General features: G+C 65.0%; 54 protein-coding genes and 2 tRNA genes (1 of these 56 running past the window's edge). 13 read left to right on the top strand and 43 right to left on the bottom strand.

All coding sequences use genetic code 11. The features are described from left to right. Nucleotides 1–212, top strand: partial view of a phosphotransferase gene (locus AX767_RS18965; protein WP_068632734.1) — the 3' end only. 901 nt of this gene lie to the left of the window's left edge; the window shows 212 of its 1,113 coding nt (coding positions 902–1,113); its start codon lies off the left edge, out of view; it ends in the stop codon at nt 210–212. A 32-nt stretch (nt 213–244) separates the two neighbouring features. After that, nucleotides 245–1,516, top strand: a complete 1,272-nt coding sequence (locus AX767_RS18960) for an acyl-CoA dehydrogenase family protein (protein ID WP_068632733.1) — start codon at nt 245–247, stop codon at nt 1,514–1,516. Between the two features lie 72 nt (nt 1,517–1,588). Here the strand turns inward: AX767_RS18960 and AX767_RS18955 are convergent, their stop codons facing one another. From AX767_RS18955 to AX767_RS18930, 6 genes are all read right to left on the bottom strand, one after another. Next, nucleotides 1,589–2,068, bottom strand: a complete 480-nt coding sequence (locus AX767_RS18955; RefSeq protein WP_068632732.1) for a GNAT family N-acetyltransferase — start codon at nt 2,066–2,068, stop codon at nt 1,589–1,591. Further along, on the bottom strand, nt 2,065–2,571 hold the full coding sequence (locus AX767_RS18950; RefSeq protein WP_068633906.1) for an MOSC domain-containing protein: 507 nt from the start codon (nt 2,569–2,571) through the stop codon (nt 2,065–2,067). The genes AX767_RS18955 and AX767_RS18950 overlap by 4 nt, the downstream gene beginning before the upstream one ends. 44 nt (nt 2,572–2,615) lie before the next feature. Continuing rightward, entirely contained in the window at nt 2,616–3,953 is a 1,338-nt protein-coding gene (glmM, locus tag AX767_RS18945) for a phosphoglucosamine mutase (protein ID WP_068632731.1), read from the bottom strand. After that, entirely contained in the window at nt 3,950–4,753 is an 804-nt protein-coding gene (gene folP, locus AX767_RS18940; protein WP_068633904.1) for a dihydropteroate synthase, read from the bottom strand. The genes glmM and folP overlap by 4 nt, the downstream gene beginning before the upstream one ends. A 113-nt stretch (nt 4,754–4,866) precedes the next feature. Then, the gene (gene ftsH, locus AX767_RS18935; protein WP_068632730.1) at nt 4,867–6,792 is read right to left on the bottom strand and encodes an ATP-dependent zinc metalloprotease FtsH; all 1,926 of its coding nucleotides are present in this window, start codon (nt 6,790–6,792) and stop codon (nt 4,867–4,869) included. A 167-nt stretch (nt 6,793–6,959) separates the two neighbouring features. Next, nucleotides 6,960–7,640, bottom strand: coding sequence for an RlmE family RNA methyltransferase (locus tag AX767_RS18930; protein ID WP_068632729.1), 681 nt, complete (start codon nt 7,638–7,640; stop codon nt 6,960–6,962). Between the two features lie 20 nt (nt 7,641–7,660). On the opposite strand from AX767_RS18930, the gene AX767_RS18925 reads away from it, so the two are divergent. Together AX767_RS18925 and AX767_RS18920 are read left to right on the top strand one after the other, a co-directional pair. Then, nucleotides 7,661–8,140: a YhbY family RNA-binding protein gene (locus AX767_RS18925; RefSeq protein WP_068632728.1), complete on the top strand. Its 480-nt coding sequence runs from the start codon at nt 7,661–7,663 to the stop codon at nt 8,138–8,140. A gap of 2 nt (nt 8,141–8,142) precedes the next feature. Next, the gene (locus AX767_RS18920) at nt 8,143–8,904 is read left to right on the top strand and encodes a glycosyltransferase (protein ID WP_068632727.1); all 762 of its coding nucleotides are present in this window, start codon (nt 8,143–8,145) and stop codon (nt 8,902–8,904) included. On the opposite strand, the gene AX767_RS18915 is transcribed toward AX767_RS18920, so the two are convergent. The 21 genes from AX767_RS18915 to rpsB all read right to left on the bottom strand — a co-directional run bounded on the left by AX767_RS18915 (nt 8,905) and on the right by rpsB (nt 30,449). Next, nucleotides 8,905–9,321 (bottom strand): DUF4149 domain-containing protein, encoded by a 417-nt coding sequence (locus tag AX767_RS18915; protein ID WP_068632726.1) that lies wholly within the window; start codon nt 9,319–9,321, stop codon nt 8,905–8,907. Between the two features lie 10 nt (nt 9,322–9,331). Continuing rightward, nucleotides 9,332–9,808, bottom strand: a complete 477-nt coding sequence (gene greA / locus AX767_RS18910; RefSeq protein ID WP_068632725.1) for a transcription elongation factor GreA — start codon at nt 9,806–9,808, stop codon at nt 9,332–9,334. Nucleotides 9,809–9,872: 64 nt separating this feature from the next. Further along, a complete protein-coding gene (locus tag AX767_RS18905; protein ID WP_068633902.1) occupies nt 9,873–10,742 on the bottom strand; it encodes a Kdo hydroxylase family protein in 870 nt (289 codons plus the stop codon). Nucleotides 10,743–10,755: 13 nt separating this feature from the next. Next, nucleotides 10,756–13,986, bottom strand: a complete 3,231-nt coding sequence (gene carB / locus AX767_RS18900; RefSeq protein ID WP_068632724.1) for a carbamoyl-phosphate synthase large subunit — start codon at nt 13,984–13,986, stop codon at nt 10,756–10,758. Beyond that, nucleotides 13,979–15,151 (bottom strand): glutamine-hydrolyzing carbamoyl-phosphate synthase small subunit, encoded by a 1,173-nt coding sequence (gene carA, locus AX767_RS18895; protein ID WP_068632723.1) that lies wholly within the window; start codon nt 15,149–15,151, stop codon nt 13,979–13,981. Before carA ends, carB begins: the two co-directional genes overlap by 8 nt. A gap of 140 nt (nt 15,152–15,291) precedes the next feature. Next, a complete protein-coding gene (locus AX767_RS18890) occupies nt 15,292–16,071 on the bottom strand; it encodes a TrmH family RNA methyltransferase (RefSeq protein ID WP_068632722.1) in 780 nt (259 codons plus the stop codon). Continuing rightward, nucleotides 16,068–16,718: a ribonuclease HII gene (gene rnhB, locus AX767_RS18885; protein WP_068633900.1), complete on the bottom strand. Its 651-nt coding sequence runs from the start codon at nt 16,716–16,718 to the stop codon at nt 16,068–16,070. The genes AX767_RS18890 and rnhB overlap by 4 nt, the downstream gene beginning before the upstream one ends. Further along, nucleotides 16,690–17,823, bottom strand: a complete 1,134-nt coding sequence (lpxB, locus tag AX767_RS18880) for a lipid-A-disaccharide synthase (protein WP_237288495.1) — start codon at nt 17,821–17,823, stop codon at nt 16,690–16,692. The genes rnhB and lpxB overlap by 29 nt, the downstream gene beginning before the upstream one ends. 41 nt (nt 17,824–17,864) lie before the next feature. Then, nucleotides 17,865–18,653 (bottom strand): acyl-ACP--UDP-N-acetylglucosamine O-acyltransferase, encoded by a 789-nt coding sequence (lpxA, locus tag AX767_RS18875; RefSeq protein WP_068632721.1) that lies wholly within the window; start codon nt 18,651–18,653, stop codon nt 17,865–17,867. Between the two features lie 10 nt (nt 18,654–18,663). Beyond that, nucleotides 18,664–19,113, bottom strand: coding sequence for a 3-hydroxyacyl-ACP dehydratase FabZ (fabZ, locus tag AX767_RS18870; RefSeq protein WP_068632720.1), 450 nt, complete (start codon nt 19,111–19,113; stop codon nt 18,664–18,666). Then, a complete protein-coding gene (gene lpxD / locus AX767_RS18865; RefSeq protein ID WP_068632719.1) occupies nt 19,110–20,096 on the bottom strand; it encodes a UDP-3-O-(3-hydroxymyristoyl)glucosamine N-acyltransferase in 987 nt (328 codons plus the stop codon). The genes fabZ and lpxD overlap by 4 nt, the downstream gene beginning before the upstream one ends. 13 nt (nt 20,097–20,109) lie before the next feature. Continuing rightward, nucleotides 20,110–20,640, bottom strand: a complete 531-nt coding sequence (locus AX767_RS18860; protein WP_068632718.1) for an OmpH family outer membrane protein — start codon at nt 20,638–20,640, stop codon at nt 20,110–20,112. Further along, nucleotides 20,640–23,102: an outer membrane protein assembly factor BamA gene (bamA, locus tag AX767_RS18855; protein WP_068632717.1), complete on the bottom strand. Its 2,463-nt coding sequence runs from the start codon at nt 23,100–23,102 to the stop codon at nt 20,640–20,642. The genes AX767_RS18860 and bamA overlap by 1 nt, the downstream gene beginning before the upstream one ends. A 37-nt stretch (nt 23,103–23,139) precedes the next feature. Beyond that, nucleotides 23,140–24,513, bottom strand: a complete 1,374-nt coding sequence (rseP, locus tag AX767_RS18850) for an RIP metalloprotease RseP (RefSeq protein WP_068632716.1) — start codon at nt 24,511–24,513, stop codon at nt 23,140–23,142. A 24-nt stretch (nt 24,514–24,537) separates the two neighbouring features. Beyond that, on the bottom strand, nt 24,538–25,725 hold the full coding sequence (gene ispC, locus AX767_RS18845) for a 1-deoxy-D-xylulose-5-phosphate reductoisomerase (protein WP_068632715.1): 1,188 nt from the start codon (nt 25,723–25,725) through the stop codon (nt 24,538–24,540). Continuing rightward, nucleotides 25,722–26,582 carry a phosphatidate cytidylyltransferase gene (locus tag AX767_RS18840; RefSeq protein ID WP_068632714.1) on the bottom strand — a complete coding sequence of 287 codons (861 nt, stop codon included), beginning with the start codon at nt 26,580–26,582 and terminating at the stop codon, nt 25,722–25,724. The genes ispC and AX767_RS18840 overlap by 4 nt, the downstream gene beginning before the upstream one ends. A 29-nt stretch (nt 26,583–26,611) precedes the next feature. Then, nucleotides 26,612–27,346, bottom strand: coding sequence for a polyprenyl diphosphate synthase (gene uppS, locus AX767_RS18835; protein WP_068632713.1), 735 nt, complete (start codon nt 27,344–27,346; stop codon nt 26,612–26,614). Nucleotide 27,347: 1 nt separating this feature from the next. Further along, nucleotides 27,348–27,908 carry a ribosome recycling factor gene (frr, locus tag AX767_RS18830; protein WP_068632712.1) on the bottom strand — a complete coding sequence of 187 codons (561 nt, stop codon included), beginning with the start codon at nt 27,906–27,908 and terminating at the stop codon, nt 27,348–27,350. A gap of 13 nt (nt 27,909–27,921) precedes the next feature. Continuing rightward, nucleotides 27,922–28,644: a UMP kinase gene (gene pyrH / locus AX767_RS18825; RefSeq protein ID WP_068632711.1), complete on the bottom strand. Its 723-nt coding sequence runs from the start codon at nt 28,642–28,644 to the stop codon at nt 27,922–27,924. Between the two features lie 44 nt (nt 28,645–28,688). After that, nucleotides 28,689–29,612 carry a translation elongation factor Ts gene (gene tsf, locus AX767_RS18820; protein ID WP_068632710.1) on the bottom strand — a complete coding sequence of 308 codons (924 nt, stop codon included), beginning with the start codon at nt 29,610–29,612 and terminating at the stop codon, nt 28,689–28,691. 81 nt (nt 29,613–29,693) lie between these two features. Next, nucleotides 29,694–30,449 (bottom strand): 30S ribosomal protein S2, encoded by a 756-nt coding sequence (gene rpsB, locus AX767_RS18815; RefSeq protein ID WP_068632709.1) that lies wholly within the window; start codon nt 30,447–30,449, stop codon nt 29,694–29,696. Between the two features lie 218 nt (nt 30,450–30,667). Here rpsB and AX767_RS18810 point away from each other — a divergent pair, with 218 nt between their 5' ends. The 3 genes from AX767_RS18810 (at nt 30,668) to AX767_RS18800 (ending at nt 34,894) form a co-directional block, all read left to right on the top strand. Beyond that, nucleotides 30,668–31,993: an amidase gene (locus AX767_RS18810; protein ID WP_068633896.1), complete on the top strand. Its 1,326-nt coding sequence runs from the start codon at nt 30,668–30,670 to the stop codon at nt 31,991–31,993. A gap of 137 nt (nt 31,994–32,130) precedes the next feature. Next, nucleotides 32,131–33,390: a D-amino acid dehydrogenase gene (locus AX767_RS18805; RefSeq protein ID WP_068632708.1), complete on the top strand. Its 1,260-nt coding sequence runs from the start codon at nt 32,131–32,133 to the stop codon at nt 33,388–33,390. Nucleotides 33,391–33,424: 34 nt separating this feature from the next. Next, entirely contained in the window at nt 33,425–34,894 is a 1,470-nt protein-coding gene (locus AX767_RS18800; RefSeq protein ID WP_068632707.1) for a bifunctional ADP-dependent NAD(P)H-hydrate dehydratase/NAD(P)H-hydrate epimerase, read from the top strand. A gap of 13 nt (nt 34,895–34,907) precedes the next feature. On the opposite strand, the gene AX767_RS18795 is transcribed toward AX767_RS18800, so the two are convergent. After that, complete coding sequence (locus AX767_RS18795) at nt 34,908–35,672, bottom strand: SDR family oxidoreductase (protein ID WP_068632706.1); 765 nt, start codon at nt 35,670–35,672, stop codon at nt 34,908–34,910. A gap of 32 nt (nt 35,673–35,704) precedes the next feature. Continuing rightward, nucleotides 35,705–37,999, bottom strand: a complete 2,295-nt coding sequence (rnr, locus tag AX767_RS18790) for a ribonuclease R (protein WP_068632705.1) — start codon at nt 37,997–37,999, stop codon at nt 35,705–35,707. A gap of 84 nt (nt 38,000–38,083) precedes the next feature. Here rnr and AX767_RS18785 point away from each other — a divergent pair. Next, nucleotides 38,084–38,168: transfer RNA gene (locus AX767_RS18785), tRNA-Leu, on the top strand. A gap of 93 nt (nt 38,169–38,261) precedes the next feature. Here the strand turns inward: AX767_RS18785 and rimO are convergent. The 8 genes from rimO to AX767_RS18750 all read right to left on the bottom strand — a co-directional run bounded on the left by rimO (nt 38,262) and on the right by AX767_RS18750 (nt 45,392). After that, on the bottom strand, nt 38,262–39,668 hold the full coding sequence (gene rimO / locus AX767_RS18780) for a 30S ribosomal protein S12 methylthiotransferase RimO (RefSeq protein WP_068632704.1): 1,407 nt from the start codon (nt 39,666–39,668) through the stop codon (nt 38,262–38,264). 39 nt (nt 39,669–39,707) lie between these two features. Next, on the bottom strand, nt 39,708–40,241 hold the full coding sequence (gene phaR, locus AX767_RS18775; protein ID WP_068632703.1) for a polyhydroxyalkanoate synthesis repressor PhaR: 534 nt from the start codon (nt 40,239–40,241) through the stop codon (nt 39,708–39,710). A gap of 106 nt (nt 40,242–40,347) precedes the next feature. Further along, the gene (locus AX767_RS21105) at nt 40,348–40,713 is read right to left on the bottom strand and encodes a hypothetical protein (RefSeq protein ID WP_237288494.1); all 366 of its coding nucleotides are present in this window, start codon (nt 40,711–40,713) and stop codon (nt 40,348–40,350) included. Between the two features lie 182 nt (nt 40,714–40,895). Beyond that, nucleotides 40,896–40,972, bottom strand: a tRNA-Val gene (locus tag AX767_RS18770). A 48-nt stretch (nt 40,973–41,020) separates the two neighbouring features. After that, nucleotides 41,021–43,225 carry a RelA/SpoT family protein gene (locus AX767_RS18765; protein WP_210392515.1) on the bottom strand — a complete coding sequence of 735 codons (2,205 nt, stop codon included), beginning with the start codon at nt 43,223–43,225 and terminating at the stop codon, nt 41,021–41,023. 32 nt (nt 43,226–43,257) lie between these two features. After that, entirely contained in the window at nt 43,258–44,208 is a 951-nt protein-coding gene (locus AX767_RS18760) for an alpha/beta fold hydrolase (protein ID WP_068632701.1), read from the bottom strand. A gap of 77 nt (nt 44,209–44,285) precedes the next feature. Further along, nucleotides 44,286–44,975, bottom strand: coding sequence for an SIMPL domain-containing protein (locus AX767_RS18755; RefSeq protein WP_068632700.1), 690 nt, complete (start codon nt 44,973–44,975; stop codon nt 44,286–44,288). A gap of 72 nt (nt 44,976–45,047) precedes the next feature. Next, on the bottom strand, nt 45,048–45,392 hold the full coding sequence (locus AX767_RS18750) for a hypothetical protein (protein WP_156481087.1): 345 nt from the start codon (nt 45,390–45,392) through the stop codon (nt 45,048–45,050). Between the two features lie 171 nt (nt 45,393–45,563). Between AX767_RS18750 and ompR the strand changes: the two genes are divergently transcribed. Both ompR and AX767_RS18740 read left to right on the top strand, forming a co-directional pair. Beyond that, nucleotides 45,564–46,295: an osmolarity response regulator transcription factor OmpR gene (gene ompR, locus AX767_RS18745; protein ID WP_068632698.1), complete on the top strand. Its 732-nt coding sequence runs from the start codon at nt 45,564–45,566 to the stop codon at nt 46,293–46,295. 70 nt (nt 46,296–46,365) lie between these two features. Further along, on the top strand, nt 46,366–47,766 hold the full coding sequence (locus tag AX767_RS18740) for a sensor histidine kinase (RefSeq protein ID WP_068633894.1): 1,401 nt from the start codon (nt 46,366–46,368) through the stop codon (nt 47,764–47,766). A 3-nt stretch (nt 47,767–47,769) separates the two neighbouring features. Here the strand turns inward: AX767_RS18740 and ispF are convergent, their stop codons facing one another. Both ispF and ispD read right to left on the bottom strand, forming a co-directional pair. Further along, nucleotides 47,770–48,255 carry a 2-C-methyl-D-erythritol 2,4-cyclodiphosphate synthase gene (gene ispF, locus AX767_RS18735; protein ID WP_068632697.1) on the bottom strand — a complete coding sequence of 162 codons (486 nt, stop codon included), beginning with the start codon at nt 48,253–48,255 and terminating at the stop codon, nt 47,770–47,772. Then, nucleotides 48,252–48,965, bottom strand: coding sequence for a 2-C-methyl-D-erythritol 4-phosphate cytidylyltransferase (gene ispD / locus AX767_RS18730; protein ID WP_068632696.1), 714 nt, complete (start codon nt 48,963–48,965; stop codon nt 48,252–48,254). Before ispD ends, ispF begins: the two co-directional genes overlap by 4 nt. A gap of 115 nt (nt 48,966–49,080) precedes the next feature. On the opposite strand from ispD, the gene mfd reads away from it, so the two are divergent. Next, entirely contained in the window at nt 49,081–52,563 is a 3,483-nt protein-coding gene (gene mfd / locus AX767_RS18725; protein WP_068632695.1) for a transcription-repair coupling factor, read from the top strand. Continuing rightward, on the top strand, nt 52,560–53,273 hold the full coding sequence (gene serB, locus AX767_RS18720; RefSeq protein WP_068632694.1) for a phosphoserine phosphatase SerB: 714 nt from the start codon (nt 52,560–52,562) through the stop codon (nt 53,271–53,273). The genes mfd and serB overlap by 4 nt, the downstream gene beginning before the upstream one ends. A gap of 7 nt (nt 53,274–53,280) precedes the next feature. Here the strand turns inward: serB and AX767_RS18715 are convergent, their stop codons facing one another. From AX767_RS18715 to AX767_RS18705, 3 genes are all read right to left on the bottom strand, one after another. After that, nucleotides 53,281–53,973: a YoaK family protein gene (locus tag AX767_RS18715; RefSeq protein WP_168164840.1), complete on the bottom strand. Its 693-nt coding sequence runs from the start codon at nt 53,971–53,973 to the stop codon at nt 53,281–53,283. A gap of 11 nt (nt 53,974–53,984) precedes the next feature. Next, entirely contained in the window at nt 53,985–54,476 is a 492-nt protein-coding gene (locus AX767_RS18710; protein ID WP_068633889.1) for a Dps family protein, read from the bottom strand. A gap of 110 nt (nt 54,477–54,586) precedes the next feature. Next, nucleotides 54,587–54,904 carry a DUF6172 family protein gene (locus AX767_RS18705; RefSeq protein ID WP_068632692.1) on the bottom strand — a complete coding sequence of 106 codons (318 nt, stop codon included), beginning with the start codon at nt 54,902–54,904 and terminating at the stop codon, nt 54,587–54,589. 57 nt (nt 54,905–54,961) lie between these two features. On the opposite strand from AX767_RS18705, the gene AX767_RS18700 reads away from it, so the two are divergent. Further along, nucleotides 54,962–55,189 (top strand): hypothetical protein, encoded by a 228-nt coding sequence (locus tag AX767_RS18700; RefSeq protein ID WP_068632691.1) that lies wholly within the window; start codon nt 54,962–54,964, stop codon nt 55,187–55,189. Nucleotides 55,190–55,299: 110 nt separating this feature from the next. Here AX767_RS18700 and AX767_RS18695 read toward each other — a convergent pair whose 3' ends face one another. Continuing rightward, nucleotides 55,300–56,487, bottom strand: a complete 1,188-nt coding sequence (locus tag AX767_RS18695; RefSeq protein ID WP_068632690.1) for an aminotransferase-like domain-containing protein — start codon at nt 56,485–56,487, stop codon at nt 55,300–55,302. Nucleotides 56,488–56,580: the final 93 nt, after the last annotated feature.

The following is a 56,580-nucleotide window of genomic DNA, read 5'->3' as shown; positions in this document are numbered from 1 at the left end:
ACTGCGAACGCACGCACATCAGCACGCCGGAGGCACTGGCCCCCGACTGGAATTTCTACCAGGCCTATAACCTGTTTCGGATGGCTGCGATCCTGCAAGGCATTGCCAAGCGAGTCGAAGCCGGTACCGCATCGAGCGAACAAGCCGTGGCCTCCGCCCGCGGTGCGCGACCGATGGCCGAAATGGCCTGGCAATTCGCCCAAAAGGCGTAAGCCTCATCTTTTCCCCGACCCCAGGAGACACCATGGATTTCGAATACTCGGCCAAAACAAAAGACCTCCAGAAACGCGTCAAAGCGTTCATGGATGAGTACATCTACCCAGCCGAGGCGGACTACGCTGCCGAGCTGGCAGCGAACACTGCCGCCGGCAAGCGCTGGACCGCGCTCAAGACCGTCGACAAGGTCAAGGAAAAAGCCAAGGCCCAAGGTCTCTGGAACCTGTTCCTGCCGGTCGACAGCGCGTCGGCATCGGGCTACGAAGGGGCTGGACTGACCAACCAGGAATACGCACCCCTGGCCGAAATCATGGGCGCGGTGCCATGGGCGAGCGAAGCATTCAACTGCTCGGCGCCTGACACCGGCAACATGGAAACCATCGCGCGCTACGGCTCCGAAGCCATCAAGGCGCGCTGGCTCAAGCCGCTGCTGGACGGCGAGATCCGCTCGGCCTTCGCGATGACCGAACCCGACGTGGCCTCGAGCGACGCGACCAACATCTCGACCCGCATCGAACGTCAGGGCGACGAGTACGTGATCAACGGCCGCAAGTGGTGGATCTCCGGCGCTGCGGACCCGCGCTGCGCGGTGTTCATCACCATGGGCAAGACCGATCCTGAAGCCGCCAAGCATTCGCAGCAGAGCATGATCATCGTGCCGGCAGACGCCAAGGGCATCAAGATCATTCGCCCGCTCACCGTGATGGGCTTCGACGACGCGCCGCATGGCCACGTCGAAATGACGTTCGACAACGTGCGCGTGCCCGCGGACAACATGCTGCTCGGCGAAGGCCGCGGCTTCGAAATCGCCCAGGGTCGCCTTGGCCCCGGACGCATTCACCATTGCATGCGCCTGATCGGCCTGGCCGAGCGTGCGCTCGAACTGATGTGCAAGCGCGCCTCGTCGCGCGTCGCCTTCGGCAAGAGCGTGGCGTCGCAAACCGTCACGCAGGAACGCATCGCCGAAGCCCGCTGCAAGATCGACATGGCCCGCCTGCTGACGCTCAAGGCCGCCTGGCTCATGGACGTGGCCGGCAACAAGGTCGCCCGCAACGAGATCGCGATGATCAAGGTGGTCGCACCGTCGATGGCCTGCCAGGTCATCGACTGGGCGATGCAAGTGCACGGTGGCGGCGGCATGTCCGACGACTTCCCGTTGGCCTATGCGTACACCAACGCCCGCACGCTGCGCTTCGCGGACGGCCCGGACGAAGTGCACCGCAATGCGATCGCGAAGTGGGAGCTGGGCAAGTACGCCACCGAAAAGCGCGAGCTCGAAGCACCTGTGACCCGCTTCTGATTCCGCCCGATGTTTTGCCATCGCAAGATGGCATCAGCCGCCCGCGCCGCAAGCGCCGGCGGCTTTTTTGATCTACAGCGTCTTCTGCAGGAAGACGGCGGCGCCGAACGCCGGGTCGAGCTGGTAGGCAGCGAACCCTTCACGTTCATAGGCACGCAGCGCGGACTGATTGCCCGACAGCACCTCCATCGTGAGCTTGCAGGCGCCGCGTGCGCTGGCCTCCTGCGCCACTCGTCCCAGCATGCGCTGCGTGATGCGCTGGCCCCGATGGCTCGCCACCACCACGACATCGTGCACATTGACCAGCGGACGGCAGACGAACGTCGAGAAGCCTTCGATGCAGTTGACGAGCCCGACCGGCATGTCACCGTCGAACGCCAGCACGCTGAACGCCTGCGGCCGTGCAGCGAGCGCAGCGGGCAGGCCCTGCTTCACTTCGGGTGCGAGCGCGGTGCCACCACCGGCCGGGTCGCGTGCGTAGGCGTCGAGCAGTTCGACGAGCACGATCGCGTGCGCAGGGTTCCGGTAGTCCGCCAACAGAATGTTGATCACACAGGCTCCAGTCGCCGCGATGTGCCCGCGGGCAATTCAATGCCGATCGGATCGCCGGCCATCACGTCACCGCCGACGAGGACGACCGACATGACGCCGGCCTTGCGCACGAGCTTGCCGTCGGCGTCCTGCGCCAGGGTGGCCGCCATGAGACCGCGTTGAAAGCGATCGATCTGGCTGCACGGGTTGCGCAAGCCGGTCAGTTCGACGACCGCCGTGGCGCCGAATGTCAGCCGGGTGCCGGTCGGCAGGCCGAGCAGATCGATGCCGCGCGTCGTGATGTTCTCGCCCAAGTCACCGGGGAACACCGCGAAGCCGGCCTCGACGAGTTCATCGAAAAGCTCGGCGTGCAGCAGATGCACTTGACGCAGATTCGGCGCTGCCGGATTTCGCGCCACGCGCGAGCGGTGCTGCACCGTCTGCCCCGCGTGCGCGTCACCCTCCACGCCCAGACCTTCGATCAAACGGATCGAGGGTTCGGCATATTTCGAGAAGCTGTGCATCCCGCTCGCGTGCACGGCGGCGACTTGGGGCACGACGGGTTCGGTCAAGTCGCAGGCTCCAATGTGGCGGCGATGCGGCGCGCGCACGCGTCGGCCTGGGCGGCATCGCGCGCCTCCACCATCACGCGCACCAGCGGCTCGGTGCCGCTGGCACGAATCAAAACGCGACCACTGTCGCCGAGCTCGGCTTCGGCGCGTTCGGTCTCCGCTGCGAGCGCCTGATTGGCCTTCCAGTCCTGCCCCGGCGCAAGGCGCACGTTGATCAGCGTCTGCGGGAACAGCGTGACGGCCGCGAGCAATTGCGCCACCGTCTTGCCGCTGCGCACGCAGGCTTGCAACACCTGCAGCGCGCTCACGATGCCGTCGCCGGTGGTATGGCGGTCGAGCGCCAGCAGATGGCCGGACCCCTCGCCCCCCAGCAGCCAGCCGCGCTTTTCCAGTTCTTCGAGCACGTAGCGGTCGCCCACCTTGGCGCGGACCAGCTCGATGCCCTGCGCGCGCAGCGCCATTTCGACGGCCTTGTTCGTCATCAGCGTGCCGACGACGCCGATTGGCTTGTCGCCCCGCGCGATGCGCTCGGCCACCATCAGATAAAGCAATTCGTCGCCGTTGAACAACCGGCCCGTGGCGTCGATCAGTTGCAGCCGGTCGGCATCGCCGTCCAGGGCGATGCCGTAATCGGCACCTTGTGCTTTCACCGCTGCAATGAGGGCCTCGGGATGCGTCGCGCCGACGTCCTTGTTGATGTTGAGGCCATCGGGCGCGCAACCGATGCTGGTCACATCGGCGCCCAGTTCATGGAACACCTGGGGCGCGACCTGGTAAGCCGCGCCGTGTGCACCGTCGACCACGAGCTTCATGCCGCGCAGCGTCAGGTCGTTGGCGAAGGTGCTTTTGCAGAACTCGGTGTAGCGACCGGCGGCATCGTCGAGCCGGCGTGCCTTGCCGAGCTGTGCCGATTCGGCCCACGCAGGCGGCTCTTCGAGCGCCGCCTCGACGGCCAGTTCCCACTCGTCGCTGAGCTTGGTGCCTTGCGCGCTGAAGAACTTGATGCCGTTGTCGGGAAAAGCGTTATGGCTCGCGCTGATCACGACGCCAAGACTGGCTCTCTGAGCGCGCGTGAGGTACGCGACGCCGGGTGTCGGCAACGGGCCCAGCAGCACCACGTCGACGCCGGCCGAATTGAAGCCCGATTCGAGCGCGGATTCGAGCATGTAGCCCGAAATGCGCGTGTCCTTGCCGATCAGCACCTGCGGTCGCGCCTCGGTCAGCTTGAGCACGCGGCCCACGGCGTGCGCCAGTCGCAATACGAAATCAGGCGTGATCGGGGGCTGCCCGACCGTGCCGCGAATGCCATCGGTGCCGAAATATTTTCTGGTCATGGGTGTTGCTCCTGATCTTGTTGTTCTGCCTTCATGGCGCGCCAGACCGCCAGCGCGGCCACGGTGTCGCGCACATCATGCACGCGCACGATCGCGGCGCCACGGTCCACCGCCAGCACCGCGGCAGCGACGCTGGGCGCCATCCTCTTGCCGGCATCGGCAATGCCCGCGACCGCGCCCAGCGACGATTTGCGCGACCAGCCGGCCAGCAACGGCCGGCCCGCCACGGCGAGTTCGCGCTGCCGTGCGAGCAATGAAAAATTCTGCGCCACCGTCTTGCCGAACCCGATGCCGGGATCCAGCACGATGCGCGATGGGTCGATCGCGCGTGCGCGCGACGACGCAACGCGATCCGACCAGAAGGACAACACGTCGACCACCACGTCCCCGTGCATCGGCTCGGCCTGCATCGTCTGCGGATCGCGGTGCATGTGCATGACACAGATGCCACAGGACGCGTGGCTCGCCACCACCTCGAGCGCGCCCGGCTGCCTGAGCGCCCAGACGTCGTTGACGATGTCTGCCCCCAGGTCGAGCACCGCACGGATTACCTCGGGCTTGTAGGTATCGATGGAGATCGGCAGGCCGAGCTTCACGGCTTCGCGCACGACGGGCAGCACGCGCGACAGTTCCTCGCCCAACGGAACGGCCGGACTGCCGGGACGGGTGGACTCGCCGCCGATGTCGAGAATGTGGGCGCCCTCGGCGACGAGCTGTTCGCAGTGCCTTATCGCGCTGGAGGTCGAACCGTGCGCGCCGCCATCCGAGAACGAGTCCGGCGTCACGTTGACGATGCCCATCACCTTCGGCTCGGCCAGATCGATGACGAAGCGTGCCGTCGTCCAGTACTGCGACGCGCCATGAAAAACGGGGCCAGAGGCCCCGTCGGTCGTTGGTGTGGTCACCGTGTTGCTCAGGCCGCCGTCGATGCCGGATCCGGCTTGACGGCCGGCGTGCCGCCCGTGCCGCCACTGCTGTTGCTGCCTGCAGGTGGAATGCGCGGTGTCCAGTCCTTTTGCGGCCGCGGCTCCTTGCCGGCCATGATGTCGTCGATCTGCTCCATGTCGATGGTTTCCCATTCGAGCAGCGCCTTGGCCATCGCATGCATCTTGTCGCTGTTCTCTTCGATCAGGCGGCGTGCCAGCGCGTATTGCTCGTCAATGATGCGGCGCACTTCGGCGTCGACCTTCTGCATGGTCGACTCGCTCATGTTGGTCGTCTTGGTGACCGAGCGCCCGAGGAACACTTCGCCTTCGTTGTCGGCATAGACCATCGGTCCGAGCGACTCGGTCATGCCGTACTTCATGACCATGTCGCGCGCCAGGCCGGTCGCACGCTCGAAGTCATTGCTGGCGCCGGTGGTCATCTGATTCATGAACACCTCTTCGGCAATACGGCCACCGAACAGCATGCTGATCTGATTGAGCATGTATTCGCGGTCGTAGCTGTAACGGTCCTGGGCCGGAAGGCTCATCGTCACGCCCAGCGCACGACCACGCGGAATGATCGTGACCTTGTGCACAGGGTCGCACTTGGGCAGCAGCTTGCCCAGCAGCGCGTGTCCCGACTCGTGATAGGCCGTGTTGCGGCGCTCTTCCTCCGGCATCACCATGCTCTTGCGTTCGGGGCCCATGAAAATCTTGTCCTTGGCCTTCTCGAAGTCCTGCATCTCCACAACGCGCGCATTGCGGCGGGCCGCCATGAGCGCCGCTTCGTTGCAAAGATTGGCAAGATCGGCCCCAGACATACCCGGCGTACCGCGCGCGATCACGTTCGCATTGACGTCCTGACCCGACGGAATCTTGCGCATGTGCACCGCGAGAATCTGTTCGCGACCGCGGATGTCAGGCAGCGTCACGTACACCTGGCGGTCGAAACGGCCGGGGCGCAGCAAGGCGGCATCGAGGATGTCCGGACGGTTTGTCGCGGCCACGACGATCACGCCGAGGTTGGTTTCGAAACCGTCCATCTCGACCAGCATCTGGTTCAGGGTTTGCTCGCGCTCGTCGTTGCCACCGCCCATCCCCGCGCCGCGCTGGCGACCGACCGCATCGATTTCGTCGATAAAGATGATGCAGGGTGCGTTCTTCTTGGCGTTCTCGAACATGTCTCGCACACGGGCCGCGCCCACACCGACGAACATTTCGACGAAATCGGAGCCCGAGATCGAAAAGAAAGGCACCTTGGCCTCGCCCGCGATCGACTTGGCCAGCAAGGTCTTGCCAGTCCCAGGAGGGCCAACCAGCAGCAAGCCGCGCGGGATGCGGCCGCCGAGCTTCTGAAAGCGGGCCGGGTCTTTCAGGAAGTCGACCACTTCCTTCACTTCTTCCTTGGCCTCGTCGCAACCGGCGACATCGGCGAACGTGACGGTGTTGGTGTTCTCGTCGAGCATGCGGGCCTTGCTCTTGCCGAAGCTGAACGCACCGCCCTTGCCGCCGCCCTGCATCTGTCGCATGAAGTAAACCCACACGCCGATGAGCAGAAGCATCGGGCCCCAGCTGACCAGCAAGGTCATGAGCAACGAGCCCTCTTCACGCGGCTTGACGTCGAACTTGACATTGTTGGCGATCAGGTCGCCCACCAGCCCGCGGTCGAGGTAAGTCGCGGTCGTGCGGATCTTGCGGTCGTCATTGGTGACCGCCACGATTTCGCTGCCGCCCTGGCCTTCTTGGATGGTCGCGCTCTTGATGCGGTTGCCACGAACTTCTTCGAGGAAGTCCGAGTAGCCGACGTTGTTCGCACCGGCCGCGCCGCGGGTGTCGAACTGTTTGAATACAGTGAACAACACCATCGCGATGACGAGCCAGACGGCAACTTTGGAAAACCACTGATTGTTCAAACAAAACTCCAGTCGAAAAGCGCGTGACAGAAAGATGAAAACGCGCAGAGGACACGCAATTGCTGCCTATTTTAGGCTTTTCAAGCTGCGAAACGTGGGGGTTTCCCGCTAGCAGCCACAGGCGCGGCGCGGGTTTGCCAGAAATACGGCCCCCATGCCGCTTCGTATCAATTCGTAGCGGGTTCGATCAGACCCACGCCCACCAGAAATGTCTCGGACGATTTGTCGCGGGACGCCTTCGGCTTGATGCGCTTGACGGTGCGGAACGTCGCCTTGAAAAGCCTGACGATGTCTTCGTAGCCGCTGCCATGAAACACCTTGGCAACCAGTGCGCCTTGTGGCTTCATGTGGTGACGCGAAAAATCGATCGCCAATTCGATCAGATAGGCGATGCGTGCGCCGTCGGCCGAGGCGATGCCCGACAGATTCGGCGCCATGTCCGACACGACAACATCGGCCTGCCGGCCGCCCATCGCGATCTTCAGCTGGTCGAGCACCACGTCTTCCCGGAAATCGCCCTGAAAAAATGTGACGCCTTCAATCGGTTCCATCGGCAACAGATCGAGCGCGATGATGGTGCCGTCGAGCGCACCGGCCGCCGCGCCGCCGGGCGACAGGCGACGGCGAACGTACTGGCTCCAGGCACCGGGCGTCGAGCCGAGGTCCACGACCAGCTGCCCGGGCTTGATGAGCCCGAGCGTCTCGTCGATTTCCTTGAGCTTGTAGGCGGCTCGTGCGCGGTATCCCTCCTTGGTGGCGAGCTTGACGTAGGGATCGTTGATATGGTCATGCAGCCAGGCCTTGTTGACCTTCTTGCCGGGCTTGTCGCTTTTTGGAGGGGTGCTCATCTACGCCGGATAATACGGGGATGCCCGCTATTCAACTGACCCCCGCCCAACGCAAGGTGCACCGCGCCGAAGCGCATCACCTCGATCCGATCGTCATGGTCGGTGGCGACGGGCTCACCCCTGCCGTCAAGAACGAAGTCGATGCCGCCCTCAAGGCCCATGGCCTGATCAAGGTCCGCGTGTTTTCCGACGACCGCCTCGCTCGCGAGAACATGATGGTCACGTTGACCGACGAACTCGGCGCAGCGCCAATCCAGCACATCGGAAAATTGCTGGTGCTCTGGCGTCCGAAAGTCGAGAAGGAGCGTGCGGTCGACGAAGACCGAATGCCCGGACCGCGCGACGTCAAGGTCGTGAAATACAGCAAGCGCTTCGGGCAGCGGCCGGAAATCAAGACGCTGCGCGTGCTTGGCAACCAGCGCCTGACGCCCGGTGGCACCATCAAGCGCGCCCGCGCCAAGCCCCCGTTGTCGGACAAGAAGAAGCGCCAGGCGGACTGAGCATGGCGCCATCGGGCGCCGCACAGCGCCACATTCTTTGCATGAAGTGGGGCACCAAGTACGGCCCCGAGTACGTTAACCGGCTCTATGCCATGGTGCGCCGTCACCTCACCGGAAACTTCAATTTCGTCTGCCTGACGGACGACAGTCAGGGCATTCGTCCGGAGGTTCAGTGTCTGCCGATTCCGTCGCTCGACCTGAACCTGGCACCCGGCCAGCGCGATGGCGCCTGGAAAAAGCTGACCACCTTCACCGGGGACCTGCACGGCTTGCGCGGCACCGCGCTGTTTCTTGATGTCGATGTCGTGATCGTGGGCAGCCTCGACAATTTCTTTACGCAGCCGGGCGAGTTCCTGATCATTCGCGACTACCCGCGTTTCTGGCGCTTTGGCAAACGAATCACGGGTAATTCGTCGGTCTACCGCTTTCAATTGGGTGCGCATGCCGACGTGCTCGCGAACTTTCGCGCCCACCTGGACGATGTGCAGGCCACGTACCGCAACGAACAGGCTTACCTGTCGGACTACTTGCACAAGCAAGGCAAGCTGGGCTACTGGCCGGAAGGCTGGTGCCCAAGCTTCAAGTACCACGGCATCCCGCTATTTCCCGCGAACCTGTGGCGCGAGCCTTTCGTGCCGGAAGGTGCGCGCATCGTGATTTTTCACGGCGAATGCAACCCGCCGGACGCGCTGGCTGGCCGCCGCAACCGGCTCTTTCGCTACATTCGTCCCGCGCGCTGGATCGCGAAGTTCTGGAAAGAGTGATCAGGCCGCGCGGCGCGGCGCCATTCGCCACAGCAGCGCGCCGGCACAGGCCCACTGCCCAAGGTACATGCCGCTGCCGACGGCATGCCACAGCTTCAGGTTGTCGCGAGCGAGAATGCGCGGTGACACCGCGTACGACTGAAGGAGCGCGAGCAGCAGCGCGAACACGATCAGGGTGATCGCCGCGCGCGTCGGCGCATCGATGCGCTCCGTCATCCTCGAGCGGAAATAGGTCAGCAGCGCGAGTCCGCAGGCCAGTGCGACCCAGGTCTGTGCCGCAAACAGCTGGCCCGCAAAATTGCCCGCGACAGCCGGGTTGCCGAGCTTCGCGAAAAGCATCGGCACCACGAGAAAGCCGGTCGTCGTGAGGCTGCCCCACCAGAGGGCCGCCACCAGCAACGCAAAACGGTCTTTCATCGTGCCGCGTTCAGATGTAGCTGACGCCGACGATCTCGTAGCGTTTCAGGCCACCCGGCGCCTGCACCTCGGCCGTGTCGCCCTCCTCCTTGCCGATCAAGGCGCGCGCGATCGGGCTGGAGATGTTGATGAGCCCGAGCTTCAGGTCAGCCTCGTCCTCGCCGACGATCTGGTACTTCACCGCCGAGCCGGATTCTTCTTCTTCGAGCTCCACGGTGGAGCCGAAGACGACCTTGCCGCCGGCATCGAGCTCGGTCGGGTCGATGATCTGGGCCGCCGAGAGCTTGCCTTCGACTTCCTGGATGCGGCCTTCGATGAAGCCCTGGCGGTCCTTGGCGACTTCGTACTCGGCGTTCTCGCTCAGGTCGCCCTGCGCGCGCGCTTCGGAAATCGCGTTGATGACCCAGGGGCGGTCGACCGTCTTCAGTTGATGCAGTTCAGCGCGCAACTTCTCGGCGCCGCGTTTGGTGATGGGGATGGTGGCCATGGTTGGTTCTCCATAAAACGAAACCGCCGAACGATGCCGTTCGGCGGTCGATTGGGGGGACAGATCAGACGAGCTTGCGTCCGGTCAGCCGGCTCAGGATGGCGAGCGGGCTCGAGTCTGGATTGTATTGCTTCGCCGCGGGCAGATGAAGCGTCTGCTCGAGCATGTACTGGCCCGACATGACGGCGTGCGAGGTCTGGTCGGAAAAACACACCCACACCGAGCCGGGCGGGAACGCCGCGGTCTCCTGCGGTGACGTCTTCTGGTAGTCCAGGTCCGACTTCATGCCGTCGTGCAACTGCAGCATCAAGTGGTCGTATTCGCTGCGCAGCGATTTGGTCACCCGCAACGCGCGCAGCAGTCGGGCTTGCCAGCGCACATACGGCTTCGCGCGCGGCAAGAAGCGCCTGGCGACCTCTTCAAACGGTTCGCCAACGCGCCAGACCCGCGGCATGTTGTCGGGGTTCACGTTGGTGAACACCCGCAGGATGCGCTCGCCGTAGTTCGGTCGCGACGGAAATGAATCGACATGCAGCCGCTTGTCGTCGGCGCGCCAGGATTGCACCCGCGTTTCGACGTGCGCCGGCCGGTAGCTGGTCGGCGCGAGCCGCAGCGCGGGCTTGTAGTCCGGTAACAGACCATGGATGAGCGCCTGCGCCTGTGCGCTGAAACGCCCCACCATCGCGGCGACCGCGCGCTGCGTCGATTCGTCACCGGCCACGCCCTTGATGCGCCCGTCTTGCGACAGGCTGATGTTGCGCACGTCGGGCGACAGCACACCCGGCGTGAGCAAGGCACGTTCGGTGGCCAGCAACTCGAATGCCAGGCGCGGAAAGTACAGCACCTTGCCGGCCTCGAGCGCCGCGATCCAGTCGTCGTTCGGCGTGGCCGCGCGCCAGTCGGTCAGACCGAGTTCGACGAGTTGCGTGTCCATCGCCTTCGCCATGTCAGACCATGGCGGCCAGCTGCGCGTGCATCTCCTGCACGGAAATCACGCCCAACTCGTCCATGTGTTGCATGCCTTCGACCGCCGCTTCGGCGCCGAAGATCGTGGTGAAGGTCGTCACGCGCGCGAGCAGGGCCGAGGTGCGGATCTGGCGCGAGTCGGTGATCGCGTTGCGGCGCTCTTCCACCGTGTTGATGACCAGTGCGATCTCGTTGTTCTTGATCATGTCGACAATGTGCGGACGGCCTTCGGTGACCTTGTTCACCGTGGCGCATGAAACGCCAGCGGCCGCCATCGCCGCGGCCGTGCCCTTGGTCGCGATCAATTCGAACCCCAGCTTGGCCAGACCGCGCGCCACGTCGACGGCGCGCGCCTTGTCGTTGTTCTTCACCGAGACGAAGACCTTGCCGGACTTCGGCAGGATGGTGCCGGCACCGATTTGCGACTTGACGAACGCTTCGCCGAAAGTCTTGCCCACGCCCATGACTTCGCCGGTCGATTTCATTTCCGGACCGAGGATCGTGTCCACGCCCGGGAACTTGACGAACGGGAACACGGCCTCTTTCACGCTGAAGTACGGCGGCGTCACTTCCTTCGTGATGCCCTGCGACGCCAGCGACTGGCCCGCCATGCAGCGCGCCGCGACCTTCGCCAGCTGGATGCCGGTCGCCTTGCTCACGAACGGCACGGTGCGCGAAGCCCGTGGATTCACTTCGAGCACATAGATGACGTCCTTGCCGTCTTTCTGCTGGATGGCGAACTGCACGTTCATCAAGCCGATCACGTTCAACGCCTTGGCCATGGCGGCGCTCTGTCGCTTGAGCTCGGTGATCGTGTCGGCGTTAAGGCTGTACGGCGGGAGCGAGCAGGCGGAGTCGCCCGAATGCACGCCAGCCTGTTCGATGTGTTCCATCACGCCGCCGATCAACGTGCCGCCCTCGGCGTCGCGGATGCAGTCGACGTCGCACTCGACCGCATCGTTCAGGAAGCGATCAAGCAGCACCGGCGAGTCGTGGCTCACCTTGACCGCTTCGCGCATGTAGCGCTCGAGGTCGCGCTGCTCGTGCACGATTTCCATCGCGCGGCCGCCGAGCACGTAGCTCGGACGCACCACCAGCGGATAGCCCAGCGCCGCAGCCTTTTCGAGCGCTTCGGGTTCGGTGCGCGCGGTCGCATTCGGCGGCTGGCGCAAGCCGAGTTCGTGCAGCAGCTGCTGGAAGCGTTCGCGGTCTTCGGCCGCGTCGATCATGTCGGGCGAGGTGCCGATGATCGGCACGCCGTTGGCTTCGAGGTCCAGCGCAAGCTTGAGTGGCGTCTGGCCGCCGTACTGCACGATCACGCCGGCCGGCTTTTCCTTGTCGACGATCTCGAGCACGTCTTCGAGCGTGAGCGGCTCGAAGTACAGGCGGTCGCTGGTGTCGTAGTCGGTCGACACGGTTTCCGGATTGCAATTGACCATGATGGTCTCGTAGCCGTCTTCGCGCAGCGCCAGCGCCGCATGCACACAGCAATAGTCGAACTCGATGCCCTGGCCGATGCGGTTGGGGCCGCCGCCAAGCACCATGATCTTTTTATTGTTCGTGGGTTCGGCTTCGCATTCGTCCTCGTACGTCGAGTACATGTAGGCGGTGTTGGTCGCGAACTCGGCTGCGCAGGTGTCGACGCGCTTGTAGACCGGGCGCACGCCCAGGGCGCGGCGCTTCTCGCGAATGGCGGTGTCGGTGGTCTTCAACTGGCGCGCGAGGCGGCGGTCGGAAAAGCCCTTCTTCTTGAGTGCGAGCAGCGTGTCCTTGTCGATCTGGTCGAGCGACATGGTTTCGAGTTCAAGCTCGATCTTCACGATCTCCTCGATCTGCACCAGGAACCACGGGTCGATTTTGGTGAGCGAGAAGACTTCGTCGACGCTCAGGCCCATGGCGAACGCGTCGCCGACGTACCAGATGCGCTCGGGGCCGGGCTCGCCCAGCTCCTTCTCGAGCACTTCGCGGTCCTGCGTCTTTTCGTTCAGGCCGTCCACGCCGACTTCGAGTCCGCGCAGCGCCTTCTGGAACGACTCCTGGAAGGTGCGGCCCATGGCCATCACCTCGCCCACCGACTTCATCTGCGTCGTGAGGCGCGAATCGGCCTGCGGAAATTTCTCGAAGGCGAAGCGCGGAATCTTCGTGACCACGTAGTCGATCGAGGGCTCGAACGAGGCCGGCGTGGCGCCGCCCGTGATGTCGTTGCGCAGCTCATCGAGCGTGTAGCCGACGGCCAGCTTGGCCGCGACCTTGGCGATCGGAAAGCCCGTGGCCTTCGACGCCAGCGCCGACGATCGCGACACGCGCGGGTTCATCTCGATGACGACCATGCGGCCGTCCTTCGGGTTGATCGAGAACTGCACGTTCGACCCGCCGGTGTCGACGCCGATCTCGCGCAGCACCGCCAGAGAGGCGTTGCGGAGAATCTGGTATTCCTTGTCGGACAGCGTCTGGGCCGGCGCCACGGTGATCGAATCGCCTGTGTGCACGCCCATCGGGTCGAGGTTCTCGATCGAGCAGACGATGATGCAGTTGTCCGCGGTGTCGCGGACCACTTCCATCTCGTACTCTTTCCAGCCGAGCAGCGACTCTTCGATCAGCAGCTCGTTGGTCGGCGAGGCTTCCAGGCCGCGCTTGCAGATGGTCTCGAACTCGTCCGGGTTGTAGGCGATGCCGCCGCCGGTGCCGCCAAGGGTGAAGCTGGGGCGGATCACTGTCGGGAAGCCGAGCGTCTTCTGCACGGCCCAGGCTTCGTCCATCGTGTGGGCGATGCCCGAGCGCGCCGACCCGAGACCGATCTTGGTCATCGCGTCCTTGAACTTCAGACGGTCTTCGGCCTTGTCGATGGCTTCGGGCGTGGCGCCGATCAACTCGACGTTGTACTTGGCGAGCACGCCATGGCGCCACAGGTCGAGCGCGCAATTGAGCGCGGTCTGGCCGCCCATCGTCGGCAGGATCGCGTCGGGCTTTTCCTTGGCGATGATCTTTTCGACCGTTTGCCAGGTGATCGGCTCAATGTAGGTGACGTCGGCCGTGGCCGGGTCGGTCATGATCGTCGCCGGGTTGCTGTTGATGAGGATGACCTTGTAGCCCTCCTCCCGCAGCGCCTTGCAGGCCTGCACGCCCGAGTAGTCGAACTCGCAGGCCTGGCCGATGATGATCGGGCCGGCGCCGATGATGAGGATGCTCTTGAGGTCTGTGCGCTTAGGCATTTTTATGTTTCTCCATCAATGCCGTGAAGCGGTCGAACAGGTAGCCGATGTCGTGCGGACCCGGCGATGCCTCAGGGTGGCCCTGGAAGCAGAAGGCCGGCTTGTCGGTGCGCGCCAGGCCTTGCAGCGTGTTGTCGAACAGGCTGATGTGGGTCGGGCGCAGGGTGGCGGGCAGCGACTTCTCGTCGACCGCGAAACCGTGGTTCTGGCTCGTGATGCTCACGCGGGCGTTGTCCAGGTCTTTCACCGGGTGGTTCGCGCCGTGGTGGCCGAACTTCATCTTGAAAGTTTTCGCGCCCGAGGCCAGCGCCATGATCTGGTGGCCCAGGCAAATGCCGAAGGTCGGGATGCCGGTTTCGATCAGTTCCGCGACCGCGGCGATCGCGTAGTCGCACGGCTCGGGGTCGCCCGGGCCGTTGGCCAGGAAGATGCCGTCGGGCTTCAGCTTGAGCACGTCGGCCGCCGGCGTTTGTGCCGGCACCACGGTGATGCGCGCGCCGCGCTGCGCGATCATGCGCAGGATGTTTTTCTTGACGCCGTAGTCGAAGGCGACCACGTGGAACTTCGGGGTGATCTGCACGCCGTAGCCCGCGCCGAGCTTCCACTCGGTCTGCGTCCACTCGTAGGTCTGCTTGACCGAAACCACCCTGGCCAGGTCGAGGCCGGCCATGCTCGGCGCGGCCCTTGCCGCCTCGACCGCCTTGTCGATCAGCGCCTCTGTCACCGCTTCGCCCTCGGCGAGGCCGAGGATGCAGCCGTTCTGCGCGCCGTGCGTGCGCAGATGACGGGTGAGCTTGCGGGTGTCGATGTTGGCGATGGCGACCGTCTTGCCGGCCACCAGGTACTCATTGAGCGTGGCGGTCTTGCGGAAGTTGGAGGCGCCCAGCGGCAGGTCTTTGATGATCAGCCCGGCGGCGTGGATCTTGTCGGCTTCGACGTCTTCCTCGTTGACACCGTAGTTGCCGATGTGCGGATACGTGAGCGTCACGATCTGCTGGCAATAGCTGGGGTCGGTCAGGATTTCCTGGTAACCGGACATCGCAGTGTTGAACACCACTTCGCCGGCGGTGGCGCCGGCAGCGCCAATCGAATTGCCTTGAAAGACCGTGCCGTCTGCGAGCGCCAGGATGGCGGGCGGGAAAGCTCCCTTGAGAGACAAAAGCACTGGGTTCTCCGGATGGATGACGCCCAGAGCGCACCCAAGGAGTTGACTCGTTGGGTCGCGACTTTCGTCGAGGAGTTGGCTTGCGTGCGCGGTGGGCGGGGGTGAATGCGGGAAAGCCCTTGATTATAGCGACCCGGCCTTCAACCGGCGGCGCCGGCCGCACTCGCGTGAAGGCAAATAGCGGCGGCTGCGGCCACGTTGAGCGACTCCTCACCGCCGGGCTGCGCGATGCGGATGCGGTGGCGCGCGCGCGCTTCCAGTTCGGGCGACACGCCCTGCCCTTCGTGCCCCATCAGCCAGGCGCAGGGATGCGGCAGGCGGGTCTGATGCAGCCATTCGCCGTGGTGCGAGCTGGTCGCGACCATCGGCACCGCCAGCCCGTCGAGCACTTCAGCGCCGACGCCCTCGATCAACCGGAGCCCGAAATGCGCGCCCATGCCGGCCCGGAGCACTTTCGGCGCCCACAGCGCCGCCGTGCCCTTGAGCGCCACCACCTGCGTGAAGCCGAACGACGACGCGCTGCGCAGGATCGACCCGACATTGCCCGCGTCCTGCAGCCGGTCGAGCACCACAGTCGCGGCGTCGGTGAGCAGCTCGGGGCGCGGCGGCAGGTCGAGCACGAAACCCATCGGCGCCGGCGATTCCAGGCCGCTCAAGGCAGCGAGCAGTGCGTCGTCGATCACGATCGTCTTGACGGCGGCCTGCGTCCATTGCGCAGGCGCCACCGGCCAGAACGATGCGGAAAACACGCCGATCGCAGGCCGAACGCCGCGCGCCAGCGCCGCGCGGCACAGGTGATCGCCTTCGAGCCAGAGCCGTCCGAGCTTGCGGTAAGCGCCCGGGTCTTGCGCCAGTTTTCGCAGGTCTTTCAGCAGCGGGTTGTCCCGCGAGCTGACGTGGCTGACCTCCGGTGCCGTCATGCGGAGATCTGCACCTGGACCACGGCGCCGCGCGCCAGTGCCGCCGCGACCGGACTGAACGAACGGCGATGGTGCACGCAGGCGCCGTGGCGCAGCAGGGCATCGAGGTGTTCGGGCGTGCCGTAGCCCTTGTGGCCGGCAAAGCCGTAGTGGGGAAATTCGTCGTGCAGCTGCTGGCACAGCCTGTCGCGATGCACCTTGGCCAGGATCGATGCGGCCGAAATCGCCTTGACGCGCGAATCGCCCTTGACGATGGCTTCGGCCAGCACGTCGAGCACCGGCAGCCGGTTGCCGTCGACCAGCACCTTGGCCGGTTTCAGGCGAAGGCCTTCGACCGCGCGACGCATGGCGAGCATCGTTGCCTGGAGGATGTTGTGCGTATCGATTTCCTCGACGGAGGCGTGCGCCACGGAGCAGCACAGCGCGCGCGCCAGGATCTGGTCATTGAGCCGTTCGCGCTGCAAGGCCGTCAGCGTCTTGGAGTCGGCCAACCCGCGAATCGGATGCTTGTCGTCGAGGATGACCGCCGCCGCCACGACGGGTCCGGCGAGCGGGCCGCGGCCGGCCTCGTCGACGCCAGCGAGCAAGCCCGGCACGTCCCACAGCAGGGACGCCTGTTCAGCCTTCAAGAACGTTCTGGATCGCATCGGCGCACAGTGTCGGGGTATCGCGCCGCAATTGCGAATGCAGCGCGGCAAATCGTTGTTCGAGCGCCGCGACCGCATCGGGCGCGTGGAGCCACGCGAGCGTGGCCTCGGCGAGTGCAGCAGGCGTCGCGGCGTCCTGCAACAACTCCGGCACGGCGAACTCGCCGCACAGGATGTTGGGCAAGCCCACCCACGGTTGCAATTGCTGGCGCTGCATCAGGTGCCAGGACAGGCGGTTCATGTTGTAGGCAATGACCATCGGGCGCTTGAAGAGCGCCGCTTCGAGCGTGGCAGTGCCGCTGGCGATGAGCGTGACATCGCAGGCCGCAAGCGCCGCGTGCGATTGCCCGTCGAGCAGCGTCACCCGCCCGGCCATTCCCGCCGTGCTCAGCAGCCCCTCCACCTCGGCATGAAGCCCTGGCAGGATGGGTGCGACGAACTGGAGAGACGGTTGCGCCCGCAGCATGAGCGCCGCGGCCGCAAAGAACCTCGAAGCCAGATAGCGCACCTCGGAACGCCGGCTGCCGGGCAGCAACGCCACGACGGTCGCGTCGGCCGCGAGACCGAGCGCCGCGCGGGCCGCTCCGCGGTCCGGCGTCATGGGGATCACGTTGGCGATCGGATGGCCCACATAGGTTGCCGCCACGCCCTCTTTGGCGAGCAGTGCGGGCTCGAACGGAAAGATGCACAGCACGTGGTCGGCCGCCGCGCGAATCTTGTCGATGCGACCGGCGCGCCAGGCCCAGATCGATGGGCACACGAAGTGCACCGTCTTGATACCGCTACAACGCAGACCCGCCTCGAGGTCGAGATTGAAGTCAGGTGCGTCGACGCCGATGAACAGTTCAGGCTTGTCAACCAGCAGCCGCGCCTTCAGATGACGCCGGATGCCGGCGATCTCGGCGTAGTGCCGCAGCACCTCGATGTAGCCGCGCACCGCGAGCTTTTCTTGGGGCCACCAGCTTTGGAACCCATGCGCCAGCATGCGGGGTCCGCCGATGCCGACGGTTTGCAAATCGGGCCAACGAGCGCAAAGGCCATCGAGTAAAAGCCCGGCCAGAAGGTCGCCCGACGGCTCGCCGGCGACCATTGCGAACCGGCGCATGGCGGTATCGGCCGTCACGACACGAGGCGGCGCCGACATCGCTAGCGCGCGATGCCGCCGACGGAGCTGCCGAGAAACGCATCCATCAGCGCGACGTCCGCCGCGGCGCCGGGCGTCTGCCCGGCCAACGCGAGAATGGCCGCGCGGGATTCGTCCAGCGTCTTGCCTTGCCGGTACAGGAGCTTGTGCATCTCGCGGATCGCGGCAATGCGTTCGGCCGAAAAGTCGCGCCGGCGCAGCCCGACGAGGTTCACGCCGCGCACCGCGAGCGGGTTGCCGTCCACCACCATGTAGGGCGGAATGTCCTTGCCGACGTGGCTCGCGAAACCGACCATCGCGTGCGCGCCGATGCGCATGCGCTGCAGCACACCGACCAGTCCGCCCACCGTGGCCCAGTCGCCCACCTCGACGTGTCCGGCGAGCGTGGCGGCGTTGGCCATCGTGATCTGGTTGCCAAGCTGGCAGTCGTGCGCGATGTGCACGTACGCCATGATCCAGTTGTCGTTGCCGATGCGGGTGACGCCCACGTCCTGCGCCGTGCCCAGGTTGAAGGTGCAGAACTCGCGAACCGTGTTGCGATCGCCGATCACGAGTTCGGTGGCCTCGCCCGCGTACTTCTTGTCTTGCGGCACTGCGCCGAGCGAGGAAAACTGGAAGATTCGGTTGTCGGCGCCGATGGTGGTGTGCCCTTCGATCACGCAATGGGCGCCCACCGTGGTGCCGGCACCGATCTTCACGTGCGGCCCGATCACGGTGAACGGACCCACCGACACCGAAGCGTCGAGTTGGGCTTTCGGGTCGACGACCGCCGTCGAATGAACCTGCGTCATGCGCCCAGGATCAGCTGAGCTGGCGCATCGCGCACATCAGCGTCGCTTCGCAGGCCAGCGCATCGCCGACCATCGCGCGTCCGCGGAACTTGGATATGCCCGCCTTGATGCGGTCGATTTCGACCTCGAGCGTGAGCTGGTCGCCCGGCTCCACGGGCCGCTTGAAGCGCGCGCCGTCGATGGCGGCGAAGTAATAGACCGTGTTGTCGTCGGGCACGATGTCGTGCGAATAGAACGACAGCAGCGCGGCGGCCTGCGCCATCGCTTCGAGCATCAGCACGCCAGGCATCACGGGTCGGTGCGGAAAGTGGCCGTTGAAGAAAGGCTCGTTCATCGTCACGTTCTTCAGGGCGGTGATGCGCTTGCCCTTTTCCATGTCGAGCACCCGGTCGACGAGCAGAAAGGGATAGCGGTGCGGCAGCAGCTTGAGGATGTGATGGATATCGAGCGTCGTCGTCATGGTGTTTTGTCCTGCTGCATCGTTTTTTCAAGCGCCTTGAGCCGCTCACGCAGACTGTGAAGTTGCTTGAGCGTCGCAGCGTTTTTTTCCCAGGCAGCATTGTCGTCGATGGGAAACATGCCGGTGTACTGACCGGGCTTGTGAATGGAACGCGTGACCACCGTAGCCGCCGAGATGTGTACGCCATCGGCCAGCGTCAGGTGGCCCAGCACAATCGCGCCACCGCCGATCGTGCAGTGGGCGCCGATGACGGCGCTCCCCGCGACGCCGACGCAACCGGCCATCGCCGTGTGTTTGCCGACGCGCACGTTGTGGCCGATCTGGATCAGGTTGTCGAGCTTCACGCCGTCTTCGATGACGGTGTCTTCCAACGCTCCCCGATCGATGCAGGTGTTGGCGCCGATCTCGACGTCGTTGCCGATCCGCACTGCGCCGAGTTGCTCGATCTTGACCCAGGCGCCTTCGTGCGGCGCGAGGCCGAACCCGTCGGCACCGATCACCACGCCCGGATGCAGCAAGCAACGCGCGCCGATCACGCAATCTTCGCCCACGGTCACACGGGACTTGAGCACCGTGTCTGCACCGATCCGGGCGCCTCGCTCAACCACGCAGAGCGCGCCGACGTGGGCCGTCGGATCGACGCTGGCCTCCACGTCGATCACCGCGCTCGGATGAATACGCTCCGCCACGGGGCGCGCATGTTGCGCCTTCCACAGTTGCGTGAGCCGCGCGAAATACAAGTACGGATCGGCCGTCACGATGCAGGCGCCACGCGCCGAGGCCGGAGCCTTCATCGCGATCGACACGATGACGCATGCAGCCCGTGAAGCCGCCAGCTCTTTCTGGTATTTGGGATGGCTCAAGAATGCGAGCGCATCGGGCATCGCACTTTGAAGCGGCGCCAGCCGCTCGATTGCCGCCTCGGGATCGCCCACGAGCTCGCCGCCAAGGGCCTCGACGATGGCGCCAAGCCGCATGGCCACTGCTGTTTGCGCCTTACTTCCCGCCGGCAGACGACGGCGCGTTGAGCGCCTTGATCACCTTATCGGTGATGTCATGCTTGGGATTGATGTAGATCGCTTCCTGCAGGATCGCGTCGTACTTTTCAGCCTCTGCGACCTGCTTGACCACACGGTTCGCGCGCTCGTAGACCTGCTGCAATTCTTCGTTCTTGCGCGCATTCAGGTCTTCCTGGAACTCACGGCGCTTGCGCTGGAAATCCCGATCCTGGTCGACCAGCGTCCGCTGACGTTGGGTGCGCTGCGCTTCTGGAAGGCTCGCCGCTTCGCGCTCGAACTTTTCAGACGCACTCTTGAGCGTTTCGCCCAAGGCGGTCAGTTCCTTTTCGCGCTTGGAGAACTCGGCCTCCAGCTTGGCCTGCGCCGCCTTCGCGGGCTGGGCCTCGCGAAGCACCCGATCCGGATTGACGAAACCCACGCGGAAGGTCTCTTGCGCCTGTGCGGGCACGGCCAGAAGAGCGAAAGCAGGAATCAGAAATGCGCCGGCCGCGCGAACCAAATAATTCATCAGAACGAGGTTCCAATCTGGAATTGCAAACTTTGAATTCTATCTTTCTGCACCAGCGGCACGAACGCATTGTTCGGGTCGGCCACTTCCTTTTGCTGGCGCACAGGGATCGCGTAAGCAAGGCGCAACGGGCCCAACGGCGAGATCCAGCTGATCCCGAGACCGGCTGATGCACGCACCTTCTGCTGTGCTTTCCACTGCACGTCGGTCGTGCCGAGTTGGCGCTCCGCGAACACATTGCCGACGTCGAAGAAGGTGTACAGACGCAGGGTGCGATCGTTGCCTGCACCCGGGAACGGCGTGCTCAGCTCGAGGTTGAAGACCGCCTTTTTCGTGCCACCCAACGCAGCGCCCGTGATGGCGTCACGCGGTCCGAGCGAGTTCTGCTCGAAGCCCCGAATCGATCCAAGACCCCCTGCATAGAAGTTCTTGAAGATCGGGAAGCCCTTGTTGGCCAGCGCGACGTCGTTGACCGTGTCGCTGCCGAACGCCTTGCCGAGCCCCACCTCGCCGTTGATCGACAACGTGTACTGCTTGTTGAGCGGGAAGAACTGCTGGTACTGGTAGCTGGTCTTGACGTACTTCATGTCGCCACCGACTCCGACTTCCAGGTTGGCGCGTTGCACCTTGCCCCGGGTAGGAACCAGTGCGCTGTCGCGATCGTCCCGTGCCCAGCCGACGGTCAGCGGAATGCCCCAAACCGATGCACGTCCGCAATCCTGGATCAGCGCGTTCTGGGTCGTGCAACCGAAGTAATCGCGATAGGCCTGCGGAGACGTGCTGACGAATTGCCCGGTGGTGGCGTTGAAGGTGCCCGTGCTGCCCGGGTCGAACTGATAGCGTTCAATGCCGCCGCCGAAGAACACCGTGTCGATCTCGCCGAACGGAACGCCGAAACTGACGGACGCGCCCTGGTGCTTCAGCGCGTAGTCGCCGTCTGCCGAGTAATAAGGACGCGTGGTCGTGTGGTACAGGCTGAAAGTGCGCGAGATGCCGTCCGAAGTGAAATACGGATCGGTCGCCGTCACGGAAATGGTCTTGTTGTAGCTGCTGGTGTTGAGCTGCAAACCAAGATAATTGCCCGAGCCGAAAACGTTCTCTTGCGTGATGCCGAAATTGAACGACACCTTTTCCGCGCTGGAAAAACCGGCGCCAAGTTGCAGGGAACCCGTTGGCTTCTCGGCCACGGTGACAGTCAAATCGACTTGGTCGGGCGTGCCGGGAATCTCCATCGTGTCGACATTCACTTCGGTGAAGAAACCGAGCCGGTCGAGACGATCGCGCGACAGCTTGATCTTGTCGCCGTCGTACCAGGACGCTTCGTACTGACGGAACTCACGGCGCAGCACTTCGTCGCGCGTGCGATTGTTGCCCCCGATGTTGACGCGGCGCACGTAGACGCGGCGCGAAGGTTCGGCCTGGATCGTGAGCGCGACGCGGTTGTTCGGGCGATCGACTTCGGTCTGCGCCTGCACGCGGGCGAACGCATAGCCAAACGTGCCGAAATAGTCGGTGAACGCCTTCGTGGTCGAGGTGACGTCCTCCCCGTTGTAGGCCTCACCCGGCTTGATGGTCACGAGCGACTTGAACTCGTCGTCGCGGCCGAGGTAGTTGCCGTTGAGCTTGATGCCGGACACGACGAACTTCTCGCCCTCGGTGATGTTCACCGTGACAGCCAAGTCCTGCCGATCGGGCGAAATCGCAACCTGTGTGGAATCGATGCGGAACTCGAGATAGCCGCGGGTGAGGTAGTACGAGCGAAGCGTTTCAAGGTCGGCACTGAGCTTGGCGCGCGAGTACTGGTTCGACTTCGTGTACCAGCTCATGAAGCCGCCGCTGTCCTGGTCGAACAGATCGAGCAACGTGGACTCGCTGAAGGCCTTGTTGCCGACCACGCGCACTTCACGAATGCGAGCCGAGTCACCCTCGGTGACCGTGAACGTCAGGTTCACCCGATTGCGTTCGATGGGCGTGACGGTGGTGATGACTTCTGCGTTGTAGAGGCTCTTGCTGACGTACTGGCGCTTGAGCTCCTGCTCGGCACGGTCGGCCAGTGCCTTGTCGTACGGGCGGCCGTCGGCCAGTCCAACTTCCCGCAATGCCTTCTGCAAGGCCGTCTTCTCGAATTCCTTGGTTCCCACGAAGTCGACGTCGGCAATGGTCGGCCGTTCTTCGACGATGACCACCAGCACATTGCCGCTCACGTCAATTCGAACGTCCTTGAAGAGACCGAGATCGAACAGCGCGCGGATCGCCGCCGAGCCGCGATCGTCGCTGTAGGTGTCACCGACACGCAGCGGAAGCGACGCGAAGATCGTGCCGGCCTCGACGCGCTGCAAACCCTCCACGCGGATGTCGCGAACCGTGAAAGGCTCGACCGCCCATGCAGCCGTGGCGGTCAACGCGCTGGCGACCACTGCGGCAACGCTACGCAGGCGAAAGCGACTGAAGTTTGTGTTCATCTGTGAAATGGGCCAACGCGGAAGGCGTCGGCAAAAGTTAACCAAAGAGCCGATTGACGTCGTTGAAAAGTGCAATCGACATCATGACCAGCAGCAGCGCGACGCCGCCGCGTTGAAAGCGTTCCATCCAGGCATCAGAGACACTTTTGCCTGTCAACCCCTCCCAAAGATAATACATCAGGTGCCCGCCATCGAGGACCGGCAGCGGCATGAGGTTCAGCACGCCGAGACTGACGCTGATCAGCGCAAGAAAGACAAGGTATTGGGTCAACCCCATGCTCGCCGATTTGCCAGCATAGTCTGCGATGGTCAGCGGACCACTGAGATTCTTCAGGGACGCTTCGCCGATGACCATCTTGCCCATCATGCGCACCGTGAGCGCCGAAACCTCCCAGGTGCGCACGGCGCCGCGCCACATGCCACCGAGCACGCCTTGCCGCACCGTCACCATCTCGGGTGGGGCACCGACGTAGGCGCCGATGCGGCCCACTTTCAGCGCGCCTTCGTCGCGCACTTCCGGTGCGACATCGAGGGTCATGGGTTTGCCGGCCCGCTCGATCGACCAGGACTGCGTCTTCGGTTGCCCGCCCTCCACCGACGCGCGAATCACTTCCCGCAATTGCTGTCCGTCGACGATGCCCACGGGGCCGATCGACTGGACGAGGTCACCCTTGCGCAGACCGGCACGCTCGCCGGCGCCACCGGCCACGACGTCGCCGATCTCCGGCCGCGTCAACGGAGCGATCACGCCGATCTTGCGAAACATCTGCGCATCGGCGTCTTTGGCGCCCACGCGACTCAAGGGCAGCACCAGCTCACGGGCCGGACGACCGCCCTCGCCCGCCACTTCCAGAGTGAGATCGCGGCCGTCGAGCGCGGCACGCGTCATGCGCCAGCGGAGGTCTTCGAACGAGTCGACCGGGTCGAGCTGCCCGTCGAAGCCGGCCCGGGTGATGTGTTCACCGCCGCGCAGCCCGGCTTGCTCGGCCAGGGACGCCGCCACGGGGCGCGCCAGCGTCGCGACCGGCTCCTTCACGCCGATCCAGTTCACCGCGGTGTAGAGCGCTACGGCCAGCAGCAGATTGGCGATCGGCCCGGCCGCCACGATGGCGGCACGCGAGCGCAGCGGCTGCGTGTTGAAGGCACGATGCCGGTCTTCGGGAGCCACGGGCGCCTCACGCTCGTCGAGCATCTTCACGTAGCCGCCCAGTGGAAACGCGGCGATGACAAATTCGGTGCTCTGCCCCGGATGCTGGCGCTTGGGCTGCCAGCGATACAGCGTCTTGCCGAATCCGACGGAGAAGCGGATCACCTTGACGCCACAGGCCACAGCGACGCGATAGTGGCCATATTCGTGCACCGCGATCAGGATGCCGAGGGCCACGATGAAGGCAACGATGGTGAGCATCAAGGGTCTCCGGTTCGGGTCGGAAATTCAGGCGGTGAGTCGAAGAACTGTCGCGTTGGCCGCACGGCGCGCGGTCTCGTCCAGCGCCAGCAGGTCGGCCAGCGATGTGGGCTTGGAGGGGGTCACCGCTTCCAAAGTTTCCATGTTCACAGCGTGGATGTGGTCGAAGCGCAATCGCCGGTCCAGAAAGGCCTGGACCGCCACTTCGTTGGCCGCATTGAGCACCGCCGTGGTTCCGGACACCGCGCGCAGCGCCTGCCACGCCAGATCGAGGCCCGGAAAGAGCGCCGCGTCCGGCGCCTCAAAAGTCAGTGCGCTCATCCGGCGAAAGTCAAGGCGACCCGCACCGCTCTCGATGCGCTCGGGCCAGGCCAGGCCGACCGCGATCGGTACCCGCATGTCGGGCGTGCCCAACTGCGCAATGACCGAGGCGTCGGCGAACTGCACCATCGAATGGACCACGCTTTGCGGATGGATCACCACCTCGATCTGTTCAGGCGTGACGCCGAACAGATGGCGCGCCTCGATCACTTCGAGCGCCTTGTTCATCATCGTGGCGGAGTCCACCGAAATCTTGCGGCCCATCACCCAGTTCGGATGCGCACAGGCCTGCTCGGGCGTGACCGCGCTCAAGGTGTCCGGCGCGCGGGTCCGGAACGGCCCGCCCGAGGCAGTCAGGATGATCTTGTCGATGCGCCGCGCCCAGGTCGAGGGGTCTTCCGGGAGTGACTGGAAAATGGCCGAATGCTCGCTGTCGATCGGCAGCAGCGTGGCGCCACCTTCGCGCACCGTTCGCATGAAAAGTTCGCCGCCGACGACCAGTGCTTCCTTGTTGGCCAGCAGCAGCCGCTTGCCGGCGCGCGCCGCGGCGAGGCACGGACCCAGTCCGGCAGCACCGACGATGGCGGCCATCACCGCATCGACCTCGTCGTGCGACGCGATGGTTTCGAGCGCATCCGGCGCCGTCAACACGCGCGTCGCCAGCCCGCTCTGCGCGAGCTTGTCAGCCAGCTGTTGGGCGTGCGGGGCACTCGCCATCACGGCGAATCGGGGCGTGAAGCGCGCGCACTGCGCGAGCAATTCGTCGACCTTGGTCGCCGCGGACAACGCAAAAACCTCGTAGCGCTCGGGATGGCGCGCCATCACATCGAGCGTGTTGGCACCGACCGAGCCGGTCGAGCCCAGCACCGTCACCCGTTGCTTCGGAACGCTCATGTGAACGCCAGCATCATGGCGATCGGCAACGCCGGCAGCAGCGCATCGACCCGGTCGAGAACGCCACCGTGGCCCGGCAACAGGTTGCTGCTGTCCTTGGCGCCGGCGCTGCGCTTGACCAGCGACTCGACGAGGTCGCCCACGACGCTCATCGCCACCATGAACAGGACGCCGATCGGCAGCAGCCACCACCCGCGTGCAATCAGCACGGTGTGGAGACTGCTGACCCGGGCCTGCGCGGAGTGATCGGCCCAAGCCCACAGCACCGCCAGCACGACCACGCCGATCACGCCGCCCCAAACGCCTTCCCAGCTCTTGCCCGGGCTGATGGAGGGCGCGAGCTTGCTGCGCGAGAACTTCAGGCCGAAAGCGCGGCCCGCAAAATAGGCGCAAATATCCGCCATCCAGACGAGCAGCAGGATCGACAGCAGGAAGTTGACCCCGACCATCCGCGCCTGCACCGCAGCGAGCCATGCGACCCACAGCGCCAGCAGCCCGCCCACGACGCGCACCGGCTTCGGAACGCGCGGCCAACCGGGCACGCCGAACCGCAACAGCGCGGCGCCACCCAACACCCAGCATGCGCTGGCCACGATCCAGACCATCGGCAGCGGACCCTCGAGCAGACCCAGCGCCCAGGACAACGCGCACAGCGCGAAGGTCTCGGCGCCGAGGAGCAGCGCAACGCCCTGCCCGTACCCGTTGAGCTTGCCCCATTCCCAGCCGGCCGCGGCAATGAGCACAAGCATCACGCAGGCGAAGGGCACCGGCAACGCGCCGGGCGCAGACGGGTAGAAGAGCGCCGGTAGCAGGATGGCCAGCAGCACGAGGGCGGTGATGATTCGTTGTTTGAGCATGCGTCCTTATGCCGACGATCGCGGCCGGGTCAGGCCGGCAGCCGGCTGCGCTCGGTGTCGGTCGACACCTGCGCCGAGGTCTTGCCATAACGGCGTTCACGGCGCTGGAAGGCGCCGATGGCTTCGTCCAGCGCCGCTTCATCGAACTCGGGCCACAGCTTGTCGCTGAACACGAGTTCGGCGTAGGCGCTTTGCCAGAGCAGGAAATTGGACAGGCGTTGCTCTCCGCCGGTGCGAATGAAGAGATCCGGGTCCGGCACATGCGCCAGCGCCATCGCACGATCGAGATTGGCTTCGGTCGGCAGCTCGCCGCGTTCGGCGAGTGTGGCGGCCGCGCGCGCGATGTCCCAGCGCCCACCGTAGTTGAAGCACACGTTGAAGATGAGGCGCGTGTTGTGGGCCGTCGCGGCTTCCGCCTGGACCAGCCCAGCGGTCATTTTTTCGGAGAGTCCGCCGCGCTCGCCGACAAAATGCAGCCGGACACCGTCATCGCGCAAACGCGGGACTTCGCGGCCCAACGCGCCCACCATCAGGTCCATCAGTCCCGAAACCTCCTCCACCGGACGATTCCAGTTCTCGGAGGAAAAGGCGAACACCGTGAGCACGCCGACGCCCCGGTCGGCACAGGCCTTGACGCAGCGCCGGAGGGCTTCGACGCCCTGCTTGTGGCCCGCCACGCGCGGCAAAAACCGCCGCGTGGCCCAGCGGCCATTGCCGTCCATGACGATGGCGATGTGATGGGGCGTCGCGGGCGTCTTGGCCATATCAGACGGCCATGATCTCCGCTTCCTTGGCCGCGACCATCCGGTCGATGTCCGCGATGTGGCGATCGGTGACCTTCTGGATATCGGCCTCGGCGCGCTTCTGGTCGTCTTCTGACGCCAGCTTGTCCTTGACCAGCTTCTTGACCGATTCGTTGGCATCGCGCCGCAGGTTGCGGGTCGCGATCTTGGCGGCCTCGCCTTCGTTGCGCACGAGCTTGGTCATTTCCCGGCGGCGCTCTTCGCTCATCGCGGGCAGCGGCACGCGGATGAGGTCGCCCATCGACGATGGATTCAGCCCGAGATCGCTTTCGCGGATGGCCTTTTCGATCTTGGCGCCCATGCCCTTTTCCCAGGGCTGGACACTGATGGTGCGCGAGTCGAGCACCGACACGTTGGCCACCTGCCCGAGCGGCACCTGCGACCCGTAGTAGTCGACATGGATCGAGTCGAGCAGCGCCGAATTGGCGCGACCCGTACGGATCTTGGTCAGGTTGTTCTGGAAGGCGGCGAGCGACTGGTTCATCTTGGCGTCGGTCGCACTGCGAATCTCTGCAATGGTCATCTCGAAATACTCCTCAAGCGTGCACCAGCGTGCCTTCGTCTTCGCCCATCACGACGCGCTTCAGCGCGCCGTTCTTGAAGATCGAAAACACCTTGATCGGCAGCTTCTGGTCGCGGCACAGCGCGAAGGCGGTGGCGTCCATGATGCCGAGATTCTGGGAAATGGCTTCGTCGAACGACAGCGTCGCGTAGCGCGTGGCTGTCGGGTCTTTTTTAGGGTCGGCGGTGTACACACCGTCGACCTTGGTGGCTTTGAGCACGAGCTCGGCACCGATCTCGGCGCCGCGCAGCGCCGCCGCCGTGTCGGTGGTGAAGAACGGGTTGCCGGTACCGGCCGCGAAGATCACGACCTTGCCCTCTTCCAGGTACTGCAAAGCTTTCGGCCGCACGTAGGGCTCGACCACCTGCTCGATGGCGATGGCCGACATCACCCGCGCAATCAGTCCCTGCTTGTCCATGGCGTCGGCCAATGCCAGCGCGTTCATGACGGTGGCGAGCATGCCCATGTAGTCGGCGGTCGCGCGGTCCATGCCGACCGAGCCGCCCGCCACGCCACGGAAGATGTTGCCGCCGCCGATGACGACCGCCACCTCCACGCCCATGTTCACCACCTCGGCGATCTCCTGCACCATCCGAACAATGGTCGCGCGGTTGATGCCGAAGGCGTCTTCACCCATCAGCGCCTCTCCCGACAGCTTCAACAAGATGCGCTTGTGGGCCGGGCGGGGTTCTGACATGGGTGATTTCCTTTGAGGTTGGCGGGGCGAGTGTAGAGCGGGAATTACGCGGCCGCCTTGGCAGCAGCGACTTGCGCCGCGACTTCGGCTGCGAAGTCGTCGACCTTCTTTTCGATGCCTTCGCCGACCACGTACAGGGTAAAGCCCTTGATCGTGGTGTCGGCGGCCTTCAGCATCGCTTCTACGGTCTGCTTGTCGTTCTTCACGAAGGCCTGGTTGTGGAGCGAGACCTCCTTCAAGTACTTCTGCACGCCGCCTTCGATGCGCTTGGCAACGATGTCCGCCGGCTGCGTCTTCTTGCCTTCGGCTTCAGCGGTCTTGCGATCTTCTTCGGCCTTGCCGGCGGCAACGGCACGCTCTTTTTCGATCAGCTCCGTTGGCACGTCGGCGGCCGAGATCGACACCGGCTTCATGGCCGCGATGTGCATCGCGACGTCCTTGGCGGCAGCGTCGTCGCCTTCGAATTCAACCATCACGCCGATGCGCGTGCCGTGCAGATACGACGCGACCTTGCCGTTGCCGGCGAAGCGCTTGAAGCGGCGGAAGCTCATGTTCTCGCCGATCTTGCCGATCAGGCCCTTGCGCACGTCTTCGAGCGTCGGGCCGAAGCCGTCTTGCGCGTACGGTAGCGCGCCGAGCGCGGCGATGTCGGGCGGATTGTTTTTCGCGACCAGCATGGCAGCGGCGTTGGCCAACGCCAGGAAGCTGTCGTTCTTGGTCACGAAGTCGGTTTCGCAGTTGATCTCGATCATGCCGCCGGCGTCGCCGTCGACGAATGCCGTGACCACGCCTTCGGCCGTGATGCGGCCCGATGCCTTGCCCGCCTTGTTGCCGAGCTTGATGCGCAGCAGTTCTTCGGCCTTCTCCATGTTGCCTTCGGCCTCGGTCAGGGCCTTCTTGCATTCCATCATCGGCGCGTCGGTCTTTGCGCGCAGTTCGCCGACCATGCTTGCGGTGATTGCAGCCATTTTTCTATCTCCGTCACTCAAAAAATCAGGTTAAAAAAAAGGGGCACCAAAGCCCCTTCTTCAGGCTCGCGAGAGCGTCGATCAGGCCGATGCACCTTCTTCGACTTCAACGAATTCGTCGCTGCTGCCTTCGGCAACGGCCTTGACCACATCGCCACCCGCGCTGTTGCGCCCTTCGATGATCGCGTCGGCGATACCGCGGGCGTACAGCGTGACGGCCTTCGACGAGTCGTCGTTGCCCGGGATCACGTAGTCGATGCCTTCAGGCGAATGGTTCGAGTCGACCACGCCGATCAGCGGGATGCCCAGCTTCTTGGCTTCGGCCACCGCGATCTTGTGGAAGCCCACGTCGATCACGAAGATGGCGTCCGGCAGCGCGGTCATATCCTGAATGCCGCCGATGTCTTTTTCAAGCTTGGCGATTTCGCGCGAGAAGGTCAGTTGTTCCTTCTTGCTGAGCGCGTCGAGGCCGATTTCCTGCTGGGCCTTCATTTCCTTCAGACGCTTGATCGAGGTTTTGACGGTCTTGAAGTTGGTCAGCATGCCGCCGAGCCAGCGGGTGTCGACGAACGGCACGCCGGCACGGCGTGCTTCAGCGGCGACGATCTCGCGGGCCTGGCGCTTCGTGCCGACCATGAGCACCGTGCCGCGGTTGGCCGTGAGCTGCTTGGCGTACTTCATCGCGTCCTGGAACATCGGAAGCGACTTTTCCAGGTTGATGATGTGAATCTTGTTGCGATGGCCGAAGATGAACGGCGACATCTTGGGATTCCAGAAGCGGGTTTGGTGACCGAAATGGACACCGGCTTCCAGCATTTCGCGCATGGTGGTAGACATTGAAATTACTCCAAAGGTTGGGTCTAAAATCCAGCCCGTTTTGCATCCCTTTTCGATACCTTCGAAAAAGGCCACAACACCTTGAGGGGGCTGGTTTGCGGATACGTTTCGAGCCGGCACAACGAAAGCCGTTGTCCGATCGGCGAAACCCAAGGAGTGTAGCACGGCCACCCTCGTTTTCCCTTGCTCCAGCACCCTCGCGCGCCATGCCGCAGCCCATGAACGACCTCCACGCCACCCGCCGCCTCGTCCAGTCCGGCCGCACCGACGCACACACCGAAATGGACCGCGCCATCGAAGCAGCCGACTCCGCGCTCTGCGCACACGTTTTCACCCGCACCGACTTTGCCGCCGCGCGCGCGGCCGCGCTCCAAGCCGCGCCTGCCAGTCGCCTGGCCGGTCTGGCCTTTTCCGTCAAGGACCTGTTCGATGTAGCGGGCCAGCCAACGCCCGCCGGTTCCATCGTGTTGAGTCACGCGCCCGCTGCCAGAGTCGACGCGACCGCCGTTGCCCGGCTGCGCGCCGCCGGCGGCGCGCTCATCGGTCGCACGAACATGACCGAGTTCGCCTTCTCCGGCGTCGGCGTCAATCCGCACCACGGCACGCCGGCCAACGCCGGCGACACGACCACTGCGCGCGTCCCGGGTGGCTCCTCGGCGGGCGCTGCCGTGTCGGTGGCGACCGGCGCGGCTTTCATCGGTCTCGGTTCCGACACCGGCGGCTCGATCCGCATTCCCGCGGCGCTCAACGGCATCGTCGGGTTCAAAAGCACTGCACGGCTGGTGCCGACCGAGGGTGCCCTGCCGCTGTCGAACACGCTCGACACCGTGTGCGCCATGACGCGCTCGGTGCGCGATGCGATCACCACGCACGAAATCCTGGCCAGTCGCACGGTCACGGCCGGCAATGCGCCGCTCGCCGCCTATCGGCTGGCTGTCGTGAAGAACCTGTTTTTCGACGCCATCGAATCTGCCGTGGCAGTCGCCTTCGAACGGACGCTCGAAACGCTTCGCGCTGCAGGCGCTCGCATTGAAGAGATCGAACTGCCCGAGCTGGCGGAGCTTTCGTCGATCAACGCCACGGGCGGCTTCTCCGCGGCCGAGGCCTACACATGGCATCGCCTGCTGCTCGAACGCAGCGGCGCCGGCTACGACCCGCGCGTGGCACAGCGCATCCTGAAGGGCGCGACGATGAAGGCGCACGAGTACATCGATCTCGTGCATGCACGACGCGCCTGGATCCGCGGCGTCGCGCAAAAGCTCGACCGTTTCGATGCGGTGTTGTCGCCCACGGTGCCGATCACGGCGCCCCCGATCGCCAGCGTCGCACCGGGCGCAGAGCGCGATGATGCGTTTTTTCGGGTCAACGCCCTGTTGCTGCGCAATCCGTCCGTCGTCAACATGCTGGACGGCTGCGCGCTGTCGCTCCCTTGTCACGTCAAGGGCGAACTGCCGGTGGGCCTGATGGTCTGGCACGCGGCGCTGCACGACGACCCGGTGCTCGCCGTGTCGCTGCAGATCGAAAGCAGCCTGCAGAAAAAATAGTCTTCGCGCCCGACCACGGTGGCGTGGTTGCAACGCTGCCGCACGCCGACTCCGAAGCGTCAGCAAGGGGCAGACGCCTCGTCTATCCTCGCGGATTGGCGCACGTTGCTGCGCCGCTTCTTCACTCTCCGAATCCAATGAAAATCGCGATCGTGGGCGCCGGCATCATCGGCGTCACCACCGCTTGGGAACTGGCGTCCGACGGGCACGAGGTGTCCGTGTTCGAGCGCCGTGGCGCTGCCGCCGAAGAATCCAGCTTTGCCAATGCCGGCGTGGTCGCGCCGGGCTACGTCACGCCGTGGGCCGCGCCCGGCATGCGCGGCAAGGTGCTGCGGTCGTTGCTGTCCAGGCATGGCGCGATCAAGGTGCGCTGGCCGCTGGCCGCGCGCGACATCGGTTTCATGGCACGCTGGCAGAAAGCCTGCAAGCTCGAAACCTACCTGGCCAACCGCACCCGCATGCAGCGCCTCGCGTTCTACAGCCGGACGCGGCTGCATGAAATCGTCGAAGCCAGCGAAATGCTCTACGAGCGCAGCGATGGCTACCTTGTGCTGCTGCGCTCCAGACGCGAGCAAAAGCTGGTGCAGCCCGGCCTCGACGTGCTGCGCGCGGCCGGCACCGTGTTCCGCGAGGTCGATGCCGACGAGGCCCGACGCATCGAGCCGGCGCTCAACACCGACACCTCGCTCACCGGCGCGATCCATCTTCCCGACGACGAGGTGGGCAACTGCCGCCAGTTCGCACTGCTCCTCAAGTGGGAAGCCGAAGCGCTCGGTGCCAAGTTCCATTTCAATTGCGACCTCGCCCCGCTGAACCGCGCGGCACCGACGTCGCTGCAGCTGGCCGGCGGCTCCGACGCTGTGCGCTACGACGCGGTGATCGTGTGCGCAGGTCTCGCGTCGGCCCAGTTGCTGCGCCCGCTCGGCTTGCGCATTCCGCTTGCGCCGGTCTACGGCCACTCGATCAGCGCCAACATCCGGGAGCCGCTCAACGCGCCGCGCAGCGCGGTCATGGACGAACGCTTCAAGGTGGCGATCACGCGGCTCGGCCTGCGTGTGCGCGTGGCCGGCAGTGCGGAAATCGGCGGCGTGCCCGATGCGCTGAGTCCGGCGGCGCTGCAGACGCTCTACAAGGTGCTGCATGACTGGTTCCCGGGGGCCGTCACGCTGCAGTCCGGCGTCCAGCAGTGGAAAGGCGCCCGCCCGATGCTGCCGGACGGCCCGCCGGTGCTGGGCGCCAGCGGCATTCCCGGCGTGTGGCTCAACCTCGGGCACGGATCGAGCGGCTGGGCGCTCTCGTGCGGCAGCGCGCGCGTGCTGGCCGATCTGGTGGGCGGGCGCGATCCCGGCGTCGACCTCGAAGGCCTCGGCGTCGAACGTCTGATGCTCGCGCATTGAGCGCGGGGCGCCGACGCTGCACACTGGCCGGTCCATGCAACGCATCACGCCCCACACCATCGCCGAGCTGTTCGATATCGCGGCCACGCGGCGCATCGAGCAGGCACTGGCAGCCACCCTCCCCGCCCACGCGCTGATGCAACGCGCCGGCCTTGCGGTCGCGCGTCTCGCGATGGCCATCGCGCCGCACGCACGCACGGTATGGATCGCCTGCGGTCCGGGCAACAACGGCGGCGACGGATTCGAGGCGGCGGCGCGGCTGCAGCAGTGCGGCTGGGCACCGATCGTCACTTTCTGTGGTGACGAGTCGCGGTTGCCGACCGACGCGTTGGCATCGCTGCGTCGTGCACGGGGCGCCGGCGTCAACTTCGCGAATGCCGCGCCGGCACAGCACGACCTCGCGATCGATGCGCTGCTCGGGATCGGCACGACGCGTGCGCCCGAGGGCGTGATGGCCGAGTGGTTGCATCGGATGCGCTGCGCGCCAGCTCCGCTGCTGAGTGTCGATGTGCCGTCCGGCCTGAACGCCGACACGGGCGCGTATCCGGAGGCGTTCACCATGCCGCACGCAGACACGACGGGCGCGGCCGCAAAGCGTTTTTGCCTGAGCCTCCTCACCGTGAAACCGGGGCTGTTCACAGCGCAGGGCCGCGACGCCGCAGGCGAGGTGTGGCTCGACAACCTCGATGGCACCACCTTCGACGAAGTACCTGCGGCCCGTCTGTCCGGCGCGCCGCACCGAAGTCCCCGCGCCCATGCTTCGCACAAGGGCACCTACGGCGACGTCGCCGTGATCGGGGGCGCGCATGGCATGGCGGGCGCGGCGTTGCTGGCCGGCTCGGCGGCGTTGCATGGCGGCGCGGGGCGCGTGCTGGTTGGTTTGCTCGACCGCACGGCCGTCACGGTCGACGTGTCGCAACTTGAACTGATGCTGCGGGATGCCGCATCGCTCGATCTTTCCACCACGACTGTCGTGTGCGGCTGCGGGGGTGGCGATGCCATCCGCACCCTGCTGCCGCGTGTGCTCTCGACGGCTGCGTCGCTGGTGCTGGATGCCGACGCGTTGAACGCGATCGCAGCCGACACGGGCCTTCAACAGCTGCTCGAAGCGCGCGCGCAGCGCGGGCGGCCCACGGTGCTGACGCCGCATCCACTCGAGGCCGCACGGCTGCTCGGGCTTTCCGCGGCGCAAGTCCAATCGGACCGCCTGGCGGCAGCGCGCCTGCTGGCCGCGCGATTCGGCGTGGTCGTCTTGAAGGGATCGGGCACGGTGATCGCCGACAACGGCACAACGCCGGTCGTCAACCTCACGGGCAATGGCCGCCTCGCCACAGCCGGCACCGGCGACGTGCTCGCCGGTATGGTCGGCGCGGCGCTCGCGGCCGGCCGGCCTGCTTTCGATGCCGCGTGCGAAGCGGTCTGGCACCACGGGGAGCTCGCCGATCGGTGGCCGATCGACATGCCGCTCACTGCCGGCAGTCTGGCGCGCGGGCAGCGCCCCTGAGAACGGCCGCGACTCAGCCGCGTCCCACGAACGGCATCTTGGTCGCCATGATCGTGTGGAACAACACGTTGGCGTCGAGCGGCAGGTTCGCCATGTAAAGCACCGATTGACCCACGATCTTCACGTCGATCAACGGTTCGATCGCCAGTTCGCCGCTGGCCTGCGGCACACCGGTCGCCATGCGCGATGCGAGCTCGGTCATTGCGTTGCCCACGTCGACCTGTCCCACGGCGATGTCGTATTTGCGCCCGTCGAGCGATGCTGTTTTGGTGAGGCCTTCGACCGCGTGCTTGGTCGAGGTGTAGGCCATCGAATTCGGACGCGGCGTCGTCGCAGAGATGGACCCGTTGTTGATGATGCGGCCACCCCGCGGCGACTGCGCCTTCATCGTGCGGAAGGCCTGCTGAATGCAATAGAACATCCCGTTGAGGTTGATGTCGACCACGCCCTGCCACTGTGTTGGCGTCCAGTCCTCGAACGGACCCGGCGGATTGCCGGTGCCGGCGTTGTTGAACAGCAGGTCGACGCGCCCGAAGCGCTCGACCGCTGCGGCGAACAGCGCCTTGACCGAATCGGGGTTGCCGACGTCGGTGGGCACGGCCAGAGCCCGGCCACCTGCACCCGACTCGTCGACCACCTGTTCGAGCGGCTCCGGCCGGCGGCCGGCCAGCACCACGCTCCACCCATCGGCCAGCAGGGCCAGCGAGGCGGCCTTGCCGATGCCAGTGCCGGCTCCGGTCACGATCGCGATGCGCGCGACATTTTTATCGATGCTCATGTTTTCTTGTCTCCTTGGAAGGTGTCGTTCGCTCAGGGGCGGCGCGGCTTGCGCCCCTTCATCTTGTTGGTCGCATTCTTGACCGCGGACTTGAAGGCCTGCATCGCGGTCTGCGCCACCGGCGCCGCGACCTGCTCGGCCGACACGCGAGGCGCATGCGACGGATACGCTTCGGCGTGGTGATGCGCTTCCTTGTGTCCACCACCGCCCTTGCCGCGCTTGCCGGAGGCCTTGGTCGGCGTGCCCGCAGGCGCGACGCCCTTGTCCTTCATGGGGCGTGAGGCGAGGTCTTCGCCCTCGCGCACCAAGCGGAAGTCGATCTTGCGACCGTCGAGATCGACGCGGCTTACCTGCACCCGCACGCGGGTGCCGATGGCGTAACGGATGCCGGTGCGCTCGCCGCGCAGTTCTTGCCGCATCTCGTCGAACTTGAAGTATTCGCCGCCCAGCTCAGTGATGTGCACCAGACCTTCGACGTACATCGCATCGAGCGTGACGAAGATGCCAAAGGTCGTGGCCGAGCTGACCACCCCGCCGTATTCCTCGCCCAGGTGCTCGCGCATGTACTTGCACTTGAGCCATGCCTCGACGTCGCGGCTGGCCTCGTCGGCGCGCCGCTCGTTCGCGCTGCAATGCAGACCGGCGGCTTGCCACGCTTGCACTTCCTTCGTCGGCGCGACGGTCGCCTTGGTCGGCTTGTTGCTCGGCGCCTTGACACGTGAAGCCAGGCGCTTGGCCAGCTTGGCATGGGCTTCGCCTGGCGTCGGCAACATGGGCAGCGTGTACTTCTGCTTGTTGAGGATCGCCTTGATCACGCGGTGCACCAGCAGGTCGGGATAACGACGGATCGGGCTGGTGAAGTGCGTGTAGGCCTCGTAGGCCAGACCGAAGTGGCCGCTGTTGATCGGCGTGTAGATCGCCTGGCTCATGGAGCGCAGAAGCATCGTGTGGATCTGCTGCGCGTCGGGCCGTTCCTTCGTCGCCTCGGCGATCGCCTGGAACTCGCCCGGCTTTGGATCCTCGGTGATCGACAGACCCACGCCCATCGCTTTGAGATAGCCGCGCAGGACTTCCTTCTTCTCGGTGGTCGGGCCTTCATGCACGCGGAAAAGGCCCGGATGCTTGCTGCCGTCAATGAAGTCGGCACTGCACACATTGGCGGCGAGCATCGCTTCCTCGATGATCTTGTGTGCTTCGTTGCGGGTGCGCGGCACGATCTTTTCGATCCGGCCCGCGTCGTCGCAAACGATCTGCGTCTCGGTGGTTTCGAAGTCGACCGCGCCACGCTTGGCACGCTGCTTGAGCAGCGCCTTGTAGACGTCCGAGAGGTTCAGCAGATCCTTCACCCGGTCCTTGCGCTTGGCTGCTTCGGGGCCGCGCGTGTTACCGAGGATTGCGGCCACCTCGGTGTACGTGAAGCGTGCGTGGCTGAACATCACGGCCGGGTAGAACTGGTAGGCGTAGATTTCGCCGTCCGCTGCCACCAGCATGTCGCAGACCATGCAGAGTCGCTCGACTTCAGGATTCAACGAACACAGGCCGTTCGACAGCTTCTCGGGCAGCATCGGGATGACCCGCCGCGGGAAGTAAACACTGGTCGCGCGGTCGTAGGCGTCAATGTCGATCGGCGAGCCGGTCTGCACATAGGCGCTGACGTCGGCGATGGCCACGAGCAGACGCCATCCCTTGCCGCGACCGACCTTGGCGGGCTCGCAGTACACCGCATCGTCGAAGTCGCGCGCGTCTTCGCCGTCGATGGTGACGAGCGGCACATCGGTGAGATCGATGCGGCCTTTCTTGTCTTGCGGACGCACCTTGTCGGGGAGCGCCTTGGCCTCTGCGAGGCCCGCTTCGGAGAACTCGTGCGGCACGCCGTACTTGCGCACGGCGATCTCGATTTCCATGCCGGGATCGTCGATCTCGCCCAACACTTCCTTCACGCGACCGACCGGCTGCCCGAACAACGCGGGCGGCTCGGTGAGCTGGACCACGACCACCTGCCCCACCTTGGCGGGACCGGTCGCGCCCTTCGGAATCAGGACGTCCTGACCGTAGCGCTTGTCTTCCGGCGCGACGAGCCAGATACCGCCTTCGTGCAGCAGGCGGCCGATGATCGGCTGCTCCGGGCGCTCGATGATCTCGACCACACGGCCCTCGGGCCGACCTCGGCGGTCCTGCCGCACGACACGCGCCTTGACGCGGTCCTTGTGCAACACGGCGCGCATCTCGTTGGGCGGCAAATAGATGTCGCCCTCGCCGTCGTCGCGCTGCACGAAGCCGTGCCCATCGCGATGTCCTTGGACTGTTCCTTCAATCTCATCCAGCAAGCCGCTGGGGGTGCCATTATTTTTGATATGATCTCCTTCTTTCCTGAAATTCAAAACATGTTGCAAGTTACTTGCAACATGTGGGCCCAGATGGCGGAATTGGTAGACGCACTAGTTTCAGGTACTAGCGAGTAACATCGTGGAGGTTCGAGTCCTCTTCTGGGCACCAAGTTTAAGTAAGAACCCTTCGGGGTTCTGCAATCCAAGCCACCGTATTCCGGTGGCTTTTTTGTTGCCTGTTCGGCTTGCGGAAACTGCAACATCAAACAGGCAGCGCGATGAGATCGTGACCCTCGGCGCCGACGATCCGGGCCTTGGTGAACTCACCGACTTTCAACGTCTTGCTGATCTTTTCGGGGGGCAACAGCCGAACGATGCCATCGATTTCAGGCGCATCGGCATAGGTCCTGCCGACGCCGCCCTTGCGGCCCAGACCCGGCGCGGCGTCCACGAGCACCTGCATCGTGGCGCCGATCCGGCGCTGCAGTTTCGCGATCGACACCGCCTCCGCGACTTCCATGAAACGCGCACGGCGCGTCTCGCGTTCTTCCGTCGCCAGCATCCCCGGAATGTCGTTGGCAGTGGCACCTTCGACCGGGCTGTAGGCGAAGCATCCCGCACGATCGATCTGCGCTTCGCGGATGAAGTCGAGCAAGTGCTCGAACTCTTCTTCGGTCTCGCCCGGAAAACCGGCGATGAAGGTGCTGCGGATCACCAGTTCGGGGCATACCTCGCGCCATCGTGCGATGCGCTCCAGATTGCGTTCGCCGCTCGCAGGGCGCTTCATGCGCTTCAGCACATCGGGGTGGCTGTGCTGCAACGGCACGTCGAGGTACGGCAGCACCTGACCGCTCGCCATCAACGGAATCACATCGTCAACGCTCGGGTACGGGTACACGTAATGCAAGCGCACCCATGCACCGTACGGCTCGGCGATTTCACCCAGTTCGCGCACCAGATCCAGCATGCGCGTCTTGACGGGTTTGCCGTTGAAAAAACCCATGCGGTACTTGGTGTCGACGCCATACGCCGAAGTGTCCTGACTGATCACGAGCAGCTCTTTCACGCCGCCTTCGAACAACGCCTTCGCCTCGTTCAACACATCGCCGATCGGCCGCGAGACGAGGTCGCCGCGCATCGAAGGAATGATGCAGAAGGTGCAACGATGATTGCAGCCTTCGCTGATCTTCAAATATGCATAGTGGCGCGGCGTGAGCTTGAGACCGGCGATACCGAACGCATCCGGCACCAGGTCGATGAACGGATCGTGCGGTTTCGGCAAATTGGCATGGACCGCGTCCATGACTTCCTGCGTCGCGTGCGGGCCGGTCACCGCCAGCACGCTGGGATGCATCTGGCGAACCAGATTGCCGCCGGCCTCGCCGCTCTTGGCGCCGAGGCAACCGGTGACGATCACGCGACCGTTGGCCGCCAGCGCTTCACCGATGGTGTCGAGACTTTCTCTCACCGCATCGTCGATGAAGCCGCAAGTGTTCACGATCACAAGATCGGCACCTTCGAACGTCTTGGAGGTCTGATAGCCCTCGGCGCTCAACCGCGTGAGGATCAATTCGGAATCGGTCAGTGCCTTGGGGCAGCCCAGGCTCACAAAACCGACTTTGGGGGCCGCCGGCATGGCCGTGCGTTCGGGGGAAACAACTTCGCTCATATACCCCTATTGTCCCAGCTATCGCAGGACGGGCAGGGTTCAAGGGCGCTTGAGGCCAAAGGCACCCAGGACTTGTTCGGTATTTTTCTGCATTTGATCCTGCATCTGCAGGAAAACGTTTTTCGATTGCTCGACGTAGTTGCCCATCAAGCCTTTCAGCATCGGGGACTGCAGCGTCATGAAACGCGACCACATCTCGGGCGTCAAGCCCTCGGACTTGTCGGCCAATTGCGCCTGTACTTCGGTCATCGCCTGAATGTTCTTTTCCAGATAAGGCCCCATGTAACTCTGCATCGTCTGTCCGTAGAACCGGATGATGCTGGCGAGTACCTGCTCGGTGAACATCGGCGCACCGCCTGCCTCTTCTTCGAGAATTACTTGAAGGAGGATGCTCCGCGTGAGGTCGTCGCCACTCTTGGCATCGAGCACCACGAACGGTGCGGACTGCATCACGAGCTTCTTGATGTCCGTCAGCGTGATGTAGGTGGATGTTTCCGTGTCGTAGAGCCTTCGGTTCGGGTACTTCTTGATCACGCGCTGCCCCGGCTTGCTACCGGACTTCTTGCTCTGCACTGCGACTCCTTCACATGGAAATCCATGTTGCCCAGAGGATTCTAGAGAGCAGTTTTGCTGCACTGCGCCAAGGTTTACCCTGACCGGCAAAACGCAGAAAAATCACTCAGTCAAGCGCGCTGGCGTACTCGGCACCGCACACTTTGCACGCCGCCGACTCGGGACGACTCTCGGTCGGCTCCCGGTAATGCAATGGACTTTTGATGCCGTTGAAAACCCAGCATCGCGGGCAGTGTTCGTGACCGGCGACCGGCAAGTACGCCCGAGCCCGCTGCTCCGCACGATCACGGGTCACCGGCACGCCCTGCCGAACCGTCCTGGCCACTTCTTCTGCGGCCATGGTGCCCGCGCGACCGTTGGCACGGTCATTCAGTCCGTAAACCACACGTGCGAATTCCAGTGGCGCCTGGCGCAACAGCGCCGCGAGTCGCAACTCTTCCAATGCGGTTTCAACAGCGACTGCAGCAGTCAAGGGAGATTCAGGATGAGTCGCGGACATTTGATACAGAGTATGTCCAAAATCGCAGACCCGGGGCGAAAGAAATGTCCTACCAAAAGACATAACGCCAGGCCGAGGGACCTAGCGGGGCTTATTGCACAACACACGGTGCTGGACCGGCACAGCCGGAACCGTGTGTGTGAAAACCGGGAAATTGGTAGGCGCGATTGGACTCGAACCAACGACCCCCACCATGTCAAGGTGGTGCTCTAACCAGCTGAGCTACGCGCCTAAGGATGCATTCGAGAGCACGATTATAGCAGGAGAAATCACTGCATTTTCAGCGACGACGTGCGGATCGCACTCCGGGCACTGCTGCGACCACTTTCAACACCTGCGCGAGGCGCGCGGCATCGGCGATTTCCACGGTGAACGTCATCCACGCCGTGCCCTTGAGCGACTGGGTCTGCACGCCGATGACGTTCATTTTCTCGCGCGTCAGCACTTCCGAAATATCGCGCAGCAAGCCCTGGCGATCGGACGCTTCGACGGCCACGTCCACCGCATAGACAACGCCTTCTTCGGGCCTCGAGACGCCCCATTCCACATCGATCACGCGCTCGGCGTTCTGACTGGCCATCGAACGGAAGTTGCTGCAATCCGAGCGATGCACGCTGACGCCATGGCCCCGGGTGACGAAGCCGCCGATCGCATCGGGCGGTGCCGGCTTGCAGCACTTGGCCAACTGCGTCATCAAGGAGGACACGCCCACCACGAGCACGCCACCCTTGGCGGCCTTTTCGCTGCCGCGTGACTTGCGGATCAGCGCGCCGTCGTCCTGCCCCGGCTGCGGCTCGGGCGGGCGCAACAGGATCTCGATGTTGCGCAACGAGAACTCGTCCTTCCCCACCACTTCGAACAGGTTCTCGGCGGACTTGAACCCGAGCTGCGAAGCGAGGTCTTCCAGCCTGATCGCTGTCTTGCCTTCGCGCTGCAGCACCTTCTCGACGGCATCGCGTCCGCGCGCCACGGTTTCGTGCGTGATCTGCGCGTTGAACCAGGCCCGCACCTTGGCGCGCGCCCGATGGCTCGCGAGATAGCCAAGCTCGGCATTGAGCCAGTCGCGAGAGGGCCCGCCTTCCTTGGCCGCGACGATCTCGACGGTCTGACCGTTCTGCAGCGGCGTGTTGAGCGGCACCATGGCGCCGTCGATGCGCGCGCCGCGGCAGCGGTGGCCGAGACTCGTGTGCACGGTGTAGGCGAAGTCGACCGCCGTTGCGCCCTGCGGCAGTTCGACGATCGCCGCGTCCGGCGTCAGCACATAAATGCGATCGTCGAACAGTCCCTGGCCCTGCAGGCCGCCCGACAGGTCGCGCTCCCAGGCCAGCAGCTGGCGCAGCACGGCGATTTTCGCGTCGTATTCGCCGCTCGCCCACACGCCTGCGTAGCCCTTGTGGCCCGCTTCCTTGTAGGCCCAGTGCGCCGCCACGCCGTGCTCCGCGTGGTCGTGCATTTGCTCGGTGCGAATCTGGATCTCGATCGGCTTGCTGACCAAGCCGTCGACCACCGCGCGCACCACCGTATGGAGCGACTGGTACCCGTTGGGTTTGGGCCGCGCGATGTAGTCGTCGAACTCTTCATCGATCGGCTGGAAGTGCGAATGCACCCAGGCCAGCGCAGCGTAGCAATCCTTGACGTCGGGCACCACCACGCGCAACGCCAGGATGTCGAAGACCTGCGCGAAGTCGAGCGACTTGCCACGCATCTTCTTCACGATGCTGTAGATGTTCTTCGGCCGTCCCTGCACCGTGGCCTGCACGCCCTCGTTATTGAGCTCCCGCTCGAGCCGCGTGCGCAAATGCTCGACATAACCTTCGCGCTCGACGCGCTTCTCGTCGAGCAGTTGCGCGATCAACTTGTAGGTGTGCGGCTCCAGGAAGCGGAACGAAAGATCTTCGATTTCCCACTTGACCTGCCAGATGCCCAGGCGGTTGGCGAGTGGCGCGAACACCTGCAACGATTCACGCGCCACGCTTTCGGCGACAGGCGTCTTGCAGGCTGCGGCATGGCGCAGCGTTTGCAGGCGCGACGCGAGCCGCAACATGACCACCCGCAGGTCGCGCGAAAACGCCAGCAGCATCTTTCGCACATTTTCGGTCTGTGCGCCTGCGCCTTCTGCGTGATGGGCGCCGAGCGTCGCGGATCGGGCCTGCTTTTGTACATGCACCAGCTTCGTCGTCTCGACGGCCAGCGCGGCGAAGTTGTCGCCGAAGACCTTGGCGATCACTTCCTGCGGGCGGTTCAGGTGCTGACAGGAGTAGACAAGATAGCTCGCCGCCTGCATTGCTTCGGAGCCGCCCATGTGAGCCACGATCGCCGCGACGGCATCGGCATGGGCGAGCGTGTTTTCGCCGGTGTCGAGCGTCTCGTCGGCGATGAGCGGCTCGGCGAACGCCCGGGCGCGCGCAAGCATGTGCTCGATCACGGGGACGCTGTCGGCTGTGGCCGCGGACAACGGATAGTCGACAACAACGGGCTCGGACACGACCTGAAAACTCAAGAAAGAACGAGGGTCGCTCAACCCAGAATGAACGAGGCGACGACCGCGCTCTGGTCAGGCGCCACAAATGTCGGCGCATGCCCGACACCGTCGAACTCGACCAGCGCCGCGCGCGGGCCGCGCGTGGTCATCGCAGTCGCCGTCTCCCGCGAGAGCAAGTCGGATTCTGAACCGCGGGTCACCAGCGTTCGGGCGTCGACCGCATCGTAGAGCGCCCACATCACGGCCTCGCCCTGCGCAGCGGTTTCGGCGGTGATCGTGCGAAACGCCTGCGCAATGGCCGGGTCGTAGTGAAGCACCAGAGCGCCGTCGTCGGGGCCCGCCGCAGCAACCTTCCTACGGCCGTCCGCACTGCGCTGCGCCGCCGGCACCACCATGTGGCGCGACAACGCATGCCACTCGGACGTCGAATGCGGACCGAAGCTTGTCGACAGCGCCCACAAGGCATCGGCGGCCTGATCGAACGTCGCGTAGCGACCGCCCTGCCCGACATACGCGCCGATGCGTTGCAGCGCCACCGGATCGAGCGCCGGGCCGACGTCGTTGATCACGAAGCGGCGGATGGGCACCGGCAACGGCGCATGCTGACTCCCGGCGATCGCCACACCGATCAGCCCGCCCATGCTGGTGCCCACATAGTCGAGCACGCCGATCGGGTGCACGCGATGCAGCTCGGCAATCATCGCGAGCACATCCGCGGCATAGAGCGGCAACTGGTACAGCATCGGATCGCGAAGCCAATCGCTCTCGCCGCGGCCCGCAATGTCGGGACACACGACGCTAAGATCGCCCCCGGCGCGATCGACCAGCGCTTGCGCAAGGACATCGAAATCGCGACCCTGCCGCGTCAAGCCATGGACGCACACCACGACGTGCGCGCTCTCCGGACTACCCCATTGCCACCAAGCCATGCGATGGCCTCCGGCGGCGTCTTCGCAGGGGATGAAATGGCGGGTCGGAGCGGTCATAAAAGCAGGGCGAATCGGGGTGCAGAGGAAGGCCTCGACCATCCTAATTCATCCGGATGCCGGCTGAACCGCAACGGCTACTTGAGCTGAACCGAGCCCGACACGTCGACCACGACGCTGGTCTTGCCGGCCTCGACCGGCACCGCACTGTCGGCCGACGACATCGCCTTGGCTTCCATCGCCATCATCCGCGGGCGAATCGGGTTGCTCTGGCTGGCGTTGACCGCCACTTCGCGCAGCGTGTAGCCGGCAAAGCCGAAACCCCTGGCCAGTTCGGCGGCCTTCTGCTTGAAGTTGTCGATGGCGAGCGTTTGCGCCTCGCCCTCCACCTTGGCACGTTGCTCACGGCTCAGGCCGAACCCGACATTGCCGACGTTGAGCGTCGTGATGCGTCCGGCGGTTTGCGTGATGCGCGGAAAGTCGCGGCCCTCGAGGATCATCTCTGCGGTTCCCTGCCAACCGTTGATCTTTCCTTCGCGGGTGTAGCGCGGCGAGAGGCTGAAGTTGCCGGTGCGCACATCGAGCTGGCCGGGCTGCGCGTTCTTGCGGGCTTCCGTCAGCGCAGCGTCGAGCGCGGTCTTGAGTTGCGTCTGGACGGTGGCAGCGTCCGGCGCATCGCGCGTGGTCGACAGGGTCATGCTGAGCAGATCCTGCTGCACTTCCACCGTGCCGTTCGCCTGCAGCTGCAGCACGTTCTGCGGCGGCGTCCACTGCGCATTCTGGGCAAAAGTGGCGGTCGCGCCTGTCAACACGGCACAAGCGGCCATCCATTTAATAGCGTTCAAAACAAGAATCTCCCGTACGAAAAGGTGAATGGTGCCCGAAAGGGCGGCGCTGGCTCAGGGACGCTGCAGACGCGCTGCCGGCACCAGCGTTCCATGCGCGGTCGCCGTGCCGTGGTCTTGTCCTGGCAACGGGACCACGTGCACCTGTTCGCCGCGCGGCGCCCATTGCTGGCGCACCTGCTCGCGCAATTCCGCGAGTTCGGCGGCAGTCAGGCGACGCCCCGCCACGGTTTCTTCACGCCGCACTTCTTCGCGCTGCGATGCCCGATGCGCCTCGACCGCGCCGCGCAACGCGTTGCGCCGCTGATCGGTCAACTGCATCCAACTGCCCTGCGCTGCGCAGACCGGAAGCCACAGGCCGGCGAGCAAAAGAGGGAAAGTGCGAAGGGTCAATTTCATGAAGCGGCGTCAAACGATGAAGCCACTGTGCCATCGCAATGCAAAGCCAAAACGACGCGACGGCATGCGTCCGCAAGTTTTGTAACTTAGTGTCAAACCATTCGCAAAACCGGCTCAATGGGCTGCCCCGTCCTTCAGAATCGGCGCTGTTACAAATTCAATGTTGTAGAAATGAATCAAAACCCCGCTCGCACCGACAAGATCGTGATCGTTGACGACGACGCCCGGATCCGGGACCTCCTGCGCAGATACCTGACACAAGAAGGTTTCGAGGTCATCGTGGCCGAAGACGGCAAGGCACTCAACCGGATCTTGCTGCGCGACACGGTCGACCTCATCGTGCTCGACCTGATGATGCCGGGTGAAGACGGCCTCTCCGTCTGCCGCCGGCTCCGCGCCGCCAACGATCGCACCCCGATCATCATGCTCACCGCCAAGGGCGAAGACGTCGACCGCATCGTCGGCCTCGAAGTGGGTGCCGACGACTACCTCGGCAAGCCGTTCAACCCGCGTGAATTGCTGGCCCGCGTGCACGCCGTGCTGCGCCGCCGTCCGCCGCTTGAGGCGCCCGGCGCACCGTCGACCGACAACGAAACCGTCAACTTCGGCCCGTTCAGCTTCGACCTCGGCTCGCGCACCTTGAAGAAAGATGGCGAAGAGCTGTCGCTCACCACCGGCGAATTCGCCATGCTGAAGGCGTTGGTGCGGCATCCGCGCCAGCCGCTGTCGCGCGAAAAGCTCGCACAGCTGGCGCGCGGCCGCGAGTTCGAACCGTTCGACCGCAGCCTGGACGTGCAGATCTCGCGCCTGCGCAAACTGGTCGAATCCGATGCCGCGGCGCCGCGCTACATCCAGACGGTCTGGGGCGTCGGCTACGTGTTCGTGCCGGACGGCACGACCTGATCCTGTGGCGGCCCTCGGCCCCAACTCGACCCTGCCGAACCCGCTGACCGACGACGGCTCGGCGGTCACCATGCCGAGCCCGCTCGAGGGGTCGCTGCAGCGGCGCGGCAAAAACCGGCTGAAGGTCGGCTTCAATCTTTTCTGGCGTACTTTTTTCCTGCTGGCACTGCTGCTGTTCGGCTGCACCTTCGCGTGGCTGCAGACCTTTCGTGCGCTCGAATACGAACCCCGTGCCATCCAGACCGCCCACCAGATCGCCTCGCTGGTGAACCTGACGCGCGCCGCGCTGGTCTACTCCGACGCGATCACCCGCGTGTCGCTCATCAAGACGCTGGCCGACCAAGAGGGTGTGCGCATCCTGCCGCGCGAACCGGTCGACCGTTTCGTGCCCTACAGCAGCGGCGCGCTCGACCAGCGCGTGACCGAAGAGCTGATCGACCAGCTGGGCGAAGGCACCACGGTGGCGAGCCGCGTCAACGACGAGCCGGGGCTGTGGATCGGCTTCACCATCGAGAGCGACAACTACTGGCTGCTGCTCGACCCAACACGCTTCAGCCGCGTGGGCGGGCGCACCTGGCTGGTGTGGCTCGTCACCGCGATGGCGCTGTCGCTCGCGGGGGCGGCGCTCATCACGCGCTTCATCAACCGGCCGCTCAAGCAGCTGTCGCGTGCCACGCGGCAGGTGCGCGAAGGCGAATACGAGGCCCATCGGCTCGACGAGAACGCGCGCACCAGCGAGATTCGCGCGGTGAACGTCGGCTTCAACCGCATGGCCGATCAGCTCGCCAAGATCGAGCAGGACCGCGCCATCATGCTGGCCGGCATTTCGCACGATTTGCGCACGCCGCTGGCGCGCCTGCGGCTCGAGACCGAGATGAGCGTGGCCGACGAAGACGCCCGCAATCACATGGCGGCCGACATCCAGCAGCTCGACTCGATCATCGACAAGTTCCTCGACTACGCCCGGCCCGACCACGTCGACTTCAAGCCGGTGCTGTTGCGCGACGTGATCGACGCGTGCACCTACGCTGTTCAGGACCATGACGACATGGTCATCAAGGTCGACGTGCCGGCCGACCTGCGCGTGATGGCGGACGAGGTCGAGCTGCAGCGCGTGATCTCGAACCTGGTCGAGAACGCGCGCCGCTACGGCAAGTCGCCCGACAGCGGCGTGGCCGAGGTGAACATCCAGGCGCAGGCGAACAACGACGCGGTGCTCATCAAGGTGCGCGACCACGGCGCGGGCGTCGCGCCTGCCCTGCTCTCGCAATTGACCAAGCCCTTCTTTCGCGGCGACGCGGCGCGCACCTCGGCGGCGGGCGCAGGCCTCGGCCTGTCGATCGTGGCGAAGAACATCGAGCGCATGGGCGGCACCTTCGCGCTCACCAGCACACCGGGACGCGGCCTGGCCGCGCACATCCGGATGCCGCGTGCGGCCGCGCCGAGGCCGGACGTTCCGCCCGCCAAATAACGGTCAGCGGTGCAGCAGCACCGCGGCGCGCGCTTCCATCGCACGGCCTTCGCCGACCGGCCCGAGTTTTTCGGCGGTCTTCGCCTTCACGTTGACCTGGCCGAGCGCGATGCCGAGCGTCGCGGCGATGCGTACGCACATCTCGGGGATGTGCGGCGCCAGCTTCGGAGCCTGCGCGATCACGGTGCTGTCGACATTGCCGATCTCCCAGCCTTCGGCGCGCACCCGCCGTGCCGCTTCGGCCAACAGAACGGCCGAATCGGCGCCGCGAAACTGCGCGTCGGTGTCCGGGAAATGCCGACCGATGTCGCCCAGTCCGGCCGCGCCCAGCAGCGCGTCGGTGATGGCGTGCAGCAGCACGTCGGCGTCGGAATGGCCGAGCAACCCGGTGGTGTGCGGCACCTCGACGCCGCCGAGGATCAGCTTGCGGCCGGCCACGAGCTGGTGAACGTCCCAGCCCTCGCCGATGCGGATCGAAAATTCGCTCATGGTGTGGGGCTCCTGCGGCTGAGCAGCACGGCTTCGGCCAGCTCGAAGTCTTCGGGGAAGGTGACCTTGAAGTTCTGCGCGCTGCCCGGCACCAGCAGCGGCGCCAGGCCGAGCGCCTCGACGGCGCCCGCTTCGTCGGTCACCGCGTCGCCAGCGTGCTCCAGTGCGTCGAGCAGCATGCCGATGCGAAACATCTGAGGCGTCTGCGCCAACCACTTGTCGGCGCGCATCAGGGTCGACGTGACGCGGCCCTCGGGTGACGCCACTTTCAACGTGTCGGCCAGCCGGTGCGCCAGCAGACCGCCGACCGCATCGTGCTCGCAGGCGGCGATCAACGCCTCGATTTGCGATGGCGTGACGAGGCAGCGGGCCGCGTCATGCACCAGCACCCAGTCGTGTGCGCCGGCGCCGTGTTCGCGCAGGGCGTGCAGGCCGTTTCGCACCGTGGCAGCACGCGTCGGCCCGCCGACGGCCAGCAGGCGCTCGCCCGCCAACGGAAAACCCGGCAGCGCCGCCGCCACGTCCGCATCGCCGGGCGACACGACGAGCGCGATGCTGGCGAATCGACCCTCGAGCACACGGAATGCGTCCAGCGTGTGCGCGATCAGCGGACGCCCGGCGACCGCCTGGTATTGCTTGGGCAGCGCGCCGCCCGCGCGGTGGCCGGTGCCCGCGCACGGGATCAGCACATGGAAACGGGAAGACGACATGGCGGGAAGGCGGCCTGGAGGGGATCAGCAGCAAAAGGGCAGCCATTCTAGAATTGCTGGACCTGCACACCCCTCGCCAACCGGCGCGGGGTGTTCTGCATTTTTTGAAGCATTCATGGACCTCCCCCCTCTCACGGCGGGCAAGCGATTCACGCTGCCGCGCCCGCCCCTGTCGGCCGATGCACTCCTGCTCTCGCAACTCGCCACACGCGAGAAGGCCATGGGGCACGCCACGGCGGTGTTCACGGCCGATGCGAACGACGCGCAACGGCTTATCGACGAGATCGCGTTCTTCGCGCCGGAGTTGCGCTGCGCCCTCTTCCCCGATTGGGAAACGCTGCCGTACGACAGCTTTTCGCCGCACCAGGACCTGATCAGCGAGCGGCTCGCCACGCTCTGGCGCATCAGCCAGAAAGAAGCCGACGTGGTGCTGGTGCCGGCGACCACTGCGCTCTACCGGCTGGCACCGCCGTCGTTCCTTGCGGGCTACACCTTCCACTTCAAGACGAAGCAGAAGCTGGAGGAGTCCAAGCTCAAGGCGCAGCTCACGCTGGCCGGCTACAGCCATGTGACGCAGGTGGTGAGCCCCGGCGAGTACGCGGTGCGCGGCGGGCTGATCGACCTGTTCCCGATGGGGTCGCTGGTGCCGTTCCGCGTTGACCTGTTCGACGACGAGATCGATTCGATCCGCACCTTCGACCCCGATACCCAGCGCAGCCTGTACCCGGTGCCCGAAGTGCGACTGCTGCCCGGCCGCGAGTTCCCGATGGACGACGACGCCCGTGCGCGTTTTCGCAGCCGCTGGCGCGAGATGCTCGACGGCGATCCGACCAAGAGCCGCATCTACAAGGACATGGGCAACGGCGTGGCGACCGCGGGCATCGAGTACTACCTGCCGCTTTTCTTCGAAGAGACCGCCACGGTGTTCGACTACCTCGGGACCGAGACGACCGTCGTGCTGCATGGCGACCTCGAACCGGCGTTCCAGCATTTCTGGCAGGACACGGGCGAGCGCTACCGGCTGGTGCGCGGCGATCCGGAGCGGCCCGCGCTGCCGCCCGAAACGCTGTTCCTGAACGCCGAGCAGTTCTACCAGCGCGCCAAGCCGCTGGCGCAGCTGGCCATCCGCGGCGACGTCGCAACCGACACGCCCTACGCCGAATTCGACAAATTGCCGCCCTTCGCGGTGGTGCGCGGCGCAGACGATCCGCTCACCGGCCTCAAGGCGCACATCCGCGCCACGCCACACCGCGTCCTGGTCATCGCCGAGAGCAACGGCCGGCGCGAGAGTCTGCTGGACTTCCTGCGCGCCAGCGGTGTGAGTCCGCCGGCCTTCGACTCGCTCGCCGAATTCGAAGCCTCGCCCGACGAGAAGATCGGCATCGCCACCGCCGCGCTGGCCTCGGGCTTCGCGTGGCGCGAACAGGGCATCGACTTCGTCACCGAAACCGAGCTCTTCGCGACTGCGCCGACCACGCGCCGCCGCAACAAGAAGCAGGAACAGGTCAGCGACGTTGAAGCGCTGATCAAGGACCTGTCGGAACTGAACGTCGGCGATCCGGTGGTGCACAGCGCGCACGGTATCGGCCGTTACCGCGGCCTGATCCACATGGACCTCGGCCAGGGCAAGGACGCCGAAGGCAAGCCGTTGCTGCAGGAAATGCTGCACCTCGAGTACGCCGACAAGGCCACGCTCTACGTGCCGGTGAGCCAGCTGCACCTCATCAGCCGCTACACCGGCGTGAGCGCCGACGAGGCGCCGCTGCACAAACTGGGCTCGGGCCAGTGGGAAAAGGCCAAGCGAAAGGCGGCAGAGCAGGTGCGCGATTCGGCTGCAGAGTTGCTCAACATCTATGCGCGCCGCGCACTGCGCCAGGGTCATGCGTTTCGCTATTCGGCCGCCGACTACGAAGTGTTCGCCAACGACTTCGGCTTCGAGGAAACGGCCGACCAGAAGGCCGCGATCCACGCCGTGATCCAGGACATGATTTCGCCGCAACCGATGGACCGCCTCGTGTGCGGCGACGTGGGGTTCGGCAAGACCGAAGTCGCGTTGCGCGCGGCGTTCATCGCGATCACCGGCGGCAAGCAGGTCGCATTGCTCGCGCCGACCACGCTGCTCGCGGAGCAGCACTACCAGACGCTGGTCGACCGCTTCGCCAAGTGGCCGGTCAAGGTGGCGGAGGTGTCGCGCTTCCGCTCTGGCAAGGAAGTGAGCACCGCGCTCAAGGGCCTGGCCGACGGCAACGTCGACATCGTCGTCGGCACGCACAAGCTGCTGAGCGAATCGACGAAGTTCGCGAACCTGGGCCTGCTCATCATCGACGAGGAGCACCGCTTCGGCGTGCGCCACAAGGAGCAGATGAAGGCGTTGCGCGCCGAGGTCGACGTGCTCACGCTGACGGCCACGCCGATCCCGCGCACGCTGGGCATGGCGCTCGAAGGCCTGCGCGACCTGAGCGTGATCGCCACCGCGCCGCAACGCCGGCTCGCGATCAAGACCTTCGTGCGCAACGAAGGCACCGGCGTGATCCGCGAGGCCGTGCTGCGCGAGCTGAAGCGCGGAGGGCAGGTCTACTTCCTGCACAACGAAGTCGAGACCATCGAGAACCGCCGCCAGAAGCTCGAAGAAATATTGCCCGAAGCCCGCATCGCGGTGGCCCATGGCCAGATGCCCGAGCGCGAGCTGGAACGCGTGATGCGCGACTTCGTGGCGCAACGCTACAACCTCTTGTTGTGCTCGACCATCATCGAGACCGGCATCGACGTGCCGACCGCCAACACGATCGTGATGAGCCGTGCCGACAAGTTCGGCCTGGCGCAGCTGCACCAGCTGCGCGGCCGCGTCGGGCGCTCGCACCACCAGGCGTATGCGTACCTGATGGTCCCGGACACCGAAGGTCTCACCAAGCAGGCGGCGCAGCGGCTCGACGCGATCCAGCAGATGGAAGAACTTGGCAGCGGCTTCTACCTCGCGATGCACGACCTGGAGATTCGCGGCGCCGGCGAGGTGCTCGGCGAGAACCAGAGCGGCAACATGATGGAGATCGGTTTCCAGCTCTACAACGAAATGCTGAGCGAAGCGGTGCGCTCATTGAAGGAAGGCAAGGAACCCGACCTGCTCTCGCCGCTGCACGTCACCACCGAGATCAACCTGCACGCGCCTGCCCTGCTGCCCGACAACTACTGCGGCGACGTGCACCTGCGCCTGTCGTTCTACAAGAAGCTCGCCACCGCCAAGACCTCCGACCAGATCGACACGCTGCTCGAGGAGATCGTCGACCGCTTCGGCAAGCTGCCACCGCAGGCGCAGACGCTGATCGACACGCACCGCCTGCGGGTGTTGGCGCGGCCCTACGGCGTGGTCAAGGTCGATGCGGCGCCGGGCGTGATCCACATCACGTTCAAGAAAGACCCACCGGTCGATTCGATGGCGATCATTCACTTGATCCAGAAGAACAAGCACATCAAGCTGGCCGGCAACGAGAAGCTGCGCATCGAGCGCGAGTTGAAAGAGCCCAAGGAGCGCGCGCAGATGGTGAGGGATGTGCTGCGCAGTCTCGGCCAACCCAAAGTACAGGAACCCGTCGCCGCATGAGCCAAACCATGGAAACCTCCCCCGGACTCGTCGTCCAGCGCTTCACCCCGCCGCTGCGCCTGGCTGACTTCAAGCTGATCGCGTTCGACATGGATTCGACGCTCATCAACATCGAATGCATCGACGAGATTGCCGATGCGGTCGGCAAGAAGGCCGAAGTCGCCGCCATCACCGAAGCGACGATGCGCGGCGAGATCAAGGACTTCAGGGAAAGCCTGACGCGCCGCGTCGCGCTGCTCGAAGGCGTTCCGGTCGCTGCGCTGCAGGCGGTGTACGACGAGCGCCTTCGACTCAACCCCGGCGCGGCCGAACTGGTCGCGGCGTGCAAGGCGGCCGGGCTCAAGGTGCTCTTGGTGTCGGGTGGCTTCACCTTCTTCGCCAACCGGGTGAGAGACCGGCTGGGCATCGACTTCGCACGGTCCAACCTGCTCGACGAGGCCGATGGCCTGCTCACCGGCCGCGTCGTCATGCAGTCGTGGGGTGACATCTGCGACGGCGCCGAGAAGCGCCGCACGCTGTTGGAGGTGGCATCGCTCCTGGGCATCACGCCCGCCGAAACGATCGCCATGGGCGATGGCGCCAACGACCTGCCGATGATGGGCGAGGCCGGACTGTCGGTCGCCTACCACGCCAAGCCGAAGGTGCGCGAACAGGCGATGGTCGCCATCGACGACGGCGGACTCGACCGTCTGCTGGAACTGATGCGCTGACGCGCGTTCAGGCCGGTGCCGATCGCAGCCGGCAAGCAAGCCAGCCACACACCACGGCCGGCACGGCCAGGCACCAGAAACCGACGACACCATAGCCTGCCGCACCGCCTGCCGCGCCGAGCAGGAAGGTGAGCAACGGCAGCCACATCTTGCGCAGCCGCGCGCCGGCGGCTTTGCGTTCGTCCGGCTGGCCATCGGCGATGGCATCGTCGCGCCAGCGCGTCATCAGGTCGATCGTCACCTGTGTCACGTTGCCGGTCATGACGGTGGTCGGCGGCAGCGATGCGAGTTCCAGCCGCATCAACGCGTTCTGGATACCCATGGCCGCGACGAGCACGACGCCGATCCAGAGCGCCGACGTCTGCCCCGCGCCGGTCGGCGTGCCGACCCAGGCCGGCAGCGCCATCGCGACGAGGAGCAAGGCGCATTGCAGCCACAGCGCGGGCGCGAGCCGGTCCTTCCCCCGCCGGCGCAGCGCGTGCGCGGCCAGCGTGGTCGCGGCGACGGCGAGGATGAAGACCGGGAACGACAGCAGCTTGCCGAGCAGTTCCCCCTGGTGGTGGATCAGCTCGGCGCCCATCAGCACGAAGTTGCCGGTGACGTGCGCCGTGAAAAGGCCGTAGAGCCCGACGAAGCCGCAGGTGTCCACGAAGGCCGCGACGAAGCTCAATAGCGCGGCATCGAGCTGCGAGCGGTCCACGCTGAGTTTGCTCAGGCGGCGCCGGTGCGGCTGGATTCGAACAGGAACCAGGTGCGGCGCTCCGTCTCGTCGATCCAGTTTTCCAGGAGGCTCGACGACGCGATATCGCGGTGCTCGTCGGTCACGTTGTGCGCTTCACGCAGGCGTGCGGCCAGCGTCTTGTTGTCTTCGCGCAGCTCGGCCAGCATGTCGAGCGGATCGACGTAGTCGGCATCGTTGTCGCTGATGCGCTGCATGCGCGCGATGTGCCCGATGGAGCGCAGCGTGGTGCCGCCCACCTTGCGGATGCGTTCGGCGATCGGGTCGGTCATCGCGTAGAGCTGGTCGCCCTGCTCGTCGAGCAACAGGTGATAGTCGCGAAAATGCGGCCCGCTCATGTGCCAATGAAAGTTCTTGGTCTTGAGGTAGAGCGCGAAGACATCGGCGAGCACACCGTTGAGCGCGGCGGCGATGTCGGCGGTGGCCTCGGTCTTCAAGTCGCTCGGCGTGGCGAGTGGCGCCATGCGGCGGGTCTTGAGGTCGGTCTTTTTGGTCTTGTCGAGTTTTGCCACGGAGGATCCCTTTGGTTGACGAAGGAATCACTCTAAGCGCTAACGCTGAGGGCCGCCTGCGATCACGACTCGGGCTGTGCCTCGTCGACTGGTGCGACGCGTGCCTGGCGATGCCCGTGTTTGGCCACGACTTCGACATAGAACTGCGGGCCGGCGTCCCTCGCCACCGCGTCGATCAACGCGGTGAGTTCGCCCAAGTGCACTGCTGTCGCGGTTTCTTCCGAGGTGCCGAATTTGCAGTCGAAGTCCCAGAAGTCGACGCCCTCGGGCAGGTCGCGGCGCCGCTCGCGCTTGATGTACTTGCGGATCTCGTGTTTGACCGCTTCGAGCACCCGGTCGGGGTTCTTGCCTTCGGGTCGTAGCTGAAAGGTTTTGCGCATGCGTCGATCGTACCGTGCGCGGTACGATCGACTCCTTCAAAGGAAGCAGGTGAACGTATGGCGCGCGCAAACGACTGGTCAAGCAAGGTGATGGCGCTGATCAACGGCGGCAACGCAAGCGCCGCGATCGCGCAGATCAAGGTCGCGCCGAGCGTGAAAGACCTGAAGACGCTTCAGACGGTGATGACGCTCTCGCGCATGACGGGCAAGTACCGCAACGTCGACGCGGCCATCACCGAAAACCTTGACCTGCTCGGCGCACCGCGGCTGCACCGCTCCCCATAGATTTGGCTCACCCCCAGGCTGCGCGCACTTCGTGTCGCTTCGCCAACCCCCTACCGGGGGCGACACCAGCGGCCCGGCGAAGCCGGTTCCGCGGTGTCTCATGCAAAGATTCAGAGCGCCTTGCCCAGGCGCGTGATGCCTTCCTCGATCTTCTCGACGTTCGCGGTCGCGAAGCTCAGGCGCAAGGTCGACAGGTCTGGCTTGTCGGCAAAAAACGGCGCGCCGGGCACGAAGGCCACGAGCTGTTCGATCGCCTTCTTCGCGAACACATTGGCATCGGCCAGCTTTCCGTTGGCGCCCGTCAGGCGCGCCCAGAAAAAGAGGCCGCCACCGGGCTGCTCGAACGCGATGGCATCGCCCAGCTCACGCTTGAGCGCCGCGCCCATGGCGTGGGCCCGCTCGCCATAGACCTTGCGCACATGGGCCAGCGTGGCGGGCATGCGGCCGCTCTTGAGGTATTGCGCAGCCGTCGCCTGCGCGAAGGTGCTGGTGTGCGCGTCGCTGAACTGCTTGCACATGGTCGCCTTCGACAGCAACTCGGCCGGCGCGATCATCCAGCCGACGCGCAATCCAGGACTCAGCACCTTGCTCAGCGAACCGCAATGGGCGATGAGTTCGCGCGCGCCTGGCACGTCTTTCGCCAGCGACAGGATGGACGGCGGCGGAGCGTCGCCGAAGTAAAGGTCGCCGTACGGATCGTCTTCCACCACCAGCGTCTGGTACTTCACGGCGAGTTCGAGCACTTTCTGGCGCCGCTCCAGCGTCAGCATCGCGCCGCTCGGGTTGCCGAAGGTCGGGATCAGGTAGACGAACTTCGGTTGGTGCTCGGCGATGAGCTTCTCCAATTCGTCGGTCTTCACGCCGTGGGCGTCGATCGGCGCGCTGATGAGCTCGGCGCCGTAGAGCCGGAAGCACTGGATGGTGGCCAGGAAGGTCGGGCCTTCGACGATCACCTTGTCGCCCGGCGAGATCATGGTTTTGCCGAGCAGGTCGAGCGCCTGCTGGCTGCCGGTGGTGACGATGAGGCCGCTTGGATCGACCTCCACGCCCTTGGTCTTCATGAACGCGCTCAGTTGCTTGCGCAGCGGCTCGTAGCCTTCGGTCGCGCCGTACTGCAGCGCGCCGCCGGGCTCCTCGTCCAGCGCCCTGGCACTGGCTTCTTTCAGGCCTTCGACGTCGAACATCGCGCTGTCCGGGAAACCCCCGGCAAAGCTGATGATGCCGGGCGTGCCCAGCAGCTTGAAGAGTTCGCGGATGGCGGAGGTTTCGACGTTGTCGAGGCGGGAGGCGAATTGCATGGTGATCTCACTTTCTGGGTGGCCATTGTCGAACCAAGCGCCACAACGAGTTACTACTTCTCGATGGTTTATTGACATTACTATTTTTGAGTA

It is taken from the genome of Variovorax sp. PAMC 28711 (assembly GCF_001577265.1).
In the GTDB taxonomy this organism is placed as follows: Bacteria; Pseudomonadota; Gammaproteobacteria; order Burkholderiales; family Burkholderiaceae_C; genus Variovorax.
The sequence above is the reverse complement of the archived record's forward strand: the minus strand, read 5'-3'. Positions and strand labels throughout refer to the sequence as shown.

What these genes read in the sequence shown, in the direction of transcription:
- AX767_RS18840 (WP_068632714.1), bottom strand. Translation starts at nt 26,582, where the DNA reads ATGCTCAAACAACGAATCATCACCGCCCTCGTGCTGCTGGCCATCCTG.
- AX767_RS18905 (WP_068633902.1), bottom strand. Translation starts at nt 10,742, where the DNA reads ATGGACACGCAACTCGTCGAACTCGGTCTGACCGACTGGCGCGCGGCC.
- AX767_RS18760 (WP_068632701.1), bottom strand. Translation starts at nt 44,208, where the DNA reads ATGACCGCTCCGACCCGCCATTTCATCCCCTGCGAAGACGCCGCCGGA.
- AX767_RS18950 (WP_068633906.1), bottom strand. Translation starts at nt 2,571, where the DNA reads ATGCACAGCTTCTCGAAATATGCCGAACCCTCGATCCGTTTGATCGAA.
- AX767_RS18740 (WP_068633894.1), top strand. Translation starts at nt 46,366, where the DNA reads ATGCCGAGCCCGCTCGAGGGGTCGCTGCAGCGGCGCGGCAAAAACCGG.
- AX767_RS18920 (WP_068632727.1), top strand. Translation starts at nt 8,143, where the DNA reads ATGGCGCCATCGGGCGCCGCACAGCGCCACATTCTTTGCATGAAGTGG.
- AX767_RS18800 (WP_068632707.1), top strand. Translation starts at nt 33,425, where the DNA reads ATGCAACGCATCACGCCCCACACCATCGCCGAGCTGTTCGATATCGCG.
- ispD (WP_068632696.1), bottom strand. Translation starts at nt 48,965, where the DNA reads ATGTCGTCTTCCCGTTTCCATGTGCTGATCCCGTGCGCGGGCACCGGC.
- tsf (WP_068632710.1), bottom strand. Translation starts at nt 29,612, where the DNA reads ATGGCTGCAATCACCGCAAGCATGGTCGGCGAACTGCGCGCAAAGACC.
- carB (WP_068632724.1), bottom strand. Translation starts at nt 13,986, where the DNA reads ATGCCTAAGCGCACAGACCTCAAGAGCATCCTCATCATCGGCGCCGGC.
- AX767_RS18705 (WP_068632692.1), bottom strand. Translation starts at nt 54,904, where the DNA reads ATGCGCAAAACCTTTCAGCTACGACCCGAAGGCAAGAACCCCGACCGG.
- mfd (WP_068632695.1), top strand. Translation starts at nt 49,081, where the DNA reads ATGGACCTCCCCCCTCTCACGGCGGGCAAGCGATTCACGCTGCCGCGC.
- AX767_RS18750 (WP_156481087.1), bottom strand. Translation starts at nt 45,392, where the DNA reads ATGAAATTGACCCTTCGCACTTTCCCTCTTTTGCTCGCCGGCCTGTGG.
- AX767_RS18795 (WP_068632706.1), bottom strand. Translation starts at nt 35,672, where the DNA reads ATGAGCATCGATAAAAATGTCGCGCGCATCGCGATCGTGACCGGAGCC.
- lpxA (WP_068632721.1), bottom strand. Translation starts at nt 18,653, where the DNA reads ATGACGCAGGTTCATTCGACGGCGGTCGTCGACCCGAAAGCCCAACTC.
- bamA (WP_068632717.1), bottom strand. Translation starts at nt 23,102, where the DNA reads ATGAACACAAACTTCAGTCGCTTTCGCCTGCGTAGCGTTGCCGCAGTG.
- AX767_RS18755 (WP_068632700.1), bottom strand. Translation starts at nt 44,975, where the DNA reads ATGGCCGCTTGTGCCGTGTTGACAGGCGCGACCGCCACTTTTGCCCAG.
- lpxB (WP_237288495.1), bottom strand. Translation starts at nt 17,823, where the DNA reads ATGCGCCGGTTCGCAATGGTCGCCGGCGAGCCGTCGGGCGACCTTCTG.
- serB (WP_068632694.1), top strand. Translation starts at nt 52,560, where the DNA reads ATGAGCCAAACCATGGAAACCTCCCCCGGACTCGTCGTCCAGCGCTTC.
- AX767_RS18925 (WP_068632728.1), top strand. Translation starts at nt 7,661, where the DNA reads ATGCCCGCTATTCAACTGACCCCCGCCCAACGCAAGGTGCACCGCGCC.
- frr (WP_068632712.1), bottom strand. Translation starts at nt 27,908, where the DNA reads ATGACCATTGCAGAGATTCGCAGTGCGACCGACGCCAAGATGAACCAG.
- AX767_RS18805 (WP_068632708.1), top strand. Translation starts at nt 32,131, where the DNA reads ATGAAAATCGCGATCGTGGGCGCCGGCATCATCGGCGTCACCACCGCT.
- greA (WP_068632725.1), bottom strand. Translation starts at nt 9,808, where the DNA reads ATGGCCACCATCCCCATCACCAAACGCGGCGCCGAGAAGTTGCGCGCT.
- AX767_RS18960 (WP_068632733.1), top strand. Translation starts at nt 245, where the DNA reads ATGGATTTCGAATACTCGGCCAAAACAAAAGACCTCCAGAAACGCGTC.
- glmM (WP_068632731.1), bottom strand. Translation starts at nt 3,953, where the DNA reads ATGACCAGAAAATATTTCGGCACCGATGGCATTCGCGGCACGGTCGGG.
- AX767_RS18930 (WP_068632729.1), bottom strand. Translation starts at nt 7,640, where the DNA reads ATGAGCACCCCTCCAAAAAGCGACAAGCCCGGCAAGAAGGTCAACAAG.
- AX767_RS18915 (WP_068632726.1), bottom strand. Translation starts at nt 9,321, where the DNA reads ATGAAAGACCGTTTTGCGTTGCTGGTGGCGGCCCTCTGGTGGGGCAGC.
- fabZ (WP_068632720.1), bottom strand. Translation starts at nt 19,113, where the DNA reads ATGACGACGACGCTCGATATCCATCACATCCTCAAGCTGCTGCCGCAC.
- ompR (WP_068632698.1), top strand. Translation starts at nt 45,564, where the DNA reads ATGAATCAAAACCCCGCTCGCACCGACAAGATCGTGATCGTTGACGAC.
- AX767_RS18810 (WP_068633896.1), top strand. Translation starts at nt 30,668, where the DNA reads ATGAACGACCTCCACGCCACCCGCCGCCTCGTCCAGTCCGGCCGCACC.
- ispF (WP_068632697.1), bottom strand. Translation starts at nt 48,255, where the DNA reads ATGAGCGAATTTTCGATCCGCATCGGCGAGGGCTGGGACGTTCACCAG.
- AX767_RS18700 (WP_068632691.1), top strand. Translation starts at nt 54,962, where the DNA reads ATGGCGCGCGCAAACGACTGGTCAAGCAAGGTGATGGCGCTGATCAAC.
- uppS (WP_068632713.1), bottom strand. Translation starts at nt 27,346, where the DNA reads ATGGCCAAGACGCCCGCGACGCCCCATCACATCGCCATCGTCATGGAC.
- AX767_RS18695 (WP_068632690.1), bottom strand. Translation starts at nt 56,487, where the DNA reads ATGCAATTCGCCTCCCGCCTCGACAACGTCGAAACCTCCGCCATCCGC.
- rnhB (WP_068633900.1), bottom strand. Translation starts at nt 16,718, where the DNA reads ATGCGATCCAGAACGTTCTTGAAGGCTGAACAGGCGTCCCTGCTGTGG.
- AX767_RS18890 (WP_068632722.1), bottom strand. Translation starts at nt 16,071, where the DNA reads ATGACGGCACCGGAGGTCAGCCACGTCAGCTCGCGGGACAACCCGCTG.
- rimO (WP_068632704.1), bottom strand. Translation starts at nt 39,668, where the DNA reads ATGAGCGAAGTTGTTTCCCCCGAACGCACGGCCATGCCGGCGGCCCCC.
- AX767_RS18860 (WP_068632718.1), bottom strand. Translation starts at nt 20,640, where the DNA reads ATGAATTATTTGGTTCGCGCGGCCGGCGCATTTCTGATTCCTGCTTTC.
- pyrH (WP_068632711.1), bottom strand. Translation starts at nt 28,644, where the DNA reads ATGTCAGAACCCCGCCCGGCCCACAAGCGCATCTTGTTGAAGCTGTCG.
- rpsB (WP_068632709.1), bottom strand. Translation starts at nt 30,449, where the DNA reads ATGTCTACCACCATGCGCGAAATGCTGGAAGCCGGTGTCCATTTCGGT.
- folP (WP_068633904.1), bottom strand. Translation starts at nt 4,753, where the DNA reads ATGGGCATCGTCAACGTGACGCCGGACTCGTTCTCGGATGGCGGCGCG.
- AX767_RS18710 (WP_068633889.1), bottom strand. Translation starts at nt 54,476, where the DNA reads ATGGCGCCACTCGCCACGCCGAGCGACTTGAAGACCGAGGCCACCGCC.
- ispC (WP_068632715.1), bottom strand. Translation starts at nt 25,725, where the DNA reads ATGAGCGTTCCGAAGCAACGGGTGACGGTGCTGGGCTCGACCGGCTCG.